Genomic DNA, 56205 nt, shown 5'->3' on the forward strand with positions numbered 1-56205 from the left:
CCTTGCCCGCCAGGTGCGTATACGTCACGCCATGGCCGCTGCAACCCTGGGAATAGTAGATGTTGTCGCCCAGGCGTCCGACCTGAGGAAGTCGTGACAAGGTCAGCAGGAAATTGCCGGTCCAGGCGTAATCGATCTTCACGTCCTTGAGCTGCGGGAAAGCCTTGAGCATCTTCGGCCGAATTATTGCCTCGATGTTCGCCGGATCCCGCGCGCCATACACCACGCCACCGCCGAAAACCAGGCGCTTGTCTGCGGTCAAACGGTAGTAGTCGAGCAGGTAATTGCAGTCTTCGACGCAGTAATCCTGCGGCAACAGGCTCTTGGCCAATGCTTCGCCCAAGGGTTCAGTGGTGATCACCTGAGTCCCGCAGGGCATCGATTTGGCGGCCAGTTCCGGCACCAGATTACCGAGATACGCATTGCCCGCCACGATGATGAACTTGGCCCTGACCTTGCCTTGAGGGGTATGCACCACCGGATTCGCGCCGCGCTCGATGCGCACCGCCGGCGATTGCTCATAAATGGTGCCGCCCAGCGACTCGACGGCTGCCGCTTCACCCAACACCAGGTTCAGCGGATGAATGTGCCCGCCGCTCATGTCGAGCATGCCGCCGATGTATTGATCGCACGCGACCACTTCACGGATGCGACGCTGATCCATCAATTCAAGCTGCGTGTGACCGAAGCGCTCCCACAGACGCTTCTGGGATTCCAGATGGCCCATCTGCTTGGCGGTAATGGCAGCGAATACGCCACCGTCCTTCAGGTCGCACTGGATATTATATTTGGCAACCCGCTCACGAATGATCCGCCCACCTTCGAACGCCATCTGCCCCAGCAACTGAGCCTGCTTGGGACCGACACTGCGCTCGATCACATCGATGTCGCGGCTATAACTGTTAACGATCTGGCCACCGTTACGCCCTGACGCACCAAAACCTACCTTCGCCGCTTCAAGCACCGTGACCCGGAAACCGTTTTCCAGCAGAAACAGGGCAGAGGACAGACCGGTATAACCGGCACCGATCACACAGACATCAGTCTCCACGTCATCCTGCAAGGCCGGGCGCGGCGGAGCCGGATTGGCCGATGCGGCGTAATAGGAATCCGGGTAGGGGGTGTTCGCCATCCTGCAGCCTCTGTTTAATATATTTTACGAGTGCGTCGATCCTACCCGAGATAAAAAACGACCGCCAGCCACCGCAAAATCTTCTTTGCAGCCGCAAAATTAAATATTTTGCATATTCATAGGGTTAGCTCGAAAAAAGGTGTTGACACCCCTCCGGAATTCCGTAGAATGCCGCCTCACAGCAGGCACGTAGCTCAGTTGGTTAGAGCACCACCTTGACATGGTGGGGGTCGTTGGTTCGAGTCCAATCGCGCCTACCAAACAAAATCCGCTCTGCTGGGCGGTCTAGAAGGGCTCACCGAAAGGTGGGCCCTTTTTTGTTGCTTGCGTTTTGAAAAACTTTTTCAAAACCCCACTCAAAATGCCAGCTCGGCACCCCCCTCCAGACTAATGCTGTTCACTTAAGCGCGGCGTCCATATTTGTGGCGAGGGGATTGAGCGAAACGTCGCACCGCCCCGTTGGGCTGCGAAGCGGCCCCAGCGTCTTTTCAGACAGACTAAGTTGTCTGGATTACGACTGCTTCGCAGCCGAACGGGGTGGTGCGGCATTCCGATAAATCCCCTCGCCACAGGCTCTAGCTCGACTGAAGAATGTCTTAAGTGAACAGCATTACCCCTCCAGACAGGCTTTGGATTTGGCTTGCTGTACCTGACCTGTGAATCATTAAGCGGCCTCATGGTCATATCGCTGACCTTTGCATTCAGGACGTTCAAATGAAGCGTGCAGTAATAATGTTCATGGCCATTTCAGGCTCTCTCCTGCTGGGAGGCTGTGGGCCTCACTGGGACGACGGAGAAAGGTACGGGCGAGATCGTGATCGAGATCATGATTACCGTCGTGGATACGACCGCGGGTATGACGATGATCGAGGGTATGACCGCCGATACGATCGTCGTGACCATGATCATGGGTATGACCGCAATCGTGATCGTGATCGTGATCGTGATCGTGACGATAGAGACGACTGAATGCGCTGGCCATCGGCCCTCGGCCCGGTCAATGATCGCCCGGTATGCCGATCAGCTTTAGCGGCACGGATTGCCAGTGATTCAGGCGTAAGATAGCGGTGCTACCTCATCAAAAGGAGCCGCATATGATCGCCGACCAAATGAACAAGCCGGTATCTGAGGACAGAGCTGTTTGGGATCAATACTTCTGCGCTGCGTTGATTGCGGAAAGCAATTTGACCGCACCGGTTGTAGGAGGCGCTACTCATGAAGACAGGCAGAACCTGTTGATTGAAAGGGCCAAAGCTCTCGCCGACAAGATGATGGAAAACAGAAAATAACCAGAGCCCAGCCATCGCGCTGGGCTCTTCACATCTGGAACTCGTGCAAGACGATGCTGGAGTGCTGCAACAGGTAATCATGAGGGGTGAGTTGGCGATCAATCGCGTACTGGATAACCACAAGCCTGGGTCGTCGCCAGGCACTGTAACGAGGGGATTGCCCCCTCGTTACAAATGTTGCATGAAGAGCATGAACCACTACTGGCGTGGTTCATCTCAACAACGTCGGACCTGCATGGTAGGTCCAACCCACTAAAACCAATCTTACTTGGCGTTCAACTTCTTCAGTTCTTCATAAGTCGCCGACTGTACAAACCAGAAGCCGGAGATGATGCACCACGTCAGGGTGCCGGTAATGAAAACGCCTGCTCCGGACCAGAAGCCCTGAACGAAGATCATGACCACTGCGGCGATCCAGATAACGGCCAGTGCGACGTACAGAACTACGTTGTTTACGCCAATTACGAACTCTTTCACGTCTATTCCCTTTTGAATGTTTATCCTCTGGCTCCTTACGCAAGGGCCAGTGGGCGGCATGATAGGGGGATAGGTGGCTGTTCGCCAGTCATGTCACGGCCTGCAGGCAGATTTCCAGATTGTGGACTACTACTGACAAGCCCATTTCCTTATCCCTGTCAGGAGCATCTCTATGCTGTTTCACTGGTTTCTTGCGGCGATCCATCTCTTGGCTGTTGCCTTGGGCCTCTGGGCGGTACTCACCCGAGGGACGGCGTTAAGCCGCCTGGCCGTCGGTACGGCGCAGGTTCGCAATGTGCTGGTTGCCGATAACGTATGGGGCATCTGTGCGGGTATTTTGCTGATCACAGGTTTGATGCGGGCCTTCGGTGGGTACGAAAAAGGCACCGACTATTACCTTCATCAGCCGTTGTTCCATCTGAAGATGACGCTGTTCGTGATCATTCTGCTGCTTGAAGCGGCCCCCATGATTACCTTGATCAAGTGGCGGATCGCCTTGGGCAGGGGCGCTTCGATTGACCAGGGCCGAGCCAGGCTGTTTGCACGCATCAGTCATATCGAAGCGCTGTTGTTGATGTTGATGGTGATTGCGGCCACCGGCATGGCGCGCGGTGTGACCTTCGGCTCATAACGGCGTGATTCGTCGGGGTTAAAGCGAATAATCTGACAGTCACGGCGTGGCCGAAGCCGGTAGCATCGGCTTCACGTAATGGGGGAGGAGGCGAGGCTCAGCAAAATGCCGAGCATGAATCTTTAGCCAGCCATTGCGCTGTAACGAACGGGCTGGCTACTGACTGCAGCAGGATTCAGGGAGTCTGCGGTTTGTCTGGAGCGGTGAGGCCAGCCTGAATGCGCTGATAGATTTCTTCGCGATGAACCGCAACGTCTTTCGGGGCATTGATGCCAATTCTGACTTGCTGGCCGCTAACGCCCAGAATGGTGATCGTAATGTCATCACCAATATTTATGCTTTCACCGACTTTGCGGGTGAGTATCAGCATGGTCTTCTCCTTGATTGCTTTGTGGGGCACCTGATTCGGACAGTGCAGAGGTCGGTGGTATGTATAGATTAGTGCGAAGTCTCACGGTTTGGGTGCCTCTTTCTGACGCACAGATGCTGCATTAATTCCCAAGGCGTAACTATACAGAGGCCGCAACCATCATTCTCGTTGTTTTAAGCCCATTTTGCGGCACTCGGGAAGTATTCATGGATGCTAAAATCGCCGCTTTAAGCATTCTGAGGGAAGCGTTGTGCGCAAAATAGTCTTGGTAATTGCGGTATTGGCGCTGGCGGGATGCGGTGAGGGCAAGAGTGTTGACGCGCAAAAGCCGCAACCGGTAGCTGCGACTGCACCTTCGATGGCATCCGCACCACAATGGGATCTCGAAGTTCGAGGCGAAACACCTCAGGCGGTCAGCGATTTGAGCGGCTGGCTGATTGAGCACAGTTTCGTTTCCAATATCGTCAAGGAAAACGGAAAGACCCGGATTCTGCTCGGGCCATTCAGTTCGAAAGCCGAGGCTGAGGCCAAACAGACAGAAGTGCGCGCGGCGCTCACCCGGGCGAAGAAACAGAACATCGAATTGTTGGTTCTCGACCATCCAGTGGCCCAGTAGCAGTCCTTTTTCAGGCTGCTTTTGATGGAATGCCTGCCAGGCTCGCTCATGGCGATGGATGGTGCGCACGTTACCGCTCGATGCCGGTTGCCCAGCGCCCGGCAATGCGCACTTACACCATTGCGTGCCGAGCAGGCAAAGTGGATATCAACTTCGAGTTGCACGGCGAAACCGGCCCTGCATCCCGCTGGGCAATTCATGCCGCGGCGGGTGAGCCGATCCAGATCGTCGCACCTGATCGCCAGTTTTCGGCGCAAGACGCGGGTGGTTTCGAATGGAAGCCGCCTCAGCAGCTCAAACATCTGCTACTGGTCGCCGATGCCACGGCCTTACCCGCGGCAAAGCGGACTTTCTCGATATGCGCCATTTATCTAATATCTGATCCCACCGGTTGAGGATCAGATCAGTCGTCAAACTGGCGCCATTCGTCGATCCCGGCGAGATTCCGCCGCCGGTTCTCTTGTGCGTCGATCCGCTGGGAAGGAAACTGGTCCGCACCGACCGCCCAGCGTGCTGTCGCCCGCGCAACCCTGCGTCCAAAGCGCTCCGCGCTAAGCCTGTCGCCTGGGTGCGGAGCATTCTCCGCCGTGCCATCATTCAAGCTTTGAGTCATCAGGCCTAGCCATGATCCGTTGACGTTCACGTCGGTGAAACCGCCATCGGTATAGTTGCCACCAGGCAAATCCCCGGCGCTTACCCACATCATTCCCATTTGCGCCGCGAAGATCGACATTTGCTGCAGCGTTACGAGCTTGTCGCCGGAGCGCGCTCCAGAGTTTGTGAAGCCGGCTGCGATCTTGTCCTTCCACTCCTGGCTGCGCCAAGGCACGATGCCAGCCTCGAGGAACAGCTTGAACAATCCATGGGCCGATCCCATATAGGTGGGCGCACCAAAAACGATGGCGTCAGCCGCCGCTAGCCGGCTCATGACAGCGTCGTCACGCCATCTGCCATCACTACCGATCTGAGCGGGCACGATCTTGATGAGTTCGGCGCATGTTCCCGCAACCTCTTCTGCGCCTCGCTTGACATGCTCCGCAACAGTCTGGGTGTGACCTCCTCCGGATGAATACACAATTGCGACGAAAGTCATTGATATCTCCTGATTAGAATTGCGACGCGACAAATCCGCCCTTGTCTGGGGCGATCCAGCGAGGATGGGTGGGAACTGCGTTTGATGCAAGGGCGAGTCATTTCCTTTGAAATCAAGAAAACGGGTTGCTATTCGCGGTGGCAATTCAAACGAGTGATCAGTACCGATGCAATCAGGTACTCAAGTGGACTGCTTGCATTAAACCCGAGGCCTTTGTGTTTTCAGTGAACGCTTAACCGCAGGCTTTCATGTCGACCGGGCCGACAAACTCGTTGCCGCGTCCCATGACGCACGCCACGCGTTGGTTGCGCTGTCGTTCCCAGGCCTCTACCGGATAGGTTTTGCTCCAGGCTTCGTACAGTTGTCGATCCTGTTTCGACAGGCGCAAACCGTACTGTTTGCTCATGTAGAAATACGTTCGAGCGATCATGCCGCGGATGGACGGGCGGGGCATGACCTTCTTCGCTTTGAAGTCGACTTGGGTCAGACACGAGCCATATTGGCCCGACTGCACCGGCAACCAGCCGAAACTGAAGTTGCTGCGATCGCCATTCACCTCACCAATGCTCGGTACCAGGTTGTGCAGGTCGGCTTCAGCCTTCTGGTAAGCCGGATCGTAACGCGTGCAGTTCTTGCGCCCACCTTCTTGCCAGCACTGACGCTGATGGCCGATCTGCCAGGCCGGAACAATGTGCTCCCACTCGATGCGGGAAGCGCGCTTGGCATTTTTACGCGGTACATAACCGCAGGCTGCGAGGTTGACCTTATTGCCGGTGTATTTGCACCCGCAATAGAACTCTGTGGATTGCGGTGCGTAGAGCTTCCAGGCAACTTTCTTGGCTTCGTTGAAAGTGCGTGGGGCGCCAGCCTGGACGCCGAGGGTGATGAACAAAAACAGCAAAGCAAGCCAGCGGACACTCATTGACTCAATCTTCCTTCGGCACAACCCAAAAAATCTGCACACCGCCATCGTCGCGATAGGCGAGGGTGACGTTGTCGTTCTCGTCGATTTCTTCGAGCAATTGTTCCCACTCATCCACGGGTTCGTCCGGTAGACGGAAGATCAAGGCTGCTTTGGCTTTTTGAGCGGTGGGGGAATTGATGATTTTTTGAACGCGTATACCCATGCGTTCATAGGAGTCAGGAGAGGCAGAGGTGTTGGCCACGGAATTATCCTTATTAAGCTGTACGTGCATACAGTATTTAACTGTAGGCATTTTCGCAACTGCTTAAAATTCAAGAAAATCCTCTGACAGCAATTTTTTCCGTTTGATGTAGGACGAATGGAAGATTTTTATCGAAATGTCGGAAGGGGGTGTGAGCCACTCGCCTGGGGTGGCGAGTGGTGAAACCAGTGCCCGACCGGAACCGGTCGGGCGAGGGCGAATCAGTATTCCCAGAACATCCGTTGCAGCTCTTTGCTGTCGTTGGTCTTGGTCAGTGCGACCATGGCCAGGATGCGAGCCTTTTGCGGGTTCAGGTCATGCGCCACAACCCAGTCGTACTTGTCGTCTGGCTGTTCAGCATTCCGCAGTACGAAACCGCCGGCGTTGACGTGGGAGGAACGAATGATTTGCACGCCGTCCTTGCGCAGGGCTTGCAGTGATGGGACTACACGGGACGAGACAGAGCCATTGCCGGTACCGGCGTGAATGATGGCTTTGGCGCCAGACTGAGCCAACGCTTTGTAGGCGGTATCGCTGACGTTACCGTAGGAATAGGCGATTTCGACGTCAGGCAGGCTCTTGATGGTTTTGATGTCGAATTCCGAGTCCATGGTGTGACGCTTGGCCGGCAGACGGAACCAGTAGGATTTGCCCTCGACCACCATGCCGAGTGGGCCCCAGGCACTTTTGAACGCCTCGGTCTTGATGTTGATCATTTTGCTGACGTCGCGACCCGACTGGATTTCATCGTTCATGGTCACCAGTACGCCTTTGCCACGTGCTTCTTTGCTGCTGGCCACGGCCACTGCGTTGTACAGGTTCAGCATGCCATCGGCCGACATGGCGGTGCCTGGGCGCATGGAGCCGACAACGATGATTGGCTTGTCGGTTTTTTCCACCAGGTTCAGGAAGTAGGCGGTTTCTTCCAGGGTGTCGGTGCCGTGGGTGATAACGATGCCGTCGACGTCTTTGCTGTCGGCCAGTTCAGCCACGCGACGACCCAGTTGCAGCAGGTTGTCGTTGGTGATGCTTTCGGACGCGATCTGCATGACCTGTTCGCCACGAACGTTAGCCAGCTGGCTGAGTTCCGGAACCCCGGCGATCAATTGTTCGATGCCGACTTTTGCCGCTTGATAGGTCGCGCTATTGGCGGCGCTGGCGCCCGCGCCGGCAATGGTGCCGCCGGTGGCCAGGATCACCACGTTCGCCAGTTTCTGTTGGGTTTCGACTTCTTTTGCCTGAAGGGCAGTAGGCAGGAGCAGCAAGAGGGCCAAAGCGCCCGGAATGAAGGTCTTGAAAGCAGATGTCATTATTTTTCTCTCTAGTAGTGAGACGGTGCTGATGCAGGTTCATCTAGATGCGCCCCAAGCGGATCTGAACGCTTGGGGTGAATGAGATGAGCAGGATCTGTACCAGTCGTACTTTGAATGAGGAAAACTTTTAACTTGATGATTTGTATCAGTATTTGTTTGAGCTTCCAGAATGATTACACAACCTGTTGTCCGGGTTTCCGAACGCGTTGAGCGTTTGTGTTCGGCTCTCCGAAAAGTACTACGACCTCTGTCGAGCAAGTCGCCTTGCGAGATTGCGAATCAGTGCTAAAGAAACCCGCGCTTCGGTCGATGCTCCTTTAAAGGATCTTTCTATTCAGGAGTTCACATGTCGTTATCCATTGGTTTCCCAAACGCCGCAGGCGTCACCATCGGCGGCAAGTCTGCCGCTACGATCCAAGCGTTGAACGACGCCACCGCAGAGGCTGCCGATAAGACGCTGGGCACGAAAGAAGGCGACGGCAACCAAGTCAAGACTGGCTCTTTGGGATTGGATAAAAGCGCGGGCGCGCAGACCGAAACCCCAGACGAGAGCAACCAGAGTGTGGCGGTGAAAGTCCTGCTCAAGCGCATGCAAGAGCTACAACAGCAACTGCGCGAGCAACAGCAACAATTAGCCGCAGCTCAGGCGGCGTCTTATCCGACACCGGAAGCCAAGGCCACTGTGGTTATGGCATTTCAAGGACAGATTGCCGACACCAATGGTGCGTTGCTGGAAGTGTCCGCGGCCCTGGTCAAGGAACTGGCCAAGGATTCCAGCACCGGAACGGTGGTCAACACCACGGCATGACTTGAATGCCCGGCTTTTGTCAGCCAGTTCAAATAAATGGTCGTTTCTACTCGTTGACAAATGTCGGCAGGGTTCGCATAGTTCGGTCTCCGCAAACGTTTGCGCGGTGCTCCCGGTGGGTATCCACCGTGAGCGCAATGAAGCCTGCGCCAGCGCAAGCGTTGCTCACAATAATCATAAGATCGGAGTGAACCCATGAAGCTGCCATTCGCTGGACGTCTTCTCGCTGTCGCTATGCTGGCTGCCGCATCCGTCGCGTTACCTATCTCTTCGGCCTTCGCCGAGACGCCTGAAAAACCCAAAGTCGCGCTGGTCATGAAGTCCCTGGCCAATGAATTCTTCCTGACCATGGAAGACGGCGCCAAGGCCTATCAGAAAGACCACTCCGGCGAATTCGAGCTGATCTCCAACGGCATCAAAGACGAAACCGACACAGCTGGCCAGACACGCATTGTCGAGCAAATGATTCTGGCCAAGGTCAATGCGCTGGTCATCGCGCCGGCCGACTCCAAGGCCATGGTTCCTGTGATCAAGAAAGCCATCGATGCCGGTATCACCGTGATCAACATCGACAACCAGCTGGACCCGGCTGTGGTCAAAAGCAAAAACCTCACCGTGCCGTTCGTAGGCCCGGATAACCGCAAAGGCGCGCGTCTGGTGGGCGAGTACCTGGCCAAGCAACTGAAGGCCGGAGACGAAGTCGGCATCATCGAAGGCGTTTCAACCACCACCAACGCACAGCAAAGAACCGCAGGCTTCAAGGATGCGATGGAAGCGGCGCAGATCAAGGTCGTCTCTTTGCAGTCCGGCGACTGGGAAATCGACAAAGGCAACAAGGTGGCTGCCTCGATCCTCAGTGAATACCCGCAAGTCAAAGCCCTGCTGGCCGGTAACGACAGCATGGCCGTCGGCGCAGTATCCGCGGTGCGCGCAGCGGGCAAGGCCGGCAAGGTGCAAGTGGTCGGTTACGACAACATCAACGCCATCAAGCCAATGCTCAAGGATGGCCGCGTTCTGGCTACCGCTGACCAGTTTGCTGCCAAGCAAGCCGTGTTTGGCATCGAGACTGCGCTAAAGATCATCAAGGGTGAAAAAGTCGACAGCGGCACCAATGGCGTGATCGAAACTCCGGTAGAGCTGGTTACCAAGTAGTCCTTCTGGCGACACAACGGTGCTCGCCCGTCAGGGCGAGCGCATGGAGAGTTTTTATGTCAGTTTCCGCCCCGAACGCTGTCCTCTCGGTCAGCGGTATCGGCAAGACCTACGCCCAACCGGTCCTGACCGGCATTGACCTGACGCTGATGCGCGGTGAAGTGCTGGCGCTAACCGGCGAAAACGGCGCGGGAAAAAGCACGCTGTCGAAGATTATCGGCGGGCTGGTCACACCGACCACCGGTCACATGCAATTCCAAGGGCAGGATTACCGCCCCGCAAGCCGCACTCAGGCCGAAGACCTCGGCATCCGCATGGTGATGCAGGAACTCAATCTGTTGCCGACCCTGTCGGTGGCGGAAAACCTGTTTCTCGACAACCTGCCCAGCAAGGGCGGCTGGATCAGTCGCAAGCAATTGCGCAAGGCAGCGATCGAAGCCATGGCCCAGGTCGGCCTCGACGCGATTGACCCGGACACGCTGGTGGGCGAATTGGGCATCGGTCACCAGCAAATGGTGGAGATCGCCCGCAACCTGATCGGCGATTGCCACGTGCTGATCCTCGACGAACCGACCGCAATGTTGACGAACCGTGAAGTCGAGATGCTGTTCGAGCAGATCACTCGTCTGCAAGCTCGCGGCGTGTCGATCATCTATATCTCGCACCGTCTCGAAGAGCTGGCGCGGGTCGCCCAGCGTATTGCGGTACTGCGCGATGGCAACCTGGTTTGCGTCGAGCCGATGGCCAATTACAACAGCGAGCAACTGGTGACGCTGATGGTCGGTCGCGAACTCGGCGAACACATCGACATGGGCCCGCGCAAGATCGGCGCTCCAGCCTTGACGGTCAAGGGGCTGACCCGCTCCGACAAGGTTCGCGATGTGTCCTTCGAAGTGCGCGCCGGCGAGATCTACGGGATTTCCGGCTTGATCGGGGCAGGGCGCACTGAGTTGCTGCGCTTGATCTTCGGTGCTGATACAGCGGACAGCGGCACGGTTGCACTCGGTTCGCCAGCACAGGTTGTCAGTATCCGGTCACCGGCTGACGCGGTCGGTCATGGCATCGCCCTGATCACCGAAGACCGCAAGGGCGAAGGCCTGCTGCTGACCCAATCGATCAGCGCGAATATTGCCTTGGGCAATATGCCGGTGATTTCCAGCAGTGGCTTCGTCAACAAGGGTGACGAGATGGCGCTGGCCCAGCGTCAGATCGACGCCATGCGCATCCGCAGTTCCAGCCCGACGCAACTGGTGTCGGAACTGTCCGGTGGTAACCAGCAGAAAGTCGTGATCGGTCGGTGGCTTGAGCGTGATTGCTCGGTGATGCTGTTCGACGAGCCAACGCGTGGCATCGACGTCGGCGCCAAGTTTGACATTTATGCCTTGCTCGGTGAGCTGACCCGTCAAGGCAAAGCGCTCGTGGTGGTGTCCAGCGACCTGCGTGAGTTGATGTTGATCTGCGACCGCATCGGTGTGCTCTCGGCGGGACGTCTGATCGACACCTTCGAGCGTGACAGCTGGACCCAGGATGATTTGCTTGCCGCCGCGTTCGCCGGCTACCAAAAACGTGATGCGTTGCTCAACGAAGCAGCGCCTAGGGATCTCGCATGAATACTGCAGTGACTGCCGGCAAACGTAGTGGCAACTTTTACGGCCTCGGAACCTACCTGGGACTGGCCGGTGCCTTGCTGGCAATGGTTGCGCTGTTCTCGGTTTTGAGCAGCCATTTCCTGTCCTATGACACCTTCAGCACCCTGGCCAACCAGATTCCGGACTTGATGGTGCTGGCGGTCGGCATGACGTTCGTGTTGATCATCGGCGGTATCGACCTGTCGGTGGGCTCGGTGCTTGCGCTCGCGGCGTCAACGGTCAGCGTGGCGATTCTCGGCTGGGGCTGGAGCGTGCTGCCTGCGGCGTTGCTCGGAATGGCGGCGGCAGCACTGGCCGGGACCATCACCGGTTCGATCACTGTGGCGTGGCGGATCCCGTCGTTCATCGTGTCCCTCGGCGTGCTGGAAATGGCCCGCGGTGTGGCCTATCAAATGACCGGGTCGCGCACGGCCTACATCGGCGACGCCTTCGCCTGGTTGTCCAACCCGATCGCTGTCGGCATCTCGCCGTCGTTCATCATTGCCTTGCTCATCATCTTTATTGCCCAGGCAGTGCTGACGCGTACCGTGTTCGGTCGCTACCTGATCGGCATCGGCACCAACGAAGAGGCGGTGCGTCTGGCAGGGATCAATCCGAAGCCCTACAAGATTCTGGTTTTCAGTCTGATGGGGCTGCTGGCCGGTATTGCTGCGCTGTTCCAGATTTCTCGCCTGGAAGCGGCGGATCCGAATGCCGGCTCCGGGCTGGAGCTGCAAGTGATCGCCGCGGTCGTGATCGGCGGCACCAGCTTGATGGGCGGTCGCGGTTCGGTCATCAGTACGTTCTTCGGAGTTTTGATCATTTCTGTATTGGCGGCCGGTCTCGCGCAGATCGGCGCAACTGAGCCCACCAAACGCATCATCACCGGCGCAGTGATCGTGGTGGCGGTGGTGCTTGATACTTATCGCAGTCAGCGCGCAAGCCGGCGGACCTGAGTCATGGCAACAATCAAGGATGTGGCAGCGCTCGCGGGAATTTCCTACACCACGGTTTCCCACGTAGTGAACAAGACCCGGCCGGTGAGCGAAGAGGTGCGGGTCAAGGTTGAGGCCGCCATCAAAACCCTCGACTACGTACCCAGCGCCGTGGCCCGGTCCCTCAAGGCCAAAACCACGGCGACCATCGGGTTGCTGGTGCCCAACAGCCTCAACCCGTACTTCGCCGAACTGGCGCGCGGCATCGAGGATTACTGCGAGCGTAATGGCTACTGCGTGATTCTTTGCAACTCCGATGACAACCCGGACAAGCAGCGCAGTTACCTGCGCGTGCTGCTGGAAAAGCGCATCGACGGGCTGATCGTCGCTTCGGCTGGCGGTGATGCGGGGCTGGCGGAGGGCCTTGCAGGCGTGCGTACGCCTATGGTGATCGTCGACCGTGGACTGGAAGGTGTGAATGCCGACCTGGTGCGGATCGATCACGAATACGGCGCCTATCTGGCGACCCGCCACCTTCTGGAGTTGGGGCATCGAGACATTGCCACCATTGGCGGCCCGGCGAGTACCAGCGTGGCGCAGATGCGTCTGGCCGGTTATTGCCGTGCCCTGAAAGAGGCGGGTGTCGAAGTATCCCGCGAGCGCATGCTGGAAAGTGACTTCACCAGCACCGGCGGTTACAACGCCGCCGCGATCCTGTTGGAAAAGAACCCGCCGAGCGCGATCTTCGCCGGTAACGACATGATTGGCATCGGTGTGCTGCGAGCGGCGGCCGAGCGCAATATTCGCGTGCCGACGGACCTGTCGGTGATCGGCTTCGACGATATTCAGATGAGCCGCTATGTGTACCCGGCGCTGACCACTGTGGGGCAGTCGATCCTGCAACTCGGCGAGATGGCGGCTGAAGTGCTTTTAAGAAGAATCGCCACGCCGGATTTGGCCACTGATCAACGGATCGTGACGCCCAGTATCGTCCTGCGGGAGTCGACTGCGCCGCTGGCCGGCGTGTTCGCCCAGTTCCGTTGAAATAAAAAGCCGCTAAATCAAAAGCACCGCTGAAACAGAATTGATGAGTAGTGACGTATGCCAGCAAAAGTAGTGGTTATAGGCAGCCTGAACATGGACCTGGTCACCCGGGCGCCACGGCTGCCTCGTGGCGGTGAAACGCTGATCGGTGAGTCGTTTGCCACGGTTTCCGGTGGCAAGGGCGCGAATCAGGCGGTCGCTGCGGCGAGGCTGGGGGCGCAGGTGTCGATGGTCGGTTGCGTGGGCAGCGATGCTTACGGCGAAGAGTTGCGCGGGGCGCTGTTGGCCGAGCAGATCGATTGCCAGGCGGTCAGCACCGTCGACGATTCCAGCGGCGTAGCGTTGATCGTGGTCGATGACAACAGCCAGAACGCAATCGTGATCGTTGCCGGTGCCAACGGTGCGTTGACTGCAGAGGTGATTGATCGTTACGACGCCGTATTGCGGGCGGCGGACGTGATCATCTGTCAGCTGGAAGTCCCGGATGCCACTGTCGGTCATGCGCTCAAGCGCGGCCGTGAGTTGGGCAAGACCGTGATCCTCAACCCGGCACCGGCCAGCCGTCCACTGCCGGCGGACTGGTATGCGTCCATCGATTATCTGATTCCCAACGAAAGCGAGGCCTCGGCGCTGAGTGGTTTGCCAGTGGATTCTCTGGCATCTGCCGAAATCGCTGCATCCCGGTTGATCTCCTTGGGCGCCGGCAAGGTCATCATCACCCTCGGTGCTCAAGGTTCGCTGTTTGCCAACGGCAAAGGCTTCGAACACTTCCCTGCGCCGAAGGTGAAGGCTGTCGATACCACGGCGGCTGGCGACACCTTCGTCGGTGGTTTCGCCGCCGCGCTGGCGGCCGGCAAAAGCGAAGCCGACTCGATCCGTTTCGGCCAGGTTGCCGCGGCGCTGTCGGTGACCCGTGCTGGCGCGCAACCCTCGATTCCCACCTTGTCCGACGTACAGGCCTTTAAAGCACCATGAAAAAGACACCTTTGCTCAACGTCGCGTTGTCGCGGCTGATCGCTTCCCTGGGTCATGGCGACATCGTGGTGATCGGCGATGCAGGTTTGCCAGTGCCCTCTGGCGTTGAACTGATCGACCTGGCCCTGACCCACGGTATCCCGGATTTCATCAGCACATTGAAGGTTGTGCTCAGCGAAATGCAGGTCGAGAGCCATGTATTGGCCCAGGAGGTCCTGGACAAAAAGCCTTCGGCATTGGCGACGCTCGATGAGCTGAATGCCGACGGTGCGTTGGGCCGGCGTGAGCTGCTCAGTCATGACCAATTCAAAGTCCTCAGCCGACAGGCGCGGGCGATTGTTCGTACAGGCGAATGTCAGCCGTACTGCAACATCGTGCTGGTGGCTGGGGTTACGTTCTAACTCGCTGTTGTCTTTCTGCTGTCCCACGCACAAGGAGTGCGCTATGCCCCGCTATGCTCAGAAACTGCACCACCTGCTCCGGAGTCTGCTGCTTTTGTCCCTGATTACCGCAACAAGCGCCCAGGCGGCGGAAAAGATCGACTTGATCATCGACACCGATCCGGGTGCCGATGACGTGGTTGCCTTGCTGTTTGCGCTGGCATCGCCGCAAGAGCTGAACATTCGTGCGCTGACCACCGTCGCCGGCAATGTGCGTCTGGACAAGACGTCGCGTAATGCGCGGCTGGCCCGCGAGTGGGCAGGGCGCGAGGAGGTGCCGGTCTACGCGGGCGCTCCGAAGCCGCTGATGCGCACGCCGATCTATGCCGAGAACATCCATGGCAAGGAAGGACTGTCGGGTGTCACCGTACATGAGCCGAAAAAAGGCCTGGCCCAGGGCAATGCGGTCAACTACCTGATCGACACCTTGAAAGCTGCCAGGCCCCACAGCATCACCATCGCCATGCTCGGTCCACAGACCAACCTGGCCCTGGCGCTGATCCAGGAACCTGAGATCGTTCAGGGCATCAAGGAGGTGGTGATCATGGGCGGGGCGCACTTCAACGGTGGCAACATTACGCCGGTGGCTGAGTTCAACCTGTTCGCCGACCCACAGGCTGCGGAAGTGGTGCTGAAAAGTGGGGTGAAGCTGACCTACCTGCCGCTGGACGTGACCCACAAGATCCTCACCAGTGAGGCGCGTCTGAAGCAGATCGCAGCGATCAACAACAACGCCAGCAAGCTGGTGGGCGATATTCTCAATGAATACGTCAAAGGCGACATGGAGCACTACGGCATTCCGGGTGGCCCGGTGCATGACGCGACGGTCATCGCCTACCTGCTCAAGCCTGAGTTGTTCACCGGTCGTTCGGTCAATGTGGTGGTTGATAGCCGCGAAGGCCCGACGTTCGGCCAAACCATTGTCGACTGGTATGACGGCCTGAAAGCGCCGAAGAACGCTTTCTGGGTAGAAAGCGGTGACGCCCAAGGCTTCTTTGATCTGCTGACCGAGCGTCTGGCTCGTCTGAAGTAAGCCATAGACCCGCAGGTGCCAGCCTGCGGGTTTACGTTCACTCGCTATCTATCAGGCCAATATAGTCGGTAGGGTACTTCTCGAATATCTGGGCGATGAATATCTGGGCGGCTTGCGTCCCCAGTTCCTTGACCAATAAATCGATACCAATGATTGCCAACTCTTCCGGGCTGCCCGGGCTGTAAGAGCTGTGGCCCTGTGGCCACTTGGCTTTGATGTCGGCGTCGATACTTACGGTGGTCATGATGGCGCTCGTGAAGTCGGGAAAGTCTGAGTGTCGAGTTAACCATTTTGCGCGGCTTTTGGCACTCCGACTTAGGCATGAGGGGAGGGCTATGCGACACTTGGTCTTTGATGATTTTTCAAGGACTGTGCTGTGCAGATCGATTTGAACACTCCTGACGGCTTGACCCTTGAGGCGGTGCGTCAGTTGCTGGCCTCTGCCAGCGACGATGAGCACACTCAATTGCGAGTCACCAAGGGCGGCATCGCCTACATTTCGTCAGGCGTTGTGGGCGGTACTGATATCGGCGGGCTGTTGTTTCGTCTGGAGACGTGGGCCAAGGGATCCGGTTATGTAGGATTGGTCGCGGCCAGTGACGAGGTCTGGGTCATGCAGATTTTCAATGCGCTGAAAGAGAACTGGCCGAATCCGCCGTTCGACTACATTGACGTCTATTGAACGCTGTTCATATTCAGTCACGATTGAGTGGTAAACGGCAGGGCGATGCTCAGGCAAACTCGCCGCGTGTCCGAATAGAGGGCGGGGTACTAGTGCTCCCTGTGAAACCAAACGCCAGAATGGCGGTCGCACGATCTCAGCTTAACTATTGAAAAAAGGAGGCTTCATGCCTTGGAAGCTCGCGTCATTGGGTACTTTGTTGGCCGTTGCCATGCTGGCCGGTTGCAGCACTACCTCCACCGAGTCGACAACAGATCCTGTCACGACGACTGACACGGGTCACAGCCGTTGTGAGGCAAAGGCTGCCGAATTCACCATTGGCAAAAAGGCTTCGCCTGAACTGCTGGAGCAGGCGCGTACTCGCGCAGGCGCGCAGAATGCACGGTTCCTCTTGCCCACCGACATGGTGACCCTGGAGTACCGTTCCGACCGTCTGAACCTGAACACCGATGCCAACCGGGTTGTGACCCGCGTCAACTGCGGCTGATCGCTCAGACGTTTGTGTCGCCCATAAAAAACCCCGTCACATGGACGGGGTTTTTTTAGTGCGGCTGAAAATTACTCAGCGCGGACTTGTGCAGCTTGCATACCCTTTTGGCCTTTCTCAGCCACGAAGGAAACGGTCTGGCCTTCTTTCAGGCTTTTGAAACCGTCGCTTTCGATAGCTTTGAAGTGTACGAACAGGTCGTCACCGCCACCTTGAGGAGTGATGAAGCCGAAGCCTTTTTCATCGTTGAACCATTTAACGGTGCCGGTTTGGCGATTAGACATGGTGTATCTCCAAGAAACATATATTTTCAGTAGTGCTGTGCTGCTCAGGCCAACTGGGCACACCGGGGTATCATAGTCGAAATGTTCGCTTTGGGAGCCCCCCGGACGTGCTGTTTGCCCTGCAGTCGCGTTCTGTTTACTGCTTGATGTAGCTGAAAGCCCCGTTTTACAAGGCTTTCAGCCAAAAGTAAAGACGATAAAAAAACCTGTAAAACCTGCATAAATTGTACGAAAAAGCTCAAATCCATCACTTTTTATCAGCGTTGATCCGAGTCAAAAGGACTTTTTTCTCACTTTTTCGCCGGTACATTGGCCTTGCATTTGGCTATCTGCGCCAGTGCTTTTTGCTGCAATTCCGGGGCAGCCTTGTTGTCCATCAGCGCTTGGATATCAGCCGCCGGGTAAGACTTTATCGAATCAGCACCGCAAGCGCAGTGAGCCTTCGCTGCTGCAGCACCGATCTGCGGAGTGGCTGCCTGAGTGCACTGAGCCATGTATTTCTCGCGTTCGCCCTTCGGCCAATCGGCATGGGCGGCCAATGGCAGCAGCAAAACGATGGGGGCGACGACTGCGAATAAACGTTTCAGATGCATGCTGGGATGCTCCTTGTGGGTCAATGTCTTGTTATCTGAGGGGTAAAGCAGGGTTCTAGTTCAGCACTCTGGCATAAAATTGCCCGATTTGCCCCAAGACCAAGCCTCGGTGCATCGACGACCGTTCATCTGTGCTAGCATGCCTGGCTCGGGCGTTTGCAGGCTCCGGATGACCTTCAGTCCCGGTAGCGGCAAATGTGCGAATAACCCTGATTTGAATCCCAGTCACTCTGGTTCGGTTTTCCGGTTGGCCGCAAGGCTCCTGCCGCTGTAAGGCAGGCGTTCGTCATTGAATGGCCTGGATCGGATCTTGTACTGGCTCATCCCAACCCACGTGACCTTTGGTAGGGGTCACCACTAGGAGAGGAGGCGCCATGCCAACTATTACTCTTCCCGACGGCAGTCAACGTTCATTCGATCACCCGGTATCCGTAGCCGAGGTCGCCGCATCCATTGGTGCAGGTCTAGCCAAAGCCACCGTGGCCGGCAAGGTCGATGGCAAGCTGGTCGACGCCAGCGACATCATCGGCAGCGACGCTACGCTGCAAATCATTACGCCAAAGGATGAAGAGGGGCTGGAGATCATTCGCCACTCTTGCGCCCACCTGGTTGGCCATGCGGTCAAGCAGCTGTACCCGACGGCCAAGATGGTCATCGGTCCGGTCATCGAAGAAGGCTTCTATTACGACATCGCCTTCGAACGTCCTTTCACTCCGGACGACCTGGCCGCCATCGAACAGCGCATGCAGCAGCTGATCGAAAAAGATTACGAGGTGATCAAGAAAGTCACTCCGCGCGCCGAAGTGATCGAAGTGTTCAAGGCCCGCGGCGAAGACTACAAGCTGCGCCTGGTCGAAGACATGCCGAACGAACAGGCCATGGGCTTGTATTATCACGAAGAATACGTCGACATGTGCCGCGGTCCGCACGTGCCGAACACGCGCTTCCTGAAATCCTTCAAGCTGACCAAGTTGTCCGGCGCCTACTGGCGTGGCGATGCCAAGAACGAGCAATTGCAGCGCGTTTATGGCACGGCATGGGCAGACAAGAAGCAGCTGGCGGCTTACATCCAGCGCATCGAAGAAGCCGAGAAGCGCGATCACCGCAAGATCGGCAAGCGTCTGGGCCTGTTCCACACCCAGGAAGAGTCGCCGGGCATGGTGTTCTGGCACCCGAACGGCTGGACTCTGTACCAGGTGCTCGAGCAATACATGCGCAAGGTTCAGCGCGACAACGGTTACCTGGAGATCAAAACTCCGCAGGTCGTTGACCGCAGCCTGTGGGAGAAGTCCGGGCATTGGGCCAACTACGCCGACAACATGTTCACCACGCAGTCGGAAAACCGCGACTACGCCATCAAGCCGATGAACTGCCCTTGCCACGTGCAAGTGTTCAACCAGGGCCTGAAAAGCTACCGTGAGTTGCCAATGCGCTTGGCCGAATTCGGTGCTTGCCATCGTAATGAGCCATCGGGTGCGCTGCACGGCATCATGCGTGTGCGTGCGTTCACTCAGGATGACGCCCACATCTTCTGCACTGAAGAGCAGATGCAGGCCGAATCCGCCGCGTTCATCAAGCTGACCATGGACGTTTATGCCGACTTCGGCTTCAAAGACGTCGAGATGAAGCTGTCCACTCGTCCGGAAAAACGCGTCGGTTCCGACGAGTTGTGGGATCGCGCCGAAGCTGCCCTGGCTGCAGCCCTTGATAGCGCTGGCCTGCCGTACGATCTGCAGCCGGGCGAGGGTGCGTTCTATGGTCCGAAGATCGAGTTCTCGCTGAAAGATTGCCTTGGCCGCGTCTGGCAGTGTGGTACCCTTCAGCTCGATTTTAACCTGCCTGTCCGTCTGGGAGCTGAATACGTCTCTGAAGACAACAGTCGCAAGCACCCGGTTATGTTGCACCGGGCGATCCTTGGCTCCTTCGAACGTTTCGTCGGAATCCTGATCGAACACTACGAGGGTGCATTCCCCGCGTGGCTGGCTCCGACCCAGGCAGTGATCATGAATATCACTGATAAACAGGCTGATTTCGCCGCTGAGGTTGAAAAAACTCTCAACGAAAGCGGATTTCGTGCCAAGTCTGACTTGAGAAATGAAAAGATCGGCTTTAAAATCCGCGAGCATACTTTGCTCAAGGTTCCTTATCTCTTGGTTATCGGAGATCGGGAAGTCGAGATGCAGACTGTCGCTGTGCGTACTCGTGAAGGTGCTGACCTGGGCTCGATGCCCGTCGCCCAGTTCGCCGAGTTCCTCGCTCAAGCGGTTTCCCGGCGTGGTCGCCCAGATTCGGAGTAATTACTATTAAGCGTGAAATGAGACAAGATAAACGAGCTGCACCGAAGGCCCCGATCAACGAGAATATCTCGGCACGCGAGGTTCGGTTAATTGGGGCTGAAGGTGAACAGCTTGGGATTGTGTCAATTGAAGACGCGCTTCTTAAGGCTGAAGAGGCCAAACTGGATCTGGTGGAAATTTCCGCCGATGCAGTACCCCCTGTTTGCAAACTGATGGACTACGGCAAATCGATCTTCGAAAAGAAGAAGCAGATTGCCGCGGCCAAGAAAAACCAGAAGCAGATTCAGGTTAAAGAAATCAAGTTTCGTCCAGGGACGGAGGAAGGGGATTACCAGGTAAAACTGCGCAACCTGGTACGTTTCCTGAGTGATGGGGACAGGGCCAAGGTATCCTTGCGATTCCGCGGCCGTGAGATGGCCCACCAGGAGCTGGGGATGGAACTCCTCAAGCGAGTTGAAGGTGACTTGCTCGAGTACGGTTCGGTCGAACAGCATCCTAAGATGGAAGGACGCCAACTGATCATGGTCATCGCCCCGAAAAAGAAGAAGTAATCAATAGGGCACGGCAGGCCTTCTGATTATGTTTATCAACTGAATGCGGAGTATCCGAACATGCCAAAAATGAAAACTAAAAGTGGTGCTGCTAAGCGGTTTCTGAAAACTGCTAACGGTATCAAGCACAAGCACGCTTTCAAGAGCCACATCCTGACTAAAATGTCGACCAAGCGTAAGCGTCAACTGCGCGGTAGCAGCTTGCTGGCACCGTGTGACGTGGCAAAAGTCGAGCGCATGCTGCGCCTTCGTTAATTTAGTCAAGAATAGAGGAAGTAACTCATGGCTCGTGTAAAGCGTGGCGTCATTGCCCGTAAACGTCACAAAAAAATTCTGAAACTTGCTAAAGGCTACTACGGCGCTCGCTCGCGCGTATTCCGTGTTGCCAAGCAAGCGGTAATCAAGGCAGGCCAATACGCCTACCGTGACCGTCGTCAGAAAAAACGTCAGTTCCGCGCTCTGTGGATCGCTCGTATCAACGCTGGTGCACGTATCAACGGTCTGTCCTACAGCCGTTTCATCGCCGGCCTGAAAAAAGCGTCCATCGAGATCGACCGTAAGGTTCTGGCTGATCTGGCAGTGAACGAAAAAGCGGCGTTTGCTGCGATTGTCGAGAAAGCTAAAGCCACCTTGGCTTAAGTACCCCCGACAGTCACCCGGCCTCACCTCTGTGGGGTCAGGTGTTAAACGTCATAAATAGGGGAAGAGCCTTCAAGCTCTTCCCCTATTTTGTATCTGGAGTCTGTACATGGAAAACCTGGATGCGCTCGTCTCTCAAGCTCTAGAGGCTGTGCAAAGCGCTGAAGATATCAATGCCCTGGAGCAAATCCGGGTTCACTACCTTGGCAAAAAGGGTGAATTGACTCAGGTGATGAAGACCCTGGGGAATTTGCCGGCAGAAGAGCGTCCGCAAGTCGGCGCCCTGATCAACGTTGCCAAGGAGCGTGTCACAGAGGTTCTCAATGCGCGTAAGGCACTGTTTGAAGAGGCCGACCTGGCCGCCAAACTGTCCGCCGAGTCCATTGACGTGACCCTGCCTGGCCGTGGCCAGGCCTCGGGTGGTCTGCATCCGGTTACTCGCACTCTGGAACGTATCGAACAGTTCTTCACTCACATCGGCTACGGCATTGCCGAAGGCCCTGAGGTCGAAGACGACTATCACAACTTCGAAGCACTCAACATCCCAGGCCATCACCCGGCCCGGTCGATGCACGACACCTTCTATTTCAATGCCAACATGTTGCTGCGCACCCATACCTCGCCGGTACAGGTCCGCACCATGGAATCGAAACAGCCGCCGATCCGCATCGTCTGCCCAGGCCGTGTGTACCGTAGCGACTCCGATATCACCCACTCTCCGATGTTCCATCAGGTCGAAGGCCTGTTGATCGACCGTGATATCAACTTCGCCGACCTGAAAGGCACCATCGAAGAGTTCCTGCGCGTGTTCTTCGAAAAAGAACTGGCCGTGCGTTTCCGTCCTTCGTACTTCCCGTTCACCGAGCCATCCGCCGAAGTCGACATGGAATGCGTGATGTGCAGCGGTAAAGGCTGCCGTGTCTGCAAGCAGACTGGCTGGCTGGAAGTCATGGGCTGCGGCATGGTTCACCCGAATGTGCTGCGCATGTCCGGGATCGACCCGGAAGAGTTTTCGGGCTTTGCCTTCGGCATGGGTGTTGAGCGTCTGGCCATGCTGCGTTACGGCGTGAACGACTTGCGTCTGTTCTTCGACAACGACTTGCGGTTCCTCGCGCAATTTCGCTAGTCGTAACGAATTCTTAGGAGAGCAGGATGAAATTCAGTGAACAATGGCTGCGTGGCTGGGTAAGCCCGCAGGTAAGTCGTGACGAGCTGGTTGCTCGTCTGTCGATGGCCGGTCTTGAGGTCGATAGCGTTACGCCGGCCGCCGGCGAATTTACCGGTGTGGTGGTGGGCGAGGTGCTGAGCACCGAGCAGCACCCGGATGCCGACAAGCTGCGCGTTTGCCAGGTCAGCAATGGCTCGGAGACTTTCCAGGTCGTTTGCGGAGCGCCGAATGTGCGCCCGGGACTGAAGATCCCGTTCGCCATGATTGGTGCTGAACTGCCAGGCGACTTCAAAATCAAGAAAGCCAAACTGCGGGGCGTTGAGTCCAACGGCATGCTGTGCTCGCAAGCCGAGCTGCAAGTCGGCGAAGGCAACGATGGCCTGATGGAATTGCCGGCCGATGCGCCGGTCGGTCAGGACATTCGTGAATACCTGAGCCTGGACGACGCCAGCATCGAGGTTGACCTGACCCCGAACCGCGGCGACTGTCTGTCCCTGGCTGGTCTGGCCCGTGAAGTCGGCGCACTCTACGCCGCCGAAGTCACCCGCCCGGTGGTTGCTGTCGTGCCAGCTGTGCACGACGAAGTGCGTTCGATCGAAGTGCTGGCGCCAGCTGCTTGCCCGCGTTACCTGGGTCGTGTGATCCGTAACGTTGACTTGTCCAAGCCCACGCCGCTGTGGATGGTCGAGCGTCTGCGTCGTGGTGACGTGCGCAGCATCGACGCTGCCGTCGACATCACCAACTACGTGATGCTGGAGCTGGGCCAACCACTGCATGCATTTGATCTCGCCGAAATCAATGGCGGCATCCGCGTGCGCATGGCTGAAGAAGGCGAGAAGCTGGTACTGCTCGACGGTCAGGAAGTCAGCCTGCGTAGCGATACGCTGGTGATTGCCGACCATACCCGCGCCTTGGCCATCGCCGGCGTCATGGGTGGCGAGCACAGCGGCGTCAATACCGCGACCACTCGCGATGTGTTCCTGGAAAGCGCGTTTTTCGATCAGATTGCTGTCGCTGGCAAGGCCCGTTCCTACGGGTTGCACACCGATGCCTCGCACCGCTACGAGCGTGGCGTGGACTGGCAACTGGCCCGTGAAGCCATGGAGCGCGCCACCGGCCTGCTGCTGGACATCACTGGCGGCGAAGCTGGCCCGATCATCGAAACCGTCAGCGAGCAGCACCTGCCGTCGATTGCACCCGTTACGCTGCGTGCGCAACGCATCACTCAGATGCTGGGTATGGAAATGGATTCGGCCGAAGTCGAGCGACTGCTCAGTGGCTTGGGTCTGAAGATTTCTGCCGATGGGGCAGGGCAGTGGCGCGTTGAAGTGCCAAGCCATCGCTTCGACATCAGCCTGGAAGTCGATCTGATCGAAGAGCTGGCTCGCCTGTATGGTTACAACCGTCTGCCGGTTCGTTACCCGCAAGCTCGTCTGGCGCCGCAGGCCAAGGCTGAAGCGCGGAGCGATCTGCCTGAGCTGCGCCGTCTGCTGGTGGCTCGTGGCTATCAGGAAGCGATCACCTACAGCTTCATCGATCCGAAACAGTTTGAGCTGTTTAATCCAGGAGTCGAACCGCTGTTGTTGGCCAACCCGATTTCGAACGACATGGCCGCCATGCGCTCGTCCTTGTGGCCGGGCCTGGTCAAGGCGCTCCAGCACAACCTGAACCGTCAACAGGATCGCGTGCGTCTGTTCGAAAGCGGCCTGCGTTTCGTCGGTCAGCTGGAAGGCCTGAAGCAAGAGCCGATGCTGGCGGGTGTTGTTTGCGGTAGTCGTCTGCCGGAAGGCTGGGCACAAGGTCGCGATGTGGTGGACTTCTTCGACGTCAAAGCCGATGTGGAAGCGGTGCTGGGCTTCGCCGGTGCACTGGATTCATTCACTTTCGTGCCGGGCAAACACCCTGCGTTGCACCCGGGTCAAACCGCGCGTATCGAACGTGAAGGTCGCTTGGTCGGTTTCGTCGGCGCTATTCACCCTGAATTGTCGAAAACTCTCGGTCTCGACCGTCCAGTCTTCGTCTTCGAGCTGGTTTTGGCCGAAGTGGCATTGGGTAAAATGCCTAAATTCCAGGAGTTATCGCGCTTTCCTGAAGTACGTCGTGATCTTGCACTGATCGCCGAAAAAGACGTCGCAGCCAGTGCTGTACTGGACGTAATCCGTGAAAATGCAGGCGAATGGCTGACAGACCTAAGGCTATTTGACGTGTATCAGGGTAAAGGCATTGATCCTGATAGAAAAAGCCTTGCAGTCGGCTTGACCTGGCAGCATCCATCGCGCACTCTTAATGACGATGAGGTGAATACCACGACGCAAAACATCCTCACCTCGCTCGAACAAAGGTTGAACGCCACGTTAAGGAAGTGACGTATGGGGGCTCTGACGAAAGCTGAGATGGCGGAACGTCTGTATGAAGAGCTGGGCCTGAATAAACGGGAGGCCAAGGAATTGGTCGAACTGTTTTTTGAGGAAATCAGGCACGCTCTTGAAGACAACGAACAAGTCAAATTGTCCGGTTTCGGCAATTTCGACCTTCGGGACAAACGCCAGCGGCCTGGCCGCAATCCGAAAACGGGTGAAGAAATCCCGATCACGGCTCGCCGTGTGGTCACCTTTCGTCCAGGGCAGAAGTTGAAGGCCCGAGTTGAGGCTTATGCTGGAACCAAGTCATAACGACGAACTTCCCGTCATCCCAGGCAAACGCTACTTCACCATTGGTGAAGTCAGCGAGCTGTGTGCGGTAAAACCACACGTGCTGCGCTACTGGGAGCAGGAGTTTCCTCAACTCAACCCCGTCAAACGCCGCGGAAACCGCCGGTATTATCAGCGACAAGACGTGCTGATGATCCGGCAGATCCGCGCGCTTCTTTACGATCAGGGGTTCACCATCGGCGGCGCACGCTTGCGTTTGTCCGGCGATGAAGCCAAAGACGACACGACCCAGTACAAGCAAATGATCCGCCAGATGATTGCCGAGTTGGAGGATGTTCTGGTGGTACTCAAGAAATAAATTCCTGCTTTTAAATACTTCCAGTTTTCAAAAGCTTGCGATATATTCTTGAGCGTTCTTCGAGAAGAGGAACGGGTTTAACGCCTAGTCGGGGCGTAGCGCAGTCCGGTAGCGCACTAGCATGGGGTGCTAGGGGTCGAGTGTTCGAATCACTCCGTCCCGACCATATAATTCAAAGGGTTGCGAGATTTTATCTCGCGACCCTTTTTTATTTTTGGTCGTTTTTACCCCCACAAAACCACCGGCTCTGGGTGGAATCCTCACGGCTTCCGCGTGGGCGGACGCAGGCTGTGGCGCTCACGCGTGGTCTCTTTACCAATGTTGTTTGGTCTTTCTCTTCAGGTCCTGACGTTTTTGAGTGTTTAAGACTATTTTCCTGCTTATTGAGAACTACATACAGGTCAACCATCAGCTTGTTTATCTCAGGTCGCTCGGGTCATCCTGCGTACCCGGTAGTTAGGCTTGGGCGGCACTGGGATCGTATAGCCGTCGGGGACTAGACTGCGTAGGTCATAGCCCATCATGAACAATCCAGCTTCAAAGGCGTGGCAGCGGTCTACCAGCTGAGGCTGCTTGGCGAATAGTTCGGACCCTTCTAGTACCGCGCGGATGATCCAACCTAATTGGAGCTGGCGCCGTGCCCAAAGGTGGCGACTGGTGGTGGAGAGTTGCGGTGTACCGTTGTAGCCAAGCTTTAAGTGTTTTGGGTTTCGAATCTGGTCGCCGATCCCTGGCCCCCAGGCGAAGTCCAGTGTCTGCGGCGCAGTGGTGCCGGTGCCTTGGCGGTACAGGTGGTAGAGCAGCGCGATGGCGGCACCGACCCGGCCGTCATAGATGGGAGAGCCAGTGGTGTCGAGCAGGGCATGGATCTTAGTCATGCCCGAGTCGAATCTTAGGATGTTCTGCTTGGTGAGGTGGTTGAGCTGCTGCTTGCGATCCAGCGCGAGAAGCGCCTGGCACTGCTTTAGGTAATTCACCAAGTTCTTATCGTGCATTTGCTCCTTGAGGAATCCGACGGCGCCATCGACATTTCCCCACGCTAGGATTGCTTCGCAGGCTCCATGCGTGGCGAACTCATCGCGGGCGCGAACCGCCAGGCGCAAGCGAATGCGCAGCCGGCGCAGCTCCGCCTTGACCGTCTCCCAGTTCCCGCCCCACTGGTATTCCGCCTGAACCGCTTCGATTCCTTGAACCTTGCAGTCGATCGCTTTGCGCACAAACCTGCTGCGCGCGACCTTCAGATGCACCGGCAGAGTGGGGAGGTTTTCGATTAGCCACTCGATGAGGCCGAGCACGTCCGGCTGTTCCAGAAACTGCTTGCGATTCATTCCATGGTTCCTAGTCGCGTCGTGATGAGTATGAAGTTCTAAGGTAGCGCACGACGGGGAGTGTTTGAGCGCCTGTGTTTCGATCCACAGTGGATTTTCACTATTGACTACACTCGACGAGCGGGTATTCGCTTTGGCTAATCCTAAAGGTCACTAGAGCTGGCATTTGGGCGACAGAGCATCTGAATGGACTTTTTTTGAGGTCGGAATCAAATTCAAGGCAAAGAGATGTCTACGTAGCCCGGGGGGTACGGTAGGCGCGAATGGGTTACAACAGACTATCAATGCCCGGTGTCCTCGAAGCCGCAAATGTGGCTACACTGGGCCATCACGATCTAGGAGCCATATCCATGAAAACATGTACCGTCTTTGGAGATATGCAGTCCGATCGTGCTGCCGAACAATACCCGACCGTGACCCTGTGTAATGATTGCGTCGAACAGGACTCCTTGGCCAAGGAGGATGGTCAAATTGTCAGCCAAGGAGCCTACGACGAATCCTTCGGCGACAGCTGTGAGTGGTGCGGAACCACAGCCGAGGAAGAGGCAGCAATGTAAGGTGCCTCGGACCTAGGCCTCTATCACAGAGCCCCGCCTAAACAAGCCACCAAAGAGGGCGGCTTTTCTGTCTATGCTGGCTCAGTTTCCATTGCCGTCATGCACCTCGAACGGGGTAAAGCAGATTACTGCTCGGCCCAGCCATTCATTGATCTGCAGCAGCCTCGCCTGCCTTGGCCCAAGCTAATAATTTATAGTCAATGCCTGAGTCACGTCACGTCATGCCCGTCTGCGTTCTGCGGCACCACGCCCATCAACTCTGGCGGTATGCGCAGCATGGTCGCTCGTTTTATCATCCAGTTCGGAGTTACCTATTCCCTGAACTGAGTTCAACCCTGGTTACACAAAGCTCGGGCACGCTAAGGTCAGAACGCGGAAAACTGATCGAGAAGGCCCGGGTTGGTTGTGTATCGATGGCCCTCGGCGATATCTCCGGCTGGATCCTGTTTTAGCTTGATCTTCACCTTGACGCGCTGCAGAAGGAAGCTGCTGCGGTATTTTTTGTTCACGCCGATCGCCCCCGCAATGGACTCATTAATGAGAGCAAGAGCTTCCTCGAGCTTATCCAGTTCGAGTTTCACCTGTGACAGATTATGAGCCAACCAGATCCGGCCGCTCTTGTCTTTGATCGTCTCGAGGATAGTCTCCGCCTCCGCGTAGCGACCAAGTTTGTAAAGCGTCTCGCCCCATTTGCGCTTCTGATAGGGGGCCGGCGCTTTCAGCGTCTCAAAAGCTTCTAGAGCACGGTTCAGGTAAACGGGTTTGTCGTCGGCGCCCGCTGCGAGCAACATGATCTCCGCATAGGAACCGCGGCTCTGGTCATCGTCCAGCATCAATGGTGTTGGTTCGGGCAGGCGCGCCAGTACGCTTTCGACCCGCTCCGGTGCGTGCCAGACCATCGCACGGACGAAGCTCGCGACAGAGTGATAGCCTTGCGGTATACCGATGGCTGCACTGTACAGCGCTTCCGAAAGAAACAGCTCTTCATGCTGTTCGATGAGTTCGCCCGCCCAGGATTGACGCGCACCATTGAGCGCGTCACCTAGTGCCATCAGCAGTGAGGGAGACACGCTGCCGGTGTCCAGCTTCTCAGCGATGATCTCTGACGCATATTGCTTAGCCGTCTCATAGCTTTGATCCCTGAAACCGGCAAACCTTATCAGTTGAAGTTTGGCGTCATTCAGCGAATGGCTGGCTACTACCTCCTCGAACAAGCGTTCGGCTTCAGCATGTTTCCCCAAGCCGCGTAGAGTCTTTGCATGGTGGTGTTTGATTTCAGCGGCTTGACGAGCACCAAGGTCTGCCATGGTTGCAAGGTCGCCATAGGCTTGCACGACCGTTCCTAACCATTTGACGGCAGCCGCGTTCCCTGCCGTTTGACGCAGATAGCGTTCCGTTGCTTCGATCGACTCGAGGACTACCAGGATGGCTACGTCGTTGTTGGTCGCGCCCAACGACTTCAGCCGCTGTGCCTCTTCTACTGGGTTGGGCAGCAAATGGATCTTAATGGCGCTACCCATCCAGACCATCGACAAGGTGTATAGGAAAGCCGGCCGTCGATCACCATTCTCGACATTGCTGGCGATCTTGCCCTTCAACTGCGATGCGATCAGTTGTAGGCCATGTCCGTCCTCACTGATCTGCCTGAGAATGAACGCCTCGAGCTTAGCGTCGATTTGTCGTGACTTCTCGTCGGTTAGCCAATTCAACGAGTTCAGGGCCGTAAAGACGATATCGTGGATGCGGATCGACGCTTCGCTCTCGGGCGCGGTAAGTCCATGACGTTCGAATGATCTCAAGCGCAACGTTCCGACAACGTACTTGAAGAACGCGCGATCGCAGTGACTCTGGCCTGCCCACTGGAACAGGCACAGCTCCTCCCCTAACGCCGGTTTCAGCCGTCCGAGAATACGGTCAGCGAGCCGTGCGCCGTCAATTTGAAGATTAGCGACATTAGCGCAGTCCTCGGCTAGTTCGTTCCACGACACGCCCTCGTGCGCAGCGGCATTAAGCATCACCAAGCTCAGAGGGTGACCGCCGACTGCGCCCCAGATCGTCTGGAACTCCTCCATAGATGGCTGGGTATCAAGCCCCTTACCAAGCAATTCGCGAGCCTGTAGCTCTTTCATGGTAGGCATAGCGAACGCTCCAGGTGACGGGTTTTGCCGGGTGATCAGAATCCGAGAGTTCGGTCCACATAATGCGGCTAACTGTTCGACCACGAGGCTCGGGTTTGCATCGTCTACGACTAGGAATGTGCGGTTCCTGCGCAGCAGCGCACTGACGTTACGCTCGGCACCGCCGCGCTGGACCGGAACCGACGAGAGCCGTTCGACACTGTCGATGTCGCGACCGCTGACCCAGAACCTGTACTCGAAACGGCGTTCGCTACGCAGTAGGCAGGCGGCTGCGGCTTGTGACTTGCCAATGCCGCCAATGCCGCCGATCTCGACACACGGGGCTGTTTCTAGGAGCCTGTCCAGTTCTGCGTCAATCGCTTCATTCTTAACATAAAGCGTGCTCAGCGGCGGAGCGTTCAATGATGCGGGGTGGTCATCGCGGATCTCGGCCAGGACGGGTAGATGTTGGGCCAGGTCGTCGATCGCGTCGTCCCGTAGCATCAGCGTGTCAATGATGGCCTCGGCGATAGCGCGGCTGTCCATCAGGTGGAGGCGTCGCCCGACCATGCGATCCTGCTGGAGGGCCGCATTTACCATCGCTTCGATTACGCCAGTTTCTGCGCGCTGCGAACTCAGTAGATAGATGTCTTGGGCCAATGGTGCCAGCGCGAGAGTGTGGTCGAGATCGCTCCAAGGCTTTTTCATTGCGCCCGAAAAATAACCCTTCACGATCGACGCCTCGACGACGATCCGGCCATCTTCGGAAACGGCATCCAGCGCTCCCCCGACGGGGCTGCCACCTACTGACGAACCGCGCTGCACCAACCTGACATCGTTCATTCGCTCAATCAGGATGACCCCAAAACGCTCGAAGATAGAGCCAGGTGCTAAGATGCCAAGCGAGTCAATCACACGCTGGATAAGCAGATTTCGGGTTTGCGGATTCATGAGGTGTTCCGGGTATAAGTAGATCTGAGGCGACGTGCCACGGCCGTTTAGTGCGTTGCCGGAGAGTCTCGCAGCAAAGGTTCGACCAATTGCCAGATATCGCGTGCAACCGCACTTGGCGACTGGTCCGCGTCAATTAGATGACAGCGTCTCGGGTTCTCAAGTGCCACCGTTAGTAGCGCGTCTTGGATGGCCGCGAAATCCCGCGTCGCTTCCGCCGGGTCGGCAACGCCGTCGTGACGCTGGCCCCGCCGATTCCTTGCGACCTCGATCGGAAGGTCGAGGATGATCGTCAGATCGGGGAGTGTGGATCCCACGACGATGTCGCGGGTCGACCAGAACAACTGGTGCAGGTCGACATCGGATACCGCAACCTGAAACGCGTAAGTCGAATCGATGAAGCGATCGGAGATGACCCACTGGCCATTCGCTAATGCTGGCCGGATAATACTCTGTACGTGATCAAATCGAGCAGCGCTCACCAGCAAGAGCTGCTCTGCGGGATCGAGTCGGCGGTCGGGTCGTGTCAGGATCGCCCGCACTTCCGCACCCAGTTGTCCACCATCCGGTTCCTTTGTCTGTAGCACCGATTGACCGGCGCTTCTCAGATGCTCAACAAGTAGCTTAACCTGCTCGGTCTTTCCGCTGCCGTCGATGCCCTCGATACTTATAAATGGCATATGCGTCCTTTCTGCTCAAACACAAGGAAGTGGTACTTAATGAAGCGTTCGAATACGGTTGCATTCGTATCTGCTGGTATGTTATCGCCGAAGAAGCGCGATCATATGCTTGCGCGCCGGCAGCTATATCTCAACTACGGTGCATTATCGCTGGCAACGATCCTGGATGCCATGGGGACCGAGACCCTGCTGTTGCATGGCGAGCACAGCGAACCCGCCGAGGTGCTTGGCGTGCTGCTCGAAAAAGGCGTATTTCCGTCTCGGTTGCCAATAATGCTATCCATCCCCAGTTTCTATGCTCTTCCTTGGGCGCAGACTTTTTGCCGGCTGGTGCGTAGCATTGATCCAGACGCCAAAATCATTGTTGGGGGACGTTGGGTAGTTGGGCCGGATCCTGACTGGTTGCATGCGAAACTGCCCGAAGCGAACCTGCTCGTCCCAGGGCTGGCAGAACCGCTTATAGCAAGCCTCCTCACGAGCTCGCCGGACTTGCGCCGCCTGCCTGCGCCAACACCAGATTTCGTCCTGAAGCATCCCTTGATATCAGGTTTCGAGCGCTATCAACCGAGTATCGAGGCATCGCGCGGGTGCGGAATGGGCTGCGCCTTCTGCGAGGAGCGAGATATCCGGCTTGAGAAACTACGTGCGCCGGAGCAGATTGCCAGTGCATTTGCAGCGGTCGCTAGCCAGTATGGTGACAGCAAGATCCGACCCTATTTCCAGTCATCGATGTTCGCGCCTAATGAGAAATGGGGAACAGGCCTAGCGAATGCCTTTCGGGCAGCGGGCCTCAATGTCCAGTGGCGGACGGAAAGCCGCGTCGATGCGCTCACGCCTGAAACGATCGCCTGTCTCGCTGAGGCAGGCATGAAGGTACTCGATCTCGGGCTCGAAACAGCGTCGCCGACGCAAATCCTGAACATGCGCAAATCGCCCAATCCGGATCGCTACTTAGAGCGAGCGTCTACTTTGCTCAAGGCATGTAGCGATCACGGCATCGCCGCCAAGGTCAATGTCTTGCTTTATGCCGGGGAAACGACCAAGACTTTAGAAGAAACGCGTTCGTTTCTCGATGATCACAAGGGTTCGATTACCGGTGTCTCGGTTGGCCCGGTCGTGGCCTATGGCCCACCGAAAACTGCGGACATTCTTTTACGTGAATGGTCGAGGAGCGGTGCTGCGCCGGTCGACCCAAGGAGCGCGAACGACAGCGGGATATCAATGATTCATCTCAGCCATGATTTCGACGCAAAGTCGGCTGAGGCCGCAAGCTTGGAGTTGTCTAGGCGCTACATGGATGCAGACGCATATTTCTACCTGAAGAGCTTCTCTTATTACCCGCGCGACTATACGCGTGCGGACTTTGATCGTGATGTTGCGGCAAGCGATACATCGCAGTTGCCGTTTCGCGCCTTTCCACGTCTCCCGTCCTGACTGGAAGAAAATATCGATGGGTAGGCATCTGTATCGCTGAGCGAGAACAAACTGACCCTGCCTCGATTCCACGTACGGTAACAAGTTGGAAGCTTCAGATGTATAGGGAATCGAGATGAGAGATAGCAATGCACCCAAGCGGGAGTACGCGGACGGTTTTAGTGCGGAGGCGGCAGGCTGGCCAAATCAGTAGCATGCGGGTTTAGATGTTTCGCTCGCCGGATTCGATGGTATTAGCAGTCTTAGTAAACCATGGTTTTACAGAGCTAGCTGCTACCGCGGACGCGGCTTAGGCCGCAATTAGCCTGAAGCAGTGGGAGATCTATAAAGGGAACGATCAGCACCGTACGGATCGCCGTCGAAAGCACATTACCAATATTTGAAGCAGATATTTCGATAATCGCCAGTAATTGTGCAGAGTAGGGGCGGGGTGATCAGCGCATCCAGCAGGGCACTTGTGATGATGACGGTAGTGCTGCCGCTGTTGGTCAATACGGCTGCGGGCACCATGGGCACCAAAGGTAAGTAGGTCGGGAATCTATCTGGATTCGACCCGCTGCGCGAATATCTCAAAAAACTGGATTTAGCCGGTCAACACATCTGAGGAGCAACGTAATGGAAAAGCGCGGTGGCCGGCACGTCGACGTGTGGGCTACCTGATTTTTTTGTCCTATCCGGTCGCAAGCACGCCTGTGGCAAGTCGTTGAATGTTCTTTATTACATCAGGCGCCGCGTTTGGGCTTTGACGACAAGTTGTCAGCTCTGGTAACAGGCCGAGTATCGATGAGCGGGATGAGAGGAATTTCTTCCCTCCGGTCTCAGGCGTAATGATTGATGCACCAACTACTGTGGCCTGATCAGGAAACGGGGGAGTAAATCCCCCCTTCAGGATGAAGACTACTAGTCGGCGATGAATCCCCGCGTTCTCCATGTAGCCCGGACATAGTCCGGAAACTTGTAACCTTCGCCTAGGGTCAGTCTATCTGCATGGTCCGAGACGATGATTTGCGGAGTTACGCCTGTCTTCTTGCCGGTTTCATCACAGAACTTGGCCAACTGAGTGAACATGTTGGTCACAGCACTCATGTCTGCGTCGACTGCGTCTTCACGCTTGGCCTGTTTTGAAAGCTCTTGAGCATCAAAATCCTCTGCGTCATCCAGTGAGGCAGGGAAGTACACCTGGGTGGGCTGATCAAGGAACAGTATCGGTGGGATCTTGCACCCTTTGTTCGACAGCGCCGCGAACTGGTAGTGCAGGGACATGAACAAGGCGAGGTGAGAGTACAACCAGTTCGCACCGCTGCCCATCGAGCGTAGGTAAACCCGAGTGTTCTGATTCTGCTGATACCAAAGGTCGAACGTTTCGACGTCAAAGCGCAGCTTCGAAGGCTTGTACGTTTCCTCGAAATCGAAGTGGTTGCCAAGCTCACACATCTTGGCGTCGATCTCATTGCTTAACGTTTTCAACCTGTCCTTGATGTCGTATTTCTCAAGTAGACCGGCCAGGCGATCAACCTCAGTGCGCAGTTTTTTTTCTTCAGTCGCCAGCTCCGACTCAGGTTTGTCCAACTGATCTTGAATGGCGATTTCAAGCCGAAGCTTGGCCTTGGTGGCCTGCTCATCGATCGATTTGGATGTCTTGAGCTTGGCAATTTCTTCATCGAGTGGCTGGATGTCGGCCTGGATACGACGCAGCTCTGCGTTCGCCTTATCGAGCGCGTCCTGAATGTTTCGGCGCTCTGCAGCGAAACTCTCCCGGGCATAGGCGGACAGCTTGAGCTCGTCATTCAACCACTCGATAGCACCTACGAGCTTGTTGGCTTCCATAGCGGGGGTGCTGGTGTGAGTCTCGCAAAGCGGGCAATGAGCTTCGGACAGCTCAATGGAGTCGGGCAGTGTCTCAGCGGTCATACTCAAGCTGAATTGTGTTGCAGAAGTCAGAGACTCAGTGACCAGCCTCATCTGTCCCTGCAGCTTGCGCTTTTCGATCAGCGCAGCAATTCGTTGAGAGTGAAGTTCAGCCCGACGCATTTCAACCTGATCTGAGAGCACGTCTATTTTGACGGAACGCCCGGAAATCATCTTCAGCATCGTCGCGGGTTTGCTGTAGATGTCCTCAGCCGTGGCATCGACTAGAGGAAGACCTGCCAGGGACTTGAATTCGGTCAGGTAACGGTTGTAACGAGCGATCGCAGCTTCTTTGCGCTGAGCTTGCTTGGGAATCTGCGCCTGGATTTTTTTGAGTTCGTGCTTGGCAACCTCATGATCCCGGTACAGATCGAAATAAGCTTCGTCCACAAGACCCATCAGAATTTTGAAGTGATTGATCGCCTGGTCACGTTTTTCCTTCTCATCGAAGCGGTAGAAAATCGCGTGTTTGTTGGCCACTAGGTTTTGATGCTGGAGCATGAAGGAGGAAAAACTGCGTACCGATGGAGTGGCAGATTTGTTGCGGCCGGCCGCTTTCAGGTACGGGTCTTCGTCGATGTTTTCCAGAGTGATCGCAAAATAGCGCCCGAGGCTTTTCTTGAAGTCTGCCAGTGGCATGTAGTGCTTGGGATCGAAGAAGGCCTTGGGTTGCTCGATTAGTTGGAGCAATTGATCTGGGTCGGAGCCTTGCACCTCAAGCAAAAAGCAGCGGTCGGATTTTTTCTTGCGTGCTGCCACGATGAAGTAGCTGGGAAATTGCAACGCAATGAAAAATGTCTCTGCGCGCTCAGTGATCGTGCCCACCGGAATTGTGTCTTCGGTGCTGCCGAGGCAATAGTCGAATATTTCCAGGATCGCACTTTTTCCAGTGGATGACTTGCCAGTGATGACGTTGAGCCCAGGCTCCAGTCGCACCTTGTGAATTTTTTCTTGAGTGTCGACTACGCCGATGTACCGCAGAAAGCATTTCATAGAGACTTGAATCCTAACGTCCTGTAGATGGAAACGACGTCTGCCTCTGCGCAGACCATGGAAAGCCGGCGGGCGGCTTCAAGTTGTTTGGGGTTGGTATTGGACGCCCTGACGTCCCCGACCGACTTAACAGTTAGGTCGTCGGTGATCTCGATGCTTTGCTCTGCTTGAAGGACAAGTAGAGCTGCGTTGGTGAGGGATTTGAACTGCTGAGTGTTGTGGGTAAGCCCCACGAGCCGCGACTGCTCTTTGCAAAGCGTGCGCAGGTTGCTGGTCTTCCTCACGGCCAGCAGGTACGTCTGCATGGCCGGGTACAGCACCATGGGCAGCACCAGATAACTCAATAGCAGGTCACGTTCCCTAGGTTCGGAGTGGGCGAAGAAGTTGTGGATCACCGGTGCCAGTGCGATGGGGGAGCGCTGAAGCGTGAAAAGGTGTTCAATGGGTTTTGCATTCATTTCCATAACCTCCAGTGAAACTCCTTCGCTGAGCTTGCGGGCACCGCATCTGCGAGCATGTGGTAGATGCCATTGCGGAACTCAATGGGAGTGTCTTCGTAGTTTCGAAAGCCCACGACATCCAATTCACAGCGCGCGTAATAGAACTTGAGGGATTCCTGCTTCAGTTTCGAAACCGACCAGGTTTCGTCGCAACCGATCATCAGTTTTGCCCTGCTGGCACTATGGGTGCGCATATGGTTTTTGCTGTAGCTTTCCACGTCGCTCTGTGACGTGGTGCAGTCCTTGATCAGCTCGGCAATGTATTCGTGGGCATGAAGTAGATCGGCAGTTGCCTCAAGAATAAGCTCCTCCTCGCCGCCGATCTCATCTAGCTTTTGAGCGTAAATGCGGTCACGCACATTCATCTCAGCAGCTTCCCGCTCGATCTCCTCAGTGTTGACACTGGGAAACTTCACCGAGCCAATCAGGTAGCGGGCGGTGAGCTCTGTGAATTTGCTGTCGAATTCCGCGGTGGTGAACCGCCATCCTTCTGTGACCTTGACGGCGTTGGTCATGAAGCCAAAGAGGTCATTCAAGAAGTCGTCCATGCGATGTTCATGGATACTTTTAAGATGGGCCCTTTTGTACCTGGCGATCAAGCCAAGCAGGTCAGGTTGCTCGGTGATGATCTTGACCTTGGGCAGGGCCTCCATCAGCGATTCACGCATGGCTTTTGCCATCACCTTACGCTGTAGGGTCAGCGCCTTAGAAGGCCCAGGAGTTTTTCCTCCTGTACCACCTTCTTCGCTTTGGTCAGCAGTTGCCTCTTTTTCCTGCTTGGCCTTTTCGAAGCGAGCCTCGGCATCTTGTAGGATACTTTCCAGCGTAGCCAGACGCTGATCAGCATTCCACTGATTCCAATCTTTGATAGCTGCTCGCTCACCATAGGCTTGAGTCGTCAGCAGGATCAGGTTGGCGTATTGCTGATGATTGAAATCAGGCTTTAGCCAATTATTGAGAGTGTTCCAGAGGTTTTCATGGCTGTCGGTCAGGCTGTCGCTGTACTCCTTAACCTCAACCTGATCACGGCCTTCGACGGTGACATCGCCAAACACCTCGATCCAAAGGACATCGTCCTTATCAAGGGTATGGCAGTAGTCGATCGCTACGTGGATTTGGTACTTCAGGGCTTCGTAGAGCTTTGATGCGTCAAAATCGAGCTTCGCGTTCACAGCAACTCCAATCTTGGAAAACAAGATTGGCCAGTGAGTAGCTAACTTCGCCATCCTGGCCAGGAAAATCCACGGTACTGTATTGATATACAGGTTGAATGTATTCAGAGCGCAATCTTATCAACCCAAACTGGCTAAACGCCATCTGATTGAGTCATGCCGTTATTTTTTAGTCGAAAAGGTTAGAAAGACTTCTCGATCAATATGCCTCTGCGACCGTCAAATAACTTTTCCACCGCCATAGCAAGGTCAAGGAATGCAGAGCGGAGCACGTCTTTTCAGATCGGGTGTACTCGCCACGCAGCATCTTGCGTTACGCCGTTGAGCGGTAACTAGCGAGCCAGATTGTCATAATCAGATTGGTGTGGTTTCAGCGCGTCGGGCTCAGGCAATTGAAAGGGGGCTTCGATCGTACGCCGAGTTATTGGTGAGTTCGAATCAGTCCCAGTCTTGCAGGGCGGGGGGGGGGGCACGTCGAGAACATACAGCCTGAACACATGGTTTTGGCAACGATCGATGACGTCCAAGCTGACCCCCAGCTACGGCGTATGCCTGTGCCTTGGCGGTTTTCTTTTGCTCGTTGATATTGATCTGCTCATCGATGAGTGCTCGAGCCTGGTTGCGAGCGTTACGGATGTCTGTCAGGGATTTGCGCGGCCAGGACCCGCAGGCGTACTCTTTGTTCTGCTCGCCCCACCGATAGCGATAGAAAAGCTGACCAACACACCGTCCTTACGGACTGAAATTCGACCGGCGAGATTGCCATCTTCCTTGAGGATTCGGCCGGCATCATCGGCGGTCAGCTATTCGAGTTCTTTGATGGTGATTTTGGCCATAAAATGGACTCCCCCTACTTTTCCCCCCACAAAACCATCGGCTCTTGATGGACGTTGCTGGACTCTCGTGGAGCAGAACACCGCTGGAGCTCAAGTAAATACTAGCTTAGTAAAATCCAGAGTAAAATTTTGGAAGCTTTCAAGAAGTATGAAAAAGGAGATGGGGTGCTAGGGGTCGAGTGTTCGAATCACTCCGTCCCGACCATATAATTCAAGGGGTTGCGAGATTTTATCTCGCGACCCTTTTTTATTTTTGGTCGTTTTTACCCCCTCCCCACAAAACCACCGGCTCTGGGTGGAATTTTCGATGGATATCAAGGCGTGGCTTCTGGTTAGATCGGTGACGACGAATTCAGCTTACCGTGTTGAAGCTCCGATTAAATTCAACTACGTCATGATGAGAGGGATTTTTGGCGAACAGGGCAGAGAGTTGCGCATTGAATGCCTCTCGCTTCTGCGCTGCGACTCCCTTGACTGCGGCATTCAACGCGGGACGCATCTCATCAGCGGTGTAATCGCAGCAGTACGCTGGCGTACAGGGTTGTTGACGCCATGAGTCCTCCAGGCTGCCACTGTCGACTGGCTCGAATCCAACTTCATTGACAAGTTGCATTACGAGATTCTTATGATTTGCATCGTCACCAGCAACGGCGACTCCCAGACGGTTTTCCGCACCTTTTGGCTTACCAAGATTCTCTAGCGAATAAGCCAGAATATTATTGAATGCCTTGATCACCGGTCGGCCAAGCTGCTCGCTAACCCAGACGCTCTCCGTTTGACCATTTTCCAAAGCAGCGATGCGCTCGTCTCTCAGGCCTGGGTAGTAATTACTCGTGTCGATCACTGGAACCGAAGATGGCAATGCGGCCAGCAGGTTCTTAGGAAGAGCCGCCATGGCCGGTTGGGGGATGGAAATAATCACAGTATCGGCGCCGTCGAAGACATCGTTCAGATCGCAAGCAATAGCACCCACTTCCTTGGCAAAAGCGCTTACCGAGTCTTTTCCGCGAGAGTTGGCGACGCTGACCTCGTGGCCAGCAGTGACAAGCTTGCGGGCAAGGGTTCCGCCGATAGATCCAATGCCAACGATCGCGATTTTCATAATGCCTCCAGAGATTCAAAGTCCGGATACGTTAGTATCAGTACTGCAGTATCCGCAAGAACCGACGATTTAGTCTGTAACCCACCAAAAGGTAAGTATCGATGGCGCGTGAGTGGGAATGTGAGAACCCTTTACGGCGGCAGGCCTGGTCTGCCGCTATAAACGCTACGCTTCGCGTTTTGGAGGGCAAATGGAAAATTGTGATCATTAATGAGTTGATGGCCGCTAAAGGCCGGCCGCTTCGATTCTCCGAACTGGAGAAGCTCATTCCCGATGTCACGCAGAAGATGCTCATTCAGCAATTGAAAGGGCTTCAGCAGGACGACATCGTTCAGCGTACCGTATACCCAGAGGTGCCGCCGCGGGTGGAGTACGCGCTAACGGTGCTGGGTCATGCACTCGGCCCGGCCATGACTGCCCTTATAGACTGGGCAGAGCTTCGTCATCAGCACGAGGCAAAGGAGATAAAGCTGTCTAGCGTTAGCGACAATGAGCTGTTGGAACGCTAGTGCGCCGTGTTGGACGTAATCAAAACGTCAGCTCGTTTCAAAGCTGATGAACTGTGGTTTCCAAACGTTAGACTTGTGACTATATGTTTATTTGGTCACGATCTGTAGGTCCTCGATAGGGTGAGTAAGCTATTTCCATGAATCAGCCATCAATATCTTCATCTTCGCCCAGCTCCCGTGGCCCAGTTGATCACGAGATTCGCGATCAAATTGTCGCAGCGGCCAACGAACACTTCAGTCAATACGGCTATGGCAAAACCACGGTTTCCGACCTGGCCAAGGCCATCGGGTTTTCCAAGGCCTACATCTACAAATTTTTTGATTCCAAGCAGGCGATCGGTGAAGCCATCTGCGCAAATTGTCTGGCAGAAATCGTCGCGGCTGTGGAGCAGGCTATCAATGTAGAAGACCTGTCGCCGACGGAGCGCTTTCGACGTTTGGTCAAAACAGTGATCGCCACAGGTGTGAATCTGTTTTTTAACGACCGAAAACTCTATGACATTGCAGCGTTCGCGGCGTCGGAAAGCTGGCCCAGTTCGCAGGTTTATGACGCACAGATCAAAAGCTTCGTGTTGCAAATCGTGCGAGAGGGGCGAGAGATTGGCGAATTTGAACGCAAGACTCCGCTGGACGAGACAGTAGAAGCGATACATCTCGCGCTACGGCCATTCGTTAACCCCTTGCTGCTGCAGTACAACCTCGATTTTGTCGAGAAGGCGCCCACGCTTACCTCCAACCTCATCTTGCGTAGCCTCATGCCTTGACCTTTGAATGCCTTCAACGACAAAGTTTCGATCGGTTTCGGTCCGACCATCAACCGTATCGGTGGTGAAATTTCCGGTATGGTGCCCAATCCGCTTAGCCTTGGTCGCAATGACGGAAAACTCAAAGCACGGGTGACGACACTGCCCTGGGTTTTAACGCCGGTATCTTGGTGCAGGCTACAGATCGACCCCGTTTGGGCGACACTCACGCGTCCGACTTGCAGGGCGCGGATTCCTGCACGCACGACGGGTTGAGGCTGCATCATCACCATTTTCAAGGCCGGGTTGTTTGGCGCTTTCTGCAAATCCGGTATCTGACATCCCAGGGCAAAGTGCAGTAACGACGACGCCGTCATTTTTCAGCTCACGATGAAGCGCATCAGAGAAGCGAAGAGCATAGGCTTTCGCGGCAGAGTAAACGCCGAAATTCTTCACGCCCAAGAAGGACAGCAAGCTTGCGACCATCAGGATTTGCCCACGTTTGCGGGCTCTCATGTCGGCGGCGAAAAAGCGTGTCAGGGCTGTCAGGCTGGCGATATCCAAATCAATCTACGCCAGGGACTCATCCAGAGGTTGATCCAGGAAAGGCCCTTGCAATCCATGACCGGCATTGTTGATGAGCGCATCGATCACTATATTGCGTTCGCGGAGTCGCTCATGCAGATGATCACCGGGATCGAGGACAGGTCTGCTTGTTCGACGAACACTTCAACGCCGAAGCGTTCGCGCAACTGCGCCGATAGCGTTTTGCCAAATCCGCTTGATGCTCCGGTGATGAGCACCCAGGAATTCTCCTTCGATTTCATTTCGCTGTACTCCGGTTGGTTTCTATTGAGCTCGCCTGGTCAGGTCATCGTGTCGCAACAGACTGGGCTTCAGGAGGTTGCCAGCCACCACCAAGCGCTTTGAATGCCGCGACCGCCGCTCGTGCCGATTCCGTTCGCGCTTGCACCCGGGCATCGGAAGCCTGCAGCATCGTTTCGTCAGCGTGCAGGACATCGATCAGACTGGCCGTGCCTTTTTCATAGGCAATGAACGACGATTGGCGAGCTTGCGTCAGGGACGCCTCCCCCCCGCTGAGGGTGGTTGCTTGAGCTTCCCGATTTACCAGTGAGGAGAACGCGTTCTCGACATCCTCGGTGGCGCGCAGCACAGACTGACGGTAAGCGGCCAGGGTTTCGGCTTCCTGTCCCTTGGCTTGATCGATTTGGGCGTTTATGCGACCGAAGTCGAAGAGTCTCCAGCGCAGTCCCAATACGCCCGCCGACTGGCTGGCGCCGCCGGTAAAAAGGTTGCCTGCGGATACAGCCGTGGCACTGCCCAGCAATGCGCTCAGGGAGAATTTCGGGTAGTACTCAGCAACCGCCTCCCCGATGCGTGCGTTTGAGGCTGCGAGATGGCGCTCGGCCACAATGAGATCTGGCCTGCGACGCAGCAAATCGGCCGGCGTTCCCATCGCCTTTAACTGCGGCGCTACAGGAATGCTCCCCGTATTTGCCAATTGCGTGCGGTGAGTGCCTGGCGGTGTGCCGAGCATGACATCCAGCGCATTCATGGCAGCATCCAGGCCGGCCTGCAGGGCCGGTACTGTCGCTTGGACCTGCGATAGTGCCCCCTCAGTCAGACGAACCTGATAGTCGGCGGCGAGGCCCTTGCTGTAGAGCAATTGGACTTTCTCTAGTAGCCCCTGCTGCGTTTTGACTTGCCGATTCGCAATGTCCAGCCGGGTCTGCAGTCCGCGGATAGTGATGTAGATATCAGCGGTCTGCGCGGCGATGGCCAATCGTGTGGCAGCGACACCCGCCTCGGAAGCCTGGTACTCGGCCAGTGCAGCCTCGCGTTCGCGTCGCAGTCCGCCAAAGACGTCCACCTCCCAGCTGGCATCGAGGTTGGCCTCGTAGGAGCTTCCGTACCGATCATAGCCAGACGTTGAGTTCAGCACCTGGCCGAGCGGCGTCTCGATTGACTGGTAGGAGCGCGCGGCCTGTCCGCTGATGTTCCCCGAGGGCAGTAAAGCGGCATTTGCAGCACCTAGTCCGGCCCTTGCCTGCGTGACTCGCGCCGACGCCTGCGCCAGGTCCAGGTTCTGCTCAAGCGCCTTGGCGATGAAGTCGGTTAGCACTGGATCACCAAAGCCTTCCCACCAAGCTACAAGGGTGGTTGGCGTCGCTCCACGCCGCTGTTCGACAGAAGGCTGACCCAAGTAATGATCCGAAAGCGGAGCGTCTGGACGATGGTAGTCCGGACCGACCGCGCAACCTGCCAATAAGCCGGTGATGACCAAAAGAGCAATTGGACGGAGGGGAGGCATTGAGATTCCTTCAATCGAGGATATTTGTGACCATATTACGCAATAGTCACTTCCTGTCAATTGAGGTGATTTGAGCATATTTTTGGTTTTAGTCATCTATGACGGCGACTTCTTCGTTGAGCTTGAAACGCTGGATGTTCCATGAATCGTGACTGTTGACACATATGGTCACTAGACTGAGAATATGACGCCTGTCCTATTTTTTTAAGTAAGGGAACCTATGCGCCGGCTTCGACCTTTCCCCATTGCCGCTTGCTTGTTGCCTCTCGTCCTGACGGCATGTGGCGACTCATCCACTGTTGACGATCCACGCACGCATGCTCCTTTGGTGAGGCTTGGAACGGTTCAGGGTTCCTCCGACACCTCACGTTCTTTCACGGGCGTGGTGGCTGCCCGCGTCCAGGGCGACCTGGGCTTTCGGGTGTCAGGCAAGATACTTGAGCGGTTGGTCGATACCGGTCAGACCGTTAAACGTGGTCAGCCGCTGATGCGCCTTGATCCGATCGATTTGGGGTTGCAGGCACGAGCACAGCAGGAGTCGGTCATAGCCGCTCGGGCCCGAGCCAAGCAGACAGCAGATGACGAGGCGCGATACCGCAGTTTGGTTGCCGCAGGCGCTATTTCTGCATCGGCCTACGACCAGATCAAAGCCGCAGCGGATACCGCAAAGGCGCAGCTTAGCGCCGCTGAAGCGCAGGCTGACGTTGCCCGTAACGCTTCTGGTTATGCGGTGCTGCTTGCCGATTCCGACGGCGTGGTGGTGGAGACGCTCGCCGAGCCCGGACAAGTTGTCAGCCCGGGACAGCCCGTGGTTCGACTGGCGCGGTCAGGACAGCGCGAAGCCATCGTGCACCTGCCCGAGACGTTGCGCCCCGCAGCAGGATCCACTGCGCAGGCAACGCTTTATGGCAATACCACGGACGCTGTTACAGCGAAGCTGAGGCTGCTGTCTGACTCGGCCGACCGCATGACACGCACCTTCGAGGCGCGGTATGTGCTTGAGGGAGCTCTGGCCAATGCGCCGATAGGTTCGACCGTCACGCTTCGGATCACTGAAGGCACCACGCAAGGGCAGGGGCTGCAAGTACCGATCGCTGCCGTTTATGACCCAGGCCAAGGCACTGGCGTGTGGGTCATCGCCGGTACACCGGCGAAGGTGGCCTGGCGACCTGTACAAGTCCTGGGTTTGAGCGACGACACAGTGCAAGTCGCGGGCGACCTCAAAGTCGGCGAGCAGATCGTAGCGTTAGGCGCACAGCTGTTGCGCGAAGGTGAAGAGGTGAGATTGCCTCAACAGGATGACGAAAAAGTTGCCGGGGGGCGTCCATGAGCGAGGGTCGCTTCAATCTTTCCGCGATCGCCGTTCGTGAGCGATCTATTACGGTGTTTCTGATCTTCCTGATTGCCGTTGCAGGCACCCTGGCGTTCTTCAAGCTGGGGCGTGCGGAAGATCCTCCTTTTACGGTCAAGCAGTTGACGGTCATTACCGCGTGGCCGGGCGCCACGGCGCAGGAGATGCAGGATCAGGTAGCAGAGCCACTTGAAAAACGCCTGCAAGAACTGAAATGGTACGACCGCACGGAAACCTATACGCGGCCCGGTCTCGCTTTCACCATGGTGTCGTTGTTGGACCGCACGCCACCCTCACAGGTGCAGGAAGAGTTTTATCAGGCGCGCAAAAAGCTCGACGACGAAGCCACCAAGCTACCGGCGGGTGTGATCGGGCCATTGGTCAACGACGAGTATTCGGACGTGACGTTTGCGCTTTTTGCCCTCAAAGCCAAAGGCGAGCCGCAGCGACTGTTGGTGCGTGATGCTGAGTCGTTGCGCCAACAACTGTTGCATGTGCCGGGCGTGAAGAAGGTCGACATCATCGGTGAGCAAGCCGAGCGCATTTTTGTGTCCTTCTCCCATGACCGACTGGCCACCTTGGGCGTTTCTCCCCAGGACATCTTCGCCGCGCTGAACAGCCAGAACGTGCTCACACCCGCCGGTTCCATCGAAACCAACGGGCCGCAGGTTTTCCTGCGGGTGGATGGCGCTTTCGATAAATTGGAGAAAATTCGTGACACGCCCCTGGCGATTCAGGGGCGCACGTTGAAGCTCTCGGACGTGGCGACGGTTGAACGAGGCTACGAAGACCCTGCCACCTTCCTGGTGCGCAATAACGGCGAAGAGGCCTTGTTGCTGGGGGTCATAATGCGCGAAGGCTGGAATGGCCTGGACCTGGGCAAGGCGCTGGACGCCGAGACGGCGAAGATAAATGAAGGCATGCCGCTGGGCATGACGCTGAGCAAGGTCACTGATCAAGCCGTGAACATTGACTCGGCTGTTGGCGAGTTCATGGTCAAGTTTTTTGTCGCGCTGCTTGTGGTAATGCTTGTTTGCTTTCTCAGCATGGGCTGGCGGGTAGGCCTCGTGGTCGCAGCGGCGGTACCGTTGACGCTGGCGATCGTGTTTGTGGTGATGGCGGCCACCGGAAAGAACTTTGACCGTATTACCCTCGGCTCGTTGATTCTGGCGCTGGGACTGCTGGTGGACGACGCGATCATTGCTATCGAAATGATGGTGGTGAAAATGGAAGAGGGCTACGACCGAATCAAAGCTTCCGCGTATGCCTGGAGTCATACGGCCGCGCCAATGCTCTCCGGTACGCTGGTGACGGCGATTGGCTTCATGCCCAACGGTTTCGCCCAGTCCACTGCCGGCGAGTACACCAGCAACATGTTCTGGATCGTCGGCATTGCTTTGATCGCTTCCTGGGTCGTCGCGGTGGCTTTCACCCCTTACCTGGGAGTGAAGTTGTTGCCAGACATCAAGAAGGTCGAGGGTGGGCATGCGGCTATCTACAACACCCCCCGTTACAACCGCTTCCGCCGGGTTCTGACACGCGTCATCGCCCGCAAATGGCTGGTGGCTGGCACGGTTATCGCGCTGTTTTTCGTGGCAGTTCTGGGCATGAGCCTGGTGAAGAAGCAGTTCTTCCCGACCTCGGACCGTCCCGAGGTGATGGTCGAGGTGCAAATGCCCTACGGAACCTCCATCGCGCAGACCAGTGCCACTGCTGCAAAGGTCGAGGCCTGGCTGAAAAAGCAGGAAGAGGCAAAAATCGTCACGGCCTATATTGGGCAGGGCGCGCCGCGTTTCTTCCTGGCGATGGCGCCAGAACTGCCCGATCCATCGTTTGCCAAGATCGTGGTGCTGACGGACAGTCAGGAGGCACGTGAAACCCTCAAGCTCCGTCTTCGCGAAGCGGTCGCTGCAGGCCTCGCCCCAGAGGCCCGAGTCAGGGCATCTCAAATTGTGTTTGGTCCGTATTCGCCATTCCCGGTGGCCTACCGGGTGATGGGGCCTGACCTGACGAAGCTTCGCGAGATTGCGGGTCGTGTACAAGATGTCATGCAAGCCAGCCCGATGATGAGGACGGTCAACAGCGACTGGGGCCCTCTGACGCCGACGCTGCATTTCAACTTGGATCAGGATCGCTTGCAGGCGGTTGGACTGACATCCAGTGCAGTCGCCCAGCAGTTGCAATTCCTGCTGGCCGGCGTGCCGATCACGGCGGTTCGTGAAGACATTCGTTCAGTGCAGGTGGTGGGTCGCGCCGCGGGTGACATCCGGCTCGATCCCGCCCGGATTGAAGGCTTCACATTGGTGGGGGCGGCGGGTCAGCGTATCCCTCTGTCCCAGGTCGGAGAGGTGGATGTGCGTATGGAGGATCCGATCCTCAGGCGCCGTGACCGCACGCCGACTATCACCGTGCGCGGCGATATTGCCGAAGGCCTTCAGCCGCCCGATGTATCGGGTGTGATCGTCAAGCAACTGCAGCCGATTATCGACACGCTGCCTGGCGGGTACCGGATCGAGCAGGCGGGTGCGATCGAGGAATCGGGCAAGGCCGGCCAGGCGATAGTGCCGCTGGTTCCCATCATGATTGCCCTGACGCTGTTGATCATCATTGTCCAGGTGCGTTCTATCTCGGCAATGATCATGGTGTTCTTCACCTCGCCGCTGGGATTAATTGGCGTGGTGCCGACGCTACTGATCTTCCATCAGCCGTTTGGAATCAACGCCCTGGTCGGTCTGATCGCGCTGTCGGGCATCTTGATGCGCAACACGCTGATTCTGATCGGGCAGATCCATCACAACGCCCAAGAAGGCTTGGACCCGTTTCACGCAGTGGTCGAAGCCACGGTACAGCGTGCCCGCCCGGTACTGCTGACAGCACTCGCGGCAATCCTGGCGTTCATCCCGCTGACCCATTCCGTCTTCTGGGGGACGCTGGCCTACACGCTGATCGGAGGCACGTTAGTCGGCACCATCATGACGCTGGTGTTCCTGCCGGCGATGTACGCCATCTGGTTCAAGATCCGTCCTGACTCGTTGGCGGTCAGCGACTCGAGTTCTTTGATGGTGATTTTGGCCATAAAGGGGATTTACCCCCACAAAAACGTCGGCTCTTGATGGACGTTACTGGACTCTCACAGTCAGCGACGAATCTACCTATCCGAACACGTCATGGCCAGTGAGCCCGTCTTCAGCTTCACCGGTCCACAACGCAAAATGGTATCGGCGATTCAGCGGATGATTTACGTGGCGAAGTTGTCGGCGAATCGGGGGGGATTATCGGTATCCGCAGGAGTCGGTGAGGGTGAGGGTGGGGGTGGGGGTGAAAAATGACTATCTCGATTTTCCATTCGCAACCTGATGGATGACGCTGGGGCCGGAACTGTCACCGGCCACCTTCGTGGTACTGCTGGAAAACTCAAAAGCCCCGGAGAGGATTGGATCTAACCTGGATCAACAGTAAACGACTGTTTTTAAGCGAATTTTTTGTTTTTTATCTTCCCAGGCGAAGCGAAAGTTGATAAATTCCGCGCCTCTTACAGGGGGCCTTACAGGGCTTCTAGCGTAAGGACGCAGCATCTCGATGTTGCTCGCAAGCTGCAAAATCAGGAATAGAGTGCTGGGCACTCGTAGCAACAGATACAGGGGCGTCGCCAAGCGGTAAGGCAGCAGGTTTTGATCCTGCCATGCGTTGGTTCGAATCCAGCCGCCCCTGCCATTTTCCTTATACTCATTCAGGTATAACTCAGCCGGCATGCTCGAAAGCATGTATTGGCGCGTCCTCAGACCGTCACTGCGGCAATAGAATCTTCAAGCGTCCTGCTTATCTGCGCCAATATCCCACATCGATTTCATTGCAATACCGTAACCGTGAACCGCCCACTCTCGAGCGACCGCGCTATCATTCGTCTCGCGAGCGTTTGCACGCGGGATCCTATAACGTTTGACTTTGCCATTTCGGGTGAAGCGCCAGCCGTTCGCAGTCCCGGCGACAGAGTTGAGGACAATGCAGTCGAAACGGCGATTCAATGGTGATAAGTTTCGTGTCGTTAGCAAGATGTTAAAGGTGGGAAGGGCGCGCCTGGTCATGGGCTCGGATGACGGCTACAGCTTCACCGGGAAATGGAAAGACAGAGCAATGCCCCGCAGAAGGGTTACTGAATGCCGAAGAAAAAGCCGGAAAGTAAAGTAGCAGCGACGGCTACTGCTAATGAAATTGAGCGCGCGATCCAAGCCCTGAACAGAATGGCTGAACGCCTTTGGGGAGAGGGTCGAGAGATCGAGGCGAAAGCCCTCCTTGACGCCCTTGATTCTCTAAACAGGGCACTGGACCGGATCAGGATTGGCGAAAGCCGCAGGGTTGTGACTCTTCATTGAAGTCCGCCACGCACACCTTTTTGGATGTGGACATTCAATGAAAAGCCCCGCTCCACTTGTTTGGCGGAAAAAACGCTAGCGGCGACGATGACATTGTAACCCCGGAAAAATCGGCGCTCGGTGCTTGTACGAGTTCCGGTTTTTATCCGTAACGCTGGCTTAATCAAGCGATGGTGAGATCACGCTTCTTCAGCGTCTTTCAGTAGGCAGCTAAGACATTTTTCGAATGATAACCGCTGTTTTCGAAGACTACATTCCAGCCCATGAAACGCTATCTGCGGTTTTGTATCATCTTCATGATTAGCCTGGCGCTTCCCCTCAGCGGGATGGCGGGCGTTCAGGCACCGACAGAACCTTGCCCAATGAAGACGATGGGCATGGCGATGATGGACGACATGGGGATGGACTGCTGCAACGATATGAAAAGCCCTTCCGAGCACGGCAAACCTTGTAAGCCGGGCCAGGAATGCAAGACAGGCGGCATGCTGCAAGTCTCGATCTTCAAGCCTCCTGTAACCGTATTCAGCCCCGTCGTGATTTCCTTCTTCAGCGATTCCCTACCCGTACAGACCCCGTCCGGGGTATGGCGACCGCCTCGCGTTTGATTCCTGTCCCACATTGAGCCGCATTCCGCATTAGCGGGATGGACTAGCTGCGCGCACGTCTTTTTGACGCGTGCAGTGGATGATCACAGGAATCGTAAACATGAACTCCAAGTGCTATTGCACAGGCTGGTCCCTCGTGGCGGGTCTGGCGGCAAGCGTACTGGCATTGCCGAGCTTCGCTGCCGCATTGACACTCGATGACGCGTTGCGGCTGGCCGAAAACAATGCACCGTCGCTGACCGCACAAGACGCCAAAATTCAGGCTGCCAGCAGCGCGGCTATTCCCGCCGGTGAACTACCTGACCCCAAGCTACTGCTGGGTGTGCAGAACTACCCCATTGGTGGTCCGGATCGCTGGAGCATCGACCAGGACTTCATGACCATGCAAGTGGTCGGGGTCAGGCAAGAAATGCCCAACAGCGACAAGCGCAAAGCGCGCGTCGAGGTCGCCGATGCGGCCATCGATCGAGCCGCTGCGGAGCGTCGAGTTGAACGTCTGAAGGTACGCCAGTCCACGGCGTTGGCCTGGATCAGTAGCTACTCGGTTGAGCGCAAAGATGCGCTGTTCCAGGACTTCTACAAAGAAAACCGCCTGCTGACCGATACCGTCCGGGCCCAGATTGCCGGTGGCCGCGCTCAATCCGCCGATGCGGTGACGCCCAAGCAGGAAGCGGCTCAACTGGCGGAGCAACAGGACGATCTGATTCGTCAACGCGCACAGGCCCGAGCGGCCCTCAAACGCTGGATAGGCTCCGCCGCCAACGACAAGCCTGTGGGCAGCCTGCCTGAATGGCCCGTCGATTCCTCAAGCTACTCCCATAAACTGCAACATCATCCTGAGCTGGCAGCGTTTGCGCCGATGACCCGCGAAGCGCAAGCCAAGGTTCGTGAAGCCGTGTCGGAGAAGCAGTCGGACTGGAGCTGGGAACTGGATTATCAACGCCGTGGCCGTGAGTTTGGCGATATGGTCAGCGTGCAATTTTCCTGGGATTTGCCGCTGTTTCCTGACTCCCGCCAAAACCCCAAAATCGCAGCCAAACAGGCTGAACTCAGCCAGCTTGAGGCCGAGCGCGAAGCCCTGTCACGCGAGCACACCCAGCAACTGGAAAACGAACTGGCTGACTTTGAACGCCTGAATCGTGCTGTGCGCCGAAACCAGGAAAGCCTGTTGCCGCTGGCCAAGGAAAAGGTCGAACTCAGCATGGCCAGTTATCGTTCCGGCAAAGGCGATTTGAACGCCGTTGTTGTCGCCCGACGTGAACTCATCGAGGCCCGTCTCAAACAGATCGACGTGGAAGAGCAGCGAGCGCTGACCAGTGCGCGGCTGTATTTTGCTTATGGGGAGTCCAGCCAATGATCCTTAAAAAATGGAACGGGGCATTGTTGGTAGGCATCTCGCTGGCATTGGGTGTTGCCGTTGGCTACTGGTTGGCGCATCAGCGCATGAGCGGAGTACCCGCTACCGCCCCAGATCAGAGCCTCAATCCACCGGATGAACGCAAGGCCCTGTATTGGTACGACCCCATGTACCCACAGCAAAAGTTCGATAAGCCGGGGAAGTCTCCCTTTATGGACATGCAGCTGGTTCCTCAGTACGCCAGTGGGGAAGGGGATCGGGCGACAGTCAGTATCGACCCAGGTCTGACCCAGAATCTCGGTCTGCGTTTTACGACTGTCACCCGTGGGGTCTTTGATTCGAGCCTCGACGTGACAGGTGCATTGACGTTCAACGAACGTGATGTCGCTGTGATTCAGGCACGCACCACTGGCTTTGTTGAGCGGGTCTATGCCCATGCTCCCGGTGATGTGCTCAAAGCCAACGCGGCGTTGGCGGATATCCTGGTGCCGGAATGGTCCGCTGCCCAGACAGAGTTTCTTGCGCTGAGGCGCAATGGAGATGCTGACCTCTTGGTTGCGGCCCGTCAGCGTCTGCGGCTCACAGGGATGCCGCCAGCACTGATTACTGAGGTAGAGCGTAGCGGTAAGGTTCAGCCCTACCTGACGCTCACCAGTCCCATTGCCGGTGTGCTGCAAGCGTTGAACGTACGTGCGGGAATGACCGTAGCGACTGGCGATAATTTGGCACGCGTCAATGGCTTGAGCAGTGTCTGGCTAGCCGTGGCCGTTCCAGAATCGGATGCCGGATCGATTACAGTGGGGCAGGCGGTCGAAGCGCGCCTGCCAGCCTTCCCAGGGGCTACGCTCAGCGGCAAGGTCAGCGCAATTTTGCCCGAGACCAATCCGGACAGCCGCACCCTTCGTGTGCGGGTGGAACTACCCAATCCGGACGGACGCCTCAGACCGGGTTTGACGGCGCAGGTACGCCTGAACCGTTCGACCGAGCAAAGTGTGTTGTGGGTGCCGAGCGAGGCCGTCATTCGCACTGGCCGACGTGCTCTGGTGATGCTTGCCGAAGACGCCGGCCGCTATCGTCCCGTGGAGGTGCAGCCAGGGCAGGAAAGCGATGGCAAGACGGCGATCTTGAAAGGTCTGGAGGAAGGACAGAAGGTGGTTACCTCTGGCCAGTTTCTGCTCGACTCGGAGGCCAGTCTAAAGGGCATTGTTGCCCGCTCAGAGGAAGAGTCACCACCGCCCGTAGCAGCCTCCAGCTTTCATGAAGCGGTGGGGCAGATCGTTGAGATCAACGATAAAGAAGTCACGCTTGCCCATGGTCCTTTCAAGACGCTGGGCATGCCTGGCATGACGATGACGTTCCCACTCGCTAGTCCGGCGCTGATGCAGGGCCTCAAGACGGGGGATAAGGTTCGCATTGCGGTGAGCCAGACCGATGATGGTTTGCGTGTCGAGCGTCTGGATAAATCGGGGAGCCAGCCATGATTGCTGCCCTGATTCGTTGGTCAGTAGCCAACCGATTCCTGGTGCTGTTGGCGACGCTGTTTGTCACGGCTTGGGGCATTTGGTCGGTGCAGAGCACGCCCATCGATGCGCTGCCAGATCTCTCCGATGTCCAGGTGATTATCCGAACCCCTTTTCCGGGACAAGCGCCGCAGATTGTCGAGAACCAGGTGACCTATCCGTTGGCCACCACCATGCTCTCAGTTCCGGGCGCCAAGACTGTGCGTGGTTATTCCTTCTTCGGCGACAGCTTCGTTTACGTGCTGTTCGAAGACGGCACTGACTTGTACTGGGCTCGCTCACGGGTGTTGGAGTATCTGAGCCAAATACAAAGTCGCTTGCCGACCAGCGCCAAGCCGGCGTTGGGACCGGATGCGACGGGCGTGGGCTGGATCTATCAGTACGCACTGGTGGATCGCAGTGGAGGACACGACCTGGCGCAGCTACGCGCACTTCAGGACTGGTTCCTCAAGTTCGAACTCAAGACCCTGCCCAACGTTGCGGAAGTGGCCACCGTGGGCGGCATGGTCAAGCAGTACCAGGTGCAGCTTGATCCACTCAAACTGGCCAGCCTCGGTATCACTCAGGCTGAGGTGACCGAAGCCATCGGTAAGGCCAACCAGGAAACGGGTGGCGCGGTGCTGGAGATGGCAGAGACCGAGTTCATCGTGCGCGCGTCCGGCTACCTGAAGACGCTCAATGACTTCCGGGCAATCCCGCTCAAACTTGGCTCAGGTGGTGTGCCGGTGACCCTTGGCGATGTCGCCACGATCCAATTGGGCCCGGAAATGCGGCGTGGCATTACTGAACTCGACGGCGAAGGCGAGACCGTCGGCGGCGTGGTGATTTTGCGTAGTGGCAAGAATGCTCGCGAGACCATTGCGGCGGTCAAAACCAAACTCGAGGAATTGAAAAGCAGCCTGCCGGCCGGGGTGGAAATCGTCACCACCTACGACCGCAGCAAGCTGATCGACCGTGCTGTGGAAAATCTCAGCCACAAGCTGATCGAAGAGTTCATCGTCGTCGCGTTGGTCTGTGGAATCTTCCTCTGGCACCTGCGCTCATCCCTGGTGGCGATCATCTCCTTGCCTGTTGGTGTGTTGATTGCCTTCATCGTCATGCGCTACCAGGGTATCAATGCCAACATCATGTCCTTGGGCGGGATTGCCATCGCCATTGGCGCCATGGTCGATGCCGCTGTGGTGATGATCGAGAACGCCCACAAGAAGATTGAGGCATGGCACGCGGCCAATCCGGGGGAAGAACTGAAAGGGGAGCGTCATTGGCACGTTATGACCGAAGCGGCGGCAGAGGTAGGCCCAGCACTGTTCTTCTGTTTGTTGATCATTACCCTGTCGTTCATTCCGGTGTTCACGCTGGAAGCTCAGGAAGGACGGCTGTTCGGCCCTTTGGCTTTCACCAAGACCTACGCCATGGCTGCAGCGGCGGGATTGTCAGTGACCTTGGTGCCGGTGCTGATGGGCTACTGGATTCGGGGGCGAATCCCAGGTGAACAACAGAACCCGTTGAACCAGTGGTTGATTCGGATTTATCAGCCAGCCCTGGACGCAGTCTTGCGTCGACCAAAGATCACGCTGCTGGTGGCGCTATTGGTTTTTGTCAGTGCGCTATGGCCAATGTCTCGCTTGGGGGGCGAGTTTCTCCCCCCGTTGGACGAGGGTGACCTGCTCTATATGCCTTCCGCTTTGCCGGGACTGTCAGCGCAGAAGGCCGCGCAATTGCTGCAACAGACCGACCGCCTGATCAAGACCGTGCCAGAGGTTGAACACGTCTTTGGTAAAGCCGGCCGCGCTGAAACCGCCACCGATCCGGCACCGCTGGAGATGTTCGAAACCACCATCCAATTCAAGCCGCACGAGCAATGGCGTTCAGGCATGACCCAGGAGAAGTTAGTGGAAGAACTGGATCGAGTGGTACGAGTCCCTGGGCTGACGAATATCTGGATACCACCGATTCGCAACCGTATCGACATGCTGGCCACGGGGATCAAGAGTCCCATTGGAGTGAAGGTTGCCGGCACCAACCTGGCGGAGATCGATGCCGCGACTCAGGCCGTGGAGCGAGTGGCCAAGGGCGTACCCGGCGTCAGTTCGGCTCTGGCCGAGCGACTGACTGGTGGCCGCTACATCGATGTGGATATCGACCGCAAAACTGCCGCCCGTTACGGACTGAACATCGCCGATGTGCAGTCCATCGTGGCTGGCGCTATCGGCGGTGAAAATGTTGGTGAGACTATTGAAGGGCTCGCACGCTTCCCGATCAACGTGCGTTACCCGCGGGAGTGGCGTGACTCGCTCGGTGCCCTGGAGCAATTGCCGATCTATACCCCACTAGGGAACCAGATCACCCTCGGCACAGTGGCGAAGGTCAAAGTCACGGACGGTCCGCCGATGCTCAAGAGCGAGAACGCGCGGCCCTCTGGTTGGGTATATATCGACGTGCGTGGCCGGGACATTGCCTCGGTAGTCGCCGATCTGCGTCGGGTCGTCACTGAACAGGTCAAATTGCAGCCCGGCATGAGCCTGAGTTACTCAGGGCAGTTCGAATTTCTCGAAAGAGCCAACGCACGACTCAAGCTGGTGGTGCCTGCCACGCTGTTGATCATTTTCGTGTTGCTCTATCTGACTTTCGCCCGCTTCGATGAGGCCTTGCTGATCATGGCCACTCTGCCATTCGCCCTGACTGGCGGAGCATGGTTCCTCTATCTGTTGGGGTTCAACCTGTCAGTCGCCACTGGGGTCGGCTTTATCGCCTTGGCCGGCGTTTCCGCCGAGTTTGGCGTGATTATGCTGCTCTACCTGAAGAACGCCTGGGCCGAACGTGAAGACCTCGGCGACAGCACTGAGCGCGGTCTGGTGGCGGCGATTCGTGAAGGCGCCGTGCAGCGTGTTCGACCCAAGGCCATGACCGTGGCCGTCATCATTGCTGGCTTGCTGCCCATCTTGCTGGGTAGCGGGACCGGCAGCGAGGTGATGAGCCGAATCGCTGCACCCATGGTCGGCGGCATGGTCACGGCGCCCTTGCTTTCCCTGTTTGTCATTCCGGCGGCCTATCGCCTGATGCGTCGCCGGCACCTCTCAGTTGAACCCATCAACCCTCAAGGAAAAGTCGTATGAAACTGACCCTGATTGCAGTTGCAAGCACCGTATTTACGCTGTCTCTTTCGGCCCACTCAGAGGATATGCCGGGCATGAAAATGGACGGAATGGAGGGCGTGCAGATGAAGCAGGAAACAACGCAGGCTCCCGTCGCCACCGCCGACGGAACGATCAAGGCTTTCGATACTATGAAGCATACGGTGACCATCTCTCACGGTGCTGTTGCAGCGGTGCAATGGCCGCCGATGACCATGGCCTTTTCCGTGACGGAAGATCAGCTGACAGGGCTGACGGCAGGAGACCGAGTATCGTTTTCATTTCGAGTAGAGGGTGGCAGAGCGACGATTGTTTCAATAAAAAAATGACCTGTTCAACCACGGCCTGCGCGCACTCGATCAACTGCATTTCGTCACGACCAAAAGCACAGCTGGCGGTGGATCGCATCAACGACAGAACGGCCATGGCGCCGCCACCGAGGTCGACGAAAAACGCTACTTCTTCAGCCAGCCCGGTTTGCTGGTAATACGTCAGGTAATACTCGCCGAGGTAGAAGTGGTCGGGTGCGAATTGACGTAAACGCCACAGTCCCGGCGCTTACCCGCGAGTGCATGCCAGGTAGAACGGATCCAGCAAATAGGGCCCGCACTGATAGTCATCGACATACACCGCACGCTTGTCGGCGGCGAAGGTGTCGAACAGTGCCAATGGCCGATGATTGCCTTCGTAGACGAACAGAACGGGGAGGTGTTTGAACTTCGACAGGCTCAAATCGATGGATCGGCCTCGGCATCGCCTATTCAGACTAGACCGCCCTGACAGTTTACTCGTGCTCCCCCGGCACCAAACTCGAAGGCCAGAGGGGTGTTGCTTCATGCTTGTCTGGCCAGCGACTACAGTTTCTACATGACCGGCGAGGAGTTGTCGGTG

General features: G+C 56.5%; 53 protein-coding genes, 3 tRNA genes and 4 pseudogenes. 39 read left to right on the top strand and 21 right to left on the bottom strand.

Translation table 11 applies throughout. From position 1 onward, the window contains the following. On the bottom strand, positions 1 to 1132 hold a 1132-nt coding region (locus DFS28_RS29725; RefSeq protein ID WP_111452629.1), incomplete at its 3' end, for an FAD-binding oxidoreductase. A 183-nt stretch (positions 1133 to 1315) separates the two neighbouring features. Between DFS28_RS29725 and DFS28_RS29730 the strand changes: the two genes are divergently transcribed. The 3 genes from DFS28_RS29730 (at position 1316) to DFS28_RS29740 (ending at position 2421) form a co-directional block, all read left to right on the top strand. Beyond that, positions 1316 to 1392: transfer RNA gene (locus tag DFS28_RS29730), tRNA-Val, on the top strand. Between the two features lie 454 nt (positions 1393 to 1846). Continuing rightward, positions 1847 to 2101 (top strand): hypothetical protein, encoded by a 255-nt coding sequence (locus tag DFS28_RS31305; protein WP_111452630.1) that lies wholly within the window; start codon positions 1847 to 1849, stop codon positions 2099 to 2101. Positions 2102 to 2226: 125 nt separating this feature from the next. Further along, complete coding sequence (locus DFS28_RS29740; RefSeq protein WP_111452631.1) at positions 2227 to 2421, top strand: hypothetical protein; 195 nt, start codon at positions 2227 to 2229, stop codon at positions 2419 to 2421. A gap of 264 nt (positions 2422 to 2685) precedes the next feature. On the opposite strand, the gene DFS28_RS29750 is transcribed toward DFS28_RS29740, so the two are convergent. Next, positions 2686 to 2898: a hypothetical protein gene (locus DFS28_RS29750; protein WP_111452633.1), complete on the bottom strand. Its 213-nt coding sequence runs from the start codon at positions 2896 to 2898 to the stop codon at positions 2686 to 2688. Positions 2899 to 3070: 172 nt separating this feature from the next. Here DFS28_RS29750 and DFS28_RS29755 point away from each other — a divergent pair, with 172 nt between their 5' ends. Then, on the top strand, positions 3071 to 3529 hold the full coding sequence (locus tag DFS28_RS29755) for a DUF2214 family protein (RefSeq protein WP_111452634.1): 459 nt from the start codon (positions 3071 to 3073) through the stop codon (positions 3527 to 3529). Between the two features lie 175 nt (positions 3530 to 3704). Here the strand turns inward: DFS28_RS29755 and csrA are convergent, their stop codons facing one another. Further along, a complete protein-coding gene (gene csrA / locus DFS28_RS29760) occupies positions 3705 to 3899 on the bottom strand; it encodes a carbon storage regulator CsrA (RefSeq protein ID WP_007938114.1) in 195 nt (64 codons plus the stop codon). Between the two features lie 250 nt (positions 3900 to 4149). Here csrA and DFS28_RS29765 point away from each other — a divergent pair, with 250 nt between their 5' ends. Both DFS28_RS29765 and DFS28_RS29770 read left to right on the top strand, forming a co-directional pair. Further along, positions 4150 to 4515, top strand: a complete 366-nt coding sequence (locus tag DFS28_RS29765) for an SPOR domain-containing protein (RefSeq protein ID WP_111452635.1) — start codon at positions 4150 to 4152, stop codon at positions 4513 to 4515. Then, positions 4482 to 4910, top strand: coding sequence for a siderophore-interacting protein (locus DFS28_RS29770; protein WP_371922186.1), 429 nt, complete (start codon positions 4482 to 4484; stop codon positions 4908 to 4910). The genes DFS28_RS29765 and DFS28_RS29770 overlap by 34 nt, the downstream gene beginning before the upstream one ends. Positions 4911 to 4918: 8 nt before the next feature. Here DFS28_RS29770 and DFS28_RS29775 read toward each other — a convergent pair whose 3' ends face one another. From DFS28_RS29775 to DFS28_RS29790, 4 genes are all read right to left on the bottom strand, one after another. Beyond that, positions 4919 to 5608, bottom strand: coding sequence for a flavodoxin family protein (locus tag DFS28_RS29775; RefSeq protein WP_111452636.1), 690 nt, complete (start codon positions 5606 to 5608; stop codon positions 4919 to 4921). A 232-nt stretch (positions 5609 to 5840) separates the two neighbouring features. Further along, on the bottom strand, positions 5841 to 6530 hold the full coding sequence (locus tag DFS28_RS29780) for an endonuclease (protein WP_111452637.1): 690 nt from the start codon (positions 6528 to 6530) through the stop codon (positions 5841 to 5843). Between the two features lie 4 nt (positions 6531 to 6534). Next, on the bottom strand, positions 6535 to 6825 hold the full coding sequence (locus DFS28_RS29785) for a DUF1654 domain-containing protein (protein WP_111452638.1): 291 nt from the start codon (positions 6823 to 6825) through the stop codon (positions 6535 to 6537). Between the two features lie 170 nt (positions 6826 to 6995). Beyond that, positions 6996 to 8084: an asparaginase gene (locus tag DFS28_RS29790; protein WP_111452639.1), complete on the bottom strand. Its 1089-nt coding sequence runs from the start codon at positions 8082 to 8084 to the stop codon at positions 6996 to 6998. A 349-nt stretch (positions 8085 to 8433) separates the two neighbouring features. On the opposite strand from DFS28_RS29790, the gene DFS28_RS29795 reads away from it, so the two are divergent. The 8 genes from DFS28_RS29795 to DFS28_RS29830 all read left to right on the top strand — a co-directional run bounded on the left by DFS28_RS29795 (position 8434) and on the right by DFS28_RS29830 (position 16102). Further along, on the top strand, positions 8434 to 8895 hold the full coding sequence (locus DFS28_RS29795) for a hypothetical protein (RefSeq protein WP_111452640.1): 462 nt from the start codon (positions 8434 to 8436) through the stop codon (positions 8893 to 8895). 195 nt (positions 8896 to 9090) lie between these two features. Continuing rightward, positions 9091 to 10047, top strand: coding sequence for a sugar ABC transporter substrate-binding protein (locus DFS28_RS29800; protein ID WP_111452641.1), 957 nt, complete (start codon positions 9091 to 9093; stop codon positions 10045 to 10047). 56 nt (positions 10048 to 10103) lie between these two features. Further along, positions 10104 to 11657, top strand: coding sequence for a sugar ABC transporter ATP-binding protein (locus DFS28_RS29805; protein ID WP_111452642.1), 1554 nt, complete (start codon positions 10104 to 10106; stop codon positions 11655 to 11657). Beyond that, the gene (locus DFS28_RS29810) at positions 11654 to 12631 is read left to right on the top strand and encodes an ABC transporter permease (RefSeq protein ID WP_111452643.1); all 978 of its coding nucleotides are present in this window, start codon (positions 11654 to 11656) and stop codon (positions 12629 to 12631) included. Before DFS28_RS29805 ends, DFS28_RS29810 begins: the two co-directional genes overlap by 4 nt. 3 nt (positions 12632 to 12634) lie before the next feature. Next, positions 12635 to 13654, top strand: coding sequence for a LacI family DNA-binding transcriptional regulator (locus DFS28_RS29815; RefSeq protein WP_111452644.1), 1020 nt, complete (start codon positions 12635 to 12637; stop codon positions 13652 to 13654). Between the two features lie 57 nt (positions 13655 to 13711). Continuing rightward, positions 13712 to 14629 carry a ribokinase gene (gene rbsK, locus DFS28_RS29820; RefSeq protein ID WP_111452645.1) on the top strand — a complete coding sequence of 306 codons (918 nt, stop codon included), beginning with the start codon at positions 13712 to 13714 and terminating at the stop codon, positions 14627 to 14629. After that, complete coding sequence (gene rbsD / locus DFS28_RS29825) at positions 14626 to 15030, top strand: D-ribose pyranase (RefSeq protein ID WP_111452646.1); 405 nt, start codon at positions 14626 to 14628, stop codon at positions 15028 to 15030. The genes rbsK and rbsD overlap by 4 nt, the downstream gene beginning before the upstream one ends. Before the next feature lie 43 nt (positions 15031 to 15073). After that, positions 15074 to 16102, top strand: coding sequence for a nucleoside hydrolase (locus DFS28_RS29830; RefSeq protein ID WP_111452647.1), 1029 nt, complete (start codon positions 15074 to 15076; stop codon positions 16100 to 16102). Positions 16103 to 16139: 37 nt separating this feature from the next. Here DFS28_RS29830 and DFS28_RS29835 read toward each other — a convergent pair whose 3' ends face one another. Beyond that, positions 16140 to 16346: a hypothetical protein gene (locus tag DFS28_RS29835; protein WP_008145651.1), complete on the bottom strand. Its 207-nt coding sequence runs from the start codon at positions 16344 to 16346 to the stop codon at positions 16140 to 16142. A 132-nt stretch (positions 16347 to 16478) separates the two neighbouring features. Here DFS28_RS29835 and DFS28_RS29840 point away from each other — a divergent pair, with 132 nt between their 5' ends. Both DFS28_RS29840 and DFS28_RS29845 read left to right on the top strand, forming a co-directional pair. Then, complete coding sequence (locus tag DFS28_RS29840) at positions 16479 to 16784, top strand: hypothetical protein (protein ID WP_111452648.1); 306 nt, start codon at positions 16479 to 16481, stop codon at positions 16782 to 16784. A 166-nt stretch (positions 16785 to 16950) separates the two neighbouring features. Then, positions 16951 to 17271 carry an I78 family peptidase inhibitor gene (locus tag DFS28_RS29845; RefSeq protein WP_033061805.1) on the top strand — a complete coding sequence of 107 codons (321 nt, stop codon included), beginning with the start codon at positions 16951 to 16953 and terminating at the stop codon, positions 17269 to 17271. Positions 17272 to 17342: 71 nt separating this feature from the next. Here the strand turns inward: DFS28_RS29845 and DFS28_RS29850 are convergent, their stop codons facing one another. Next, positions 17343 to 17555: a cold-shock protein gene (locus tag DFS28_RS29850; RefSeq protein ID WP_007905882.1), complete on the bottom strand. Its 213-nt coding sequence runs from the start codon at positions 17553 to 17555 to the stop codon at positions 17343 to 17345. A gap of 290 nt (positions 17556 to 17845) precedes the next feature. Then, positions 17846 to 18148: a hypothetical protein gene (locus DFS28_RS29855; RefSeq protein ID WP_111452649.1), complete on the bottom strand. Its 303-nt coding sequence runs from the start codon at positions 18146 to 18148 to the stop codon at positions 17846 to 17848. 374 nt (positions 18149 to 18522) lie between these two features. Here DFS28_RS29855 and thrS point away from each other — a divergent pair, with 374 nt between their 5' ends. From thrS to DFS28_RS29900, 9 genes are all read left to right on the top strand, one after another. Further along, a complete protein-coding gene (gene thrS / locus DFS28_RS29860) occupies positions 18523 to 20445 on the top strand; it encodes a threonine--tRNA ligase (protein WP_111452650.1) in 1923 nt (640 codons plus the stop codon). Beyond that, positions 20445 to 20996 carry a translation initiation factor IF-3 gene (infC, locus tag DFS28_RS29865; protein WP_169857083.1) on the top strand — a complete coding sequence of 184 codons (552 nt, stop codon included), beginning with the start codon at positions 20445 to 20447 and terminating at the stop codon, positions 20994 to 20996. The genes thrS and infC overlap by 1 nt, the downstream gene beginning before the upstream one ends. Positions 20997 to 21056: 60 nt before the next feature. Next, entirely contained in the window at positions 21057 to 21251 is a 195-nt protein-coding gene (rpmI, locus tag DFS28_RS29870) for a 50S ribosomal protein L35 (protein ID WP_008145659.1), read from the top strand. Positions 21252 to 21278: 27 nt separating this feature from the next. Further along, entirely contained in the window at positions 21279 to 21635 is a 357-nt protein-coding gene (rplT, locus tag DFS28_RS29875) for a 50S ribosomal protein L20 (protein ID WP_007905879.1), read from the top strand. Between the two features lie 109 nt (positions 21636 to 21744). Further along, positions 21745 to 22761 carry a phenylalanine--tRNA ligase subunit alpha gene (gene pheS, locus DFS28_RS29880; RefSeq protein WP_111452651.1) on the top strand — a complete coding sequence of 339 codons (1017 nt, stop codon included), beginning with the start codon at positions 21745 to 21747 and terminating at the stop codon, positions 22759 to 22761. 26 nt (positions 22762 to 22787) lie between these two features. Next, on the top strand, positions 22788 to 25169 hold the full coding sequence (gene pheT / locus DFS28_RS29885; RefSeq protein WP_111452652.1) for a phenylalanine--tRNA ligase subunit beta: 2382 nt from the start codon (positions 22788 to 22790) through the stop codon (positions 25167 to 25169). Between the two features lie 3 nt (positions 25170 to 25172). Further along, positions 25173 to 25475 carry an integration host factor subunit alpha gene (ihfA, locus tag DFS28_RS29890; protein WP_002553164.1) on the top strand — a complete coding sequence of 101 codons (303 nt, stop codon included), beginning with the start codon at positions 25173 to 25175 and terminating at the stop codon, positions 25473 to 25475. Next, on the top strand, positions 25456 to 25812 hold the full coding sequence (locus DFS28_RS29895; protein ID WP_003179985.1) for a MerR family transcriptional regulator: 357 nt from the start codon (positions 25456 to 25458) through the stop codon (positions 25810 to 25812). Before ihfA ends, DFS28_RS29895 begins: the two co-directional genes overlap by 20 nt. Positions 25813 to 25901: 89 nt before the next feature. Continuing rightward, positions 25902 to 25978, top strand: a tRNA-Pro gene (locus DFS28_RS29900). Between the two features lie 256 nt (positions 25979 to 26234). Here DFS28_RS29900 and DFS28_RS29905 read toward each other — a convergent pair. After that, positions 26235 to 27140, bottom strand: a complete 906-nt coding sequence (locus tag DFS28_RS29905) for a hypothetical protein (RefSeq protein ID WP_111452653.1) — start codon at positions 27138 to 27140, stop codon at positions 26235 to 26237. Between the two features lie 350 nt (positions 27141 to 27490). Between DFS28_RS29905 and DFS28_RS29910 the strand changes: the two genes are divergently transcribed. Then, positions 27491 to 27697, top strand: a complete 207-nt coding sequence (locus DFS28_RS29910; protein ID WP_111452654.1) for a hypothetical protein — start codon at positions 27491 to 27493, stop codon at positions 27695 to 27697. A 365-nt stretch (positions 27698 to 28062) separates the two neighbouring features. Here DFS28_RS29910 and DFS28_RS29920 read toward each other — a convergent pair whose 3' ends face one another. Beyond that, a complete protein-coding gene (locus DFS28_RS29920; protein ID WP_111452655.1) occupies positions 28063 to 30765 on the bottom strand; it encodes a tetratricopeptide repeat protein in 2703 nt (900 codons plus the stop codon). A gap of 47 nt (positions 30766 to 30812) precedes the next feature. Continuing rightward, complete coding sequence (gene tmk / locus DFS28_RS29925) at positions 30813 to 31445, bottom strand: dTMP kinase (protein ID WP_111452656.1); 633 nt, start codon at positions 31443 to 31445, stop codon at positions 30813 to 30815. Between the two features lie 39 nt (positions 31446 to 31484). Between tmk and DFS28_RS29930 the strand changes: the two genes are divergently transcribed. After that, positions 31485 to 32879, top strand: a complete 1395-nt coding sequence (locus DFS28_RS29930; protein ID WP_111452657.1) for a radical SAM protein — start codon at positions 31485 to 31487, stop codon at positions 32877 to 32879. Between the two features lie 900 nt (positions 32880 to 33779). On the opposite strand, the gene DFS28_RS29935 is transcribed toward DFS28_RS29930, so the two are convergent. From DFS28_RS29935 to DFS28_RS29955, 5 genes and pseudogenes are all read right to left on the bottom strand, one after another. Continuing rightward, positions 33780 to 35780 (bottom strand): DUF3732 domain-containing protein, encoded by a 2001-nt coding sequence (locus DFS28_RS29935; RefSeq protein WP_111452658.1) that lies wholly within the window; start codon positions 35778 to 35780, stop codon positions 33780 to 33782. After that, complete coding sequence (locus DFS28_RS29940) at positions 35777 to 36238, bottom strand: three component ABC system middle component (RefSeq protein ID WP_111452659.1); 462 nt, start codon at positions 36236 to 36238, stop codon at positions 35777 to 35779. The genes DFS28_RS29935 and DFS28_RS29940 overlap by 4 nt, the downstream gene beginning before the upstream one ends. Next, positions 36235 to 37452, bottom strand: a complete 1218-nt coding sequence (locus tag DFS28_RS29945) for a hypothetical protein (protein ID WP_111452671.1) — start codon at positions 37450 to 37452, stop codon at positions 36235 to 36237. The genes DFS28_RS29940 and DFS28_RS29945 overlap by 4 nt, the downstream gene beginning before the upstream one ends. 528 nt (positions 37453 to 37980) lie before the next feature. Next, positions 37981 to 38255 (bottom strand): annotated as a pseudogene (locus tag DFS28_RS31000) (integrase arm-type DNA-binding domain-containing protein); the annotation flags it as partial. A 385-nt stretch (positions 38256 to 38640) separates the two neighbouring features. Next, positions 38641 to 39390, bottom strand: a complete 750-nt coding sequence (locus DFS28_RS29955; protein WP_111452660.1) for an NADPH-dependent F420 reductase — start codon at positions 39388 to 39390, stop codon at positions 38641 to 38643. Between the two features lie 101 nt (positions 39391 to 39491). On the opposite strand from DFS28_RS29955, the gene DFS28_RS29960 reads away from it, so the two are divergent. The 3 genes and pseudogenes from DFS28_RS29960 to DFS28_RS29970 all read left to right on the top strand — a co-directional run. After that, complete coding sequence (locus DFS28_RS29960) at positions 39492 to 39899, top strand: helix-turn-helix domain-containing protein (RefSeq protein WP_111452661.1); 408 nt, start codon at positions 39492 to 39494, stop codon at positions 39897 to 39899. 137 nt (positions 39900 to 40036) lie between these two features. Continuing rightward, positions 40037 to 40663 (top strand): TetR/AcrR family transcriptional regulator, encoded by a 627-nt coding sequence (locus tag DFS28_RS29965; RefSeq protein ID WP_111452662.1) that lies wholly within the window; start codon positions 40037 to 40039, stop codon positions 40661 to 40663. Positions 40664 to 40672: 9 nt separating this feature from the next. After that, positions 40673 to 40878: pseudogene (locus DFS28_RS29970) on the top strand (outer membrane protein transport protein); the annotation flags it as partial. On the opposite strand, the pseudogene DFS28_RS29975 reads toward DFS28_RS29970, so the two are convergent. After that, a pseudogene (locus tag DFS28_RS29975) lies at positions 40864 to 41469 on the bottom strand (SDR family NAD(P)-dependent oxidoreductase); the annotation flags it as partial. The pseudogenes DFS28_RS29970 and DFS28_RS29975 overlap by 15 nt on opposite strands. A 44-nt stretch (positions 41470 to 41513) precedes the next feature. Continuing rightward, the gene (locus DFS28_RS29980) at positions 41514 to 42974 is read right to left on the bottom strand and encodes an efflux transporter outer membrane subunit (protein WP_111452663.1); all 1461 of its coding nucleotides are present in this window, start codon (positions 42972 to 42974) and stop codon (positions 41514 to 41516) included. 220 nt (positions 42975 to 43194) lie between these two features. Between DFS28_RS29980 and DFS28_RS29985 the strand changes: the two genes are divergently transcribed. From DFS28_RS29985 to DFS28_RS30030, 9 genes are all read left to right on the top strand, one after another. Further along, positions 43195 to 44304: an efflux RND transporter periplasmic adaptor subunit gene (locus tag DFS28_RS29985; RefSeq protein ID WP_111452664.1), complete on the top strand. Its 1110-nt coding sequence runs from the start codon at positions 43195 to 43197 to the stop codon at positions 44302 to 44304. Further along, entirely contained in the window at positions 44301 to 47438 is a 3138-nt protein-coding gene (locus tag DFS28_RS29990; protein WP_256596908.1) for an efflux RND transporter permease subunit, read from the top strand. The genes DFS28_RS29985 and DFS28_RS29990 overlap by 4 nt, the downstream gene beginning before the upstream one ends. Positions 47439 to 47964: 526 nt before the next feature. After that, positions 47965 to 48039: transfer RNA gene (locus DFS28_RS29995), tRNA-Gln, on the top strand. 443 nt (positions 48040 to 48482) lie between these two features. Continuing rightward, a complete protein-coding gene (locus tag DFS28_RS30005) occupies positions 48483 to 48698 on the top strand; it encodes a hypothetical protein (RefSeq protein ID WP_111452665.1) in 216 nt (71 codons plus the stop codon). A 263-nt stretch (positions 48699 to 48961) separates the two neighbouring features. Continuing rightward, positions 48962 to 49303 carry a hypothetical protein gene (locus DFS28_RS30010; RefSeq protein WP_033061727.1) on the top strand — a complete coding sequence of 114 codons (342 nt, stop codon included), beginning with the start codon at positions 48962 to 48964 and terminating at the stop codon, positions 49301 to 49303. A 100-nt stretch (positions 49304 to 49403) separates the two neighbouring features. Then, positions 49404 to 50660 (top strand): TolC family protein, encoded by a 1257-nt coding sequence (locus tag DFS28_RS30015; RefSeq protein ID WP_111452666.1) that lies wholly within the window; start codon positions 49404 to 49406, stop codon positions 50658 to 50660. Beyond that, positions 50657 to 52141: an efflux RND transporter periplasmic adaptor subunit gene (locus DFS28_RS30020; RefSeq protein ID WP_111452667.1), complete on the top strand. Its 1485-nt coding sequence runs from the start codon at positions 50657 to 50659 to the stop codon at positions 52139 to 52141. The genes DFS28_RS30015 and DFS28_RS30020 overlap by 4 nt, the downstream gene beginning before the upstream one ends. After that, on the top strand, positions 52138 to 55296 hold the full coding sequence (locus DFS28_RS30025; RefSeq protein ID WP_111452668.1) for an efflux RND transporter permease subunit: 3159 nt from the start codon (positions 52138 to 52140) through the stop codon (positions 55294 to 55296). Before DFS28_RS30020 ends, DFS28_RS30025 begins: the two co-directional genes overlap by 4 nt. Beyond that, positions 55293 to 55643, top strand: a complete 351-nt coding sequence (locus DFS28_RS30030; RefSeq protein ID WP_111452669.1) for a copper-binding protein — start codon at positions 55293 to 55295, stop codon at positions 55641 to 55643. The genes DFS28_RS30025 and DFS28_RS30030 overlap by 4 nt, the downstream gene beginning before the upstream one ends. Here the strand turns inward: DFS28_RS30030 and DFS28_RS30035 are convergent. Beyond that, positions 55639 to 56052 (bottom strand): annotated as a pseudogene (locus DFS28_RS30035) (helix-turn-helix transcriptional regulator); the annotation flags it as partial. The gene DFS28_RS30030 and the pseudogene DFS28_RS30035 sit on opposite strands and share 5 nt — an antisense overlap. Positions 56053 to 56205 lie beyond the last annotated feature (153 nt).

It is taken from the genome of Pseudomonas sp. 478, assembly GCF_003254125.1.
In the GTDB taxonomy this organism is placed as follows: domain Bacteria; phylum Pseudomonadota; class Gammaproteobacteria; order Pseudomonadales; family Pseudomonadaceae; genus Aquipseudomonas.

Excerpts from the sequence above, each read along its gene's own strand:
- DFS28_RS30020 (WP_111452667.1), top strand. The coding sequence starts at position 50,657 with ATGATCCTTAAAAAATGGAACGGGGCATTGTTGGTAGGCATCTCGCTG.
- DFS28_RS30025 (WP_111452668.1), top strand. The coding sequence starts at position 52,138 with ATGATTGCTGCCCTGATTCGTTGGTCAGTAGCCAACCGATTCCTGGTG.
- DFS28_RS29985 (WP_111452664.1), top strand. The coding sequence starts at position 43,195 with ATGCGCCGGCTTCGACCTTTCCCCATTGCCGCTTGCTTGTTGCCTCTC.
- DFS28_RS29965 (WP_111452662.1), top strand. The coding sequence starts at position 40,037 with ATGAATCAGCCATCAATATCTTCATCTTCGCCCAGCTCCCGTGGCCCA.
- DFS28_RS29790 (WP_111452639.1), bottom strand. The coding sequence starts at position 8,084 with ATGACATCTGCTTTCAAGACCTTCATTCCGGGCGCTTTGGCCCTCTTG.
- DFS28_RS30015 (WP_111452666.1), top strand. The coding sequence starts at position 49,404 with ATGAACTCCAAGTGCTATTGCACAGGCTGGTCCCTCGTGGCGGGTCTG.
- DFS28_RS29930 (WP_111452657.1), top strand. The coding sequence starts at position 31,485 with ATGAAGCGTTCGAATACGGTTGCATTCGTATCTGCTGGTATGTTATCG.
- DFS28_RS29845 (WP_033061805.1), top strand. The coding sequence starts at position 16,951 with ATGCCTTGGAAGCTCGCGTCATTGGGTACTTTGTTGGCCGTTGCCATG.
- DFS28_RS29810 (WP_111452643.1), top strand. The coding sequence starts at position 11,654 with ATGAATACTGCAGTGACTGCCGGCAAACGTAGTGGCAACTTTTACGGC.
- DFS28_RS29755 (WP_111452634.1), top strand. The coding sequence starts at position 3,071 with ATGCTGTTTCACTGGTTTCTTGCGGCGATCCATCTCTTGGCTGTTGCC.
- rbsD (WP_111452646.1), top strand. The coding sequence starts at position 14,626 with ATGAAAAAGACACCTTTGCTCAACGTCGCGTTGTCGCGGCTGATCGCT.
- csrA (WP_007938114.1), bottom strand. The coding sequence starts at position 3,899 with ATGCTGATACTCACCCGCAAAGTCGGTGAAAGCATAAATATTGGTGAT.
- thrS (WP_111452650.1), top strand. The coding sequence starts at position 18,523 with ATGCCAACTATTACTCTTCCCGACGGCAGTCAACGTTCATTCGATCAC.
- DFS28_RS29895 (WP_003179985.1), top strand. The coding sequence starts at position 25,456 with ATGCTGGAACCAAGTCATAACGACGAACTTCCCGTCATCCCAGGCAAA.
- DFS28_RS29800 (WP_111452641.1), top strand. The coding sequence starts at position 9,091 with ATGAAGCTGCCATTCGCTGGACGTCTTCTCGCTGTCGCTATGCTGGCT.
- DFS28_RS30030 (WP_111452669.1), top strand. The coding sequence starts at position 55,293 with ATGAAACTGACCCTGATTGCAGTTGCAAGCACCGTATTTACGCTGTCT.
- DFS28_RS29990 (WP_256596908.1), top strand. The coding sequence starts at position 44,301 with ATGAGCGAGGGTCGCTTCAATCTTTCCGCGATCGCCGTTCGTGAGCGA.
- DFS28_RS29815 (WP_111452644.1), top strand. The coding sequence starts at position 12,635 with ATGGCAACAATCAAGGATGTGGCAGCGCTCGCGGGAATTTCCTACACC.
- DFS28_RS31305 (WP_111452630.1), top strand. The coding sequence starts at position 1,847 with ATGAAGCGTGCAGTAATAATGTTCATGGCCATTTCAGGCTCTCTCCTG.
- DFS28_RS29935 (WP_111452658.1), bottom strand. The coding sequence starts at position 35,780 with ATGAAATGCTTTCTGCGGTACATCGGCGTAGTCGACACTCAAGAAAAA.
- ihfA (WP_002553164.1), top strand. The coding sequence starts at position 25,173 with ATGGGGGCTCTGACGAAAGCTGAGATGGCGGAACGTCTGTATGAAGAG.
- DFS28_RS29830 (WP_111452647.1), top strand. The coding sequence starts at position 15,074 with ATGCCCCGCTATGCTCAGAAACTGCACCACCTGCTCCGGAGTCTGCTG.
- rbsK (WP_111452645.1), top strand. The coding sequence starts at position 13,712 with ATGCCAGCAAAAGTAGTGGTTATAGGCAGCCTGAACATGGACCTGGTC.
- DFS28_RS29775 (WP_111452636.1), bottom strand. The coding sequence starts at position 5,608 with ATGACTTTCGTCGCAATTGTGTATTCATCCGGAGGAGGTCACACCCAG.
- DFS28_RS29960 (WP_111452661.1), top strand. The coding sequence starts at position 39,492 with ATGGCGCGTGAGTGGGAATGTGAGAACCCTTTACGGCGGCAGGCCTGG.
- rpmI (WP_008145659.1), top strand. The coding sequence starts at position 21,057 with ATGCCAAAAATGAAAACTAAAAGTGGTGCTGCTAAGCGGTTTCTGAAA.
- DFS28_RS29740 (WP_111452631.1), top strand. The coding sequence starts at position 2,227 with ATGATCGCCGACCAAATGAACAAGCCGGTATCTGAGGACAGAGCTGTT.
- DFS28_RS29795 (WP_111452640.1), top strand. The coding sequence starts at position 8,434 with ATGTCGTTATCCATTGGTTTCCCAAACGCCGCAGGCGTCACCATCGGC.
- DFS28_RS29835 (WP_008145651.1), bottom strand. The coding sequence starts at position 16,346 with ATGACCACCGTAAGTATCGACGCCGACATCAAAGCCAAGTGGCCACAG.
- DFS28_RS29855 (WP_111452649.1), bottom strand. The coding sequence starts at position 18,148 with ATGCATCTGAAACGTTTATTCGCAGTCGTCGCCCCCATCGTTTTGCTG.
- tmk (WP_111452656.1), bottom strand. The coding sequence starts at position 31,445 with ATGCCATTTATAAGTATCGAGGGCATCGACGGCAGCGGAAAGACCGAG.
- DFS28_RS30005 (WP_111452665.1), top strand. The coding sequence starts at position 48,483 with ATGCCGAAGAAAAAGCCGGAAAGTAAAGTAGCAGCGACGGCTACTGCT.
- DFS28_RS29955 (WP_111452660.1), bottom strand. The coding sequence starts at position 39,390 with ATGAAAATCGCGATCGTTGGCATTGGATCTATCGGCGGAACCCTTGCC.
- DFS28_RS29905 (WP_111452653.1), bottom strand. The coding sequence starts at position 27,140 with ATGAATCGCAAGCAGTTTCTGGAACAGCCGGACGTGCTCGGCCTCATC.
- DFS28_RS29780 (WP_111452637.1), bottom strand. The coding sequence starts at position 6,530 with ATGAGTGTCCGCTGGCTTGCTTTGCTGTTTTTGTTCATCACCCTCGGC.
- DFS28_RS29940 (WP_111452659.1), bottom strand. The coding sequence starts at position 36,238 with ATGAATGCAAAACCCATTGAACACCTTTTCACGCTTCAGCGCTCCCCC.
- DFS28_RS29920 (WP_111452655.1), bottom strand. The coding sequence starts at position 30,765 with ATGAATCCGCAAACCCGAAATCTGCTTATCCAGCGTGTGATTGACTCG.
- DFS28_RS29805 (WP_111452642.1), top strand. The coding sequence starts at position 10,104 with ATGTCAGTTTCCGCCCCGAACGCTGTCCTCTCGGTCAGCGGTATCGGC.
- DFS28_RS29980 (WP_111452663.1), bottom strand. The coding sequence starts at position 42,974 with ATGCCTCCCCTCCGTCCAATTGCTCTTTTGGTCATCACCGGCTTATTG.
- pheT (WP_111452652.1), top strand. The coding sequence starts at position 22,788 with ATGAAATTCAGTGAACAATGGCTGCGTGGCTGGGTAAGCCCGCAGGTA.
- DFS28_RS29785 (WP_111452638.1), bottom strand. The coding sequence starts at position 6,825 with ATGCCTACAGTTAAATACTGTATGCACGTACAGCTTAATAAGGATAAT.
- DFS28_RS30010 (WP_033061727.1), top strand. The coding sequence starts at position 48,962 with ATGAAACGCTATCTGCGGTTTTGTATCATCTTCATGATTAGCCTGGCG.
- rplT (WP_007905879.1), top strand. The coding sequence starts at position 21,279 with ATGGCTCGTGTAAAGCGTGGCGTCATTGCCCGTAAACGTCACAAAAAA.
- DFS28_RS29910 (WP_111452654.1), top strand. The coding sequence starts at position 27,491 with ATGAAAACATGTACCGTCTTTGGAGATATGCAGTCCGATCGTGCTGCC.
- pheS (WP_111452651.1), top strand. The coding sequence starts at position 21,745 with ATGGAAAACCTGGATGCGCTCGTCTCTCAAGCTCTAGAGGCTGTGCAA.
- DFS28_RS29850 (WP_007905882.1), bottom strand. The coding sequence starts at position 17,555 with ATGTCTAATCGCCAAACCGGCACCGTTAAATGGTTCAACGATGAAAAA.